The organism is Actinoplanes sp. URMC 104 (assembly GCF_051386375.1).
In the GTDB taxonomy this organism is placed as follows: domain Bacteria; phylum Actinomycetota; class Actinomycetes; order Mycobacteriales; family Micromonosporaceae; genus Actinoplanes.
Map to the genome: position 1 here is coordinate 900,607 of NZ_JBPQTO010000002.1, position 53,693 is coordinate 954,299.

The following is a 53,693-nucleotide window of genomic DNA, read 5'->3' on the forward strand; positions in this document are numbered from 1 at the left end:
GTCGCCGACGTGCTGTCCGGCGTCTTCGACCGGGTCGGGCTGGGCCTGGTCACGCTGATCCTGGCCCGCGACGAGCTGCGGGCCCGGCTGCGCAACGGCGCCGGCGTACCGATGCTCGCCGAGGTCACCGCCGTGCTCGCCGGCTATCTCCGCGCGGAGCGCGACCGGGGCCGCGTGCGCGCGGACGCCGACCCCGGCGTGCTCGCGCTCGGCGTGGTGGGCGCCGCTCACCTGATGGTCGCGGACGGCCGGGCGTACGACCCCGGCGCCGTACGGGAGCTGGTCGCCTCGCTAGCGTGAGCCGGCGGTGGCCAGCACCAGGGCGCGGTGCAGCACCCGGGCGTCGCCGAGCATCCCGCGCAGGCGGCGCTCCAGACCGGCGATCGGCACCAGGTTCTGCGGCGCCCGCGGGTCCTTGTAGGCCGACGAGGCGAACCGCGGCAGCGTCGCCTGGGAGACCGCGGCCAGCTCGATCGCCATCTCGGGGCTCAGCTCGGGCGAGCACTCCACCCGCACGATCCCCGACCAGGGCGCCCCGGAACCGCCGGGCAGGCGCAGGTACCAGGACCAGCCGCCCCACTGGGTGCCGAGGTGGAAGACCGGCGTCCGCTGGCCCGGCCGCAACCGGGTCACCACCGCGTTGAGCGAGGCCGGCAGGTAGAGGCTCTTCTGCGTCTTGACGAACCCGAGCGTGCGCGGCAGCTGCCGCCGGGCGCGCAACGGCCCGTCGACCACCAGCAGGTCGCCCTCGAACGACGAGCCCAGCTCGCGCGCCTCCGACGAGATGTCGATCTCCAGCGCGGTCAGCGGCCCCTGCACCGCGGCGGGCAGCCGGCTCGCCTCGCCCGGGCCCTGGATGCGGTGCACCGCGTAGCGCACCGACCCGGCCTGCACGTCCTCCAGCGACGGGCTCGCGGTGAACAGCCCGCGGGCCACCCGCGCGCCCACCAGCTCGGCCACCCCGCGGGCGAGGTCGCAGCGGACCACCCCGGCGGCGTACGAGGCGGCGAGCCCCGCGTACGAGGTCCCGTCCTCCTCGGCCGTCCACAGCCCCGCGTCGTTGCGTCGCACGCCGTCGACCAGGAACACCACGTCGGGGCAGCGCACCGCCGAGGACACGTCGATCGGCTCCCACGCTGCGGCGGGCACCTCGACGTCGGTGTCGACCTGCGCGCTGCTCGGCGAGGCCGGCCCGTCGCCCGCGGAACCACCCTCGAACGACGACCCGTACGAGGGATCCCACGCGTCCACGAACGTCCTGGTCAAAAGCCCACCCTCGTGACATGCGCCGACCGCGCGTCCTTGTGCACCTCGAACCGCACCGGCACCCGCTCGGCCAGCGCGTTGACGTGGGTGACCACGCCCACCATGCGATCCCCGCGCGCGGCCAGATTTTCCAGCGTCGCGGCCACCACGTCGAGCGTCGCCGCGTCGAGCGTGCCGAAGCCCTCGTCGAGCACGATCGACTCGAGGCTGGCCGCCGTGGTCGACATGCCGGCGAGCTGCTCGGAGAGCGCGAGCGCCAGCGCCAGCGAGGCCTGGAACGTCTCGCCGCCCGACAGCGTGCGCACCCCGCGCCGCAGCCCGGCGTCGTGGTGGTCGATCACGAAGAACTCGCCCTTGTCGTGGATCAGGTCGTACTGCCCGCCGGTGAGCTCGCGCAGGATCCGCGACGCGCCGTCGACGAGCATGTCGAGCGCCTCCTCGAGCAGCCACCGCTCGAAGTTGTTGGCGCGCAGGTGCCCGGCGAGCGCCTTGGCCACCCGCGCCTCGCGCTGCAGGGTCATCCGCTGCTCGGTGAGCTCGCGCGCCTGCTCGCGGCGGTCGGCGAGCCGGCGCCACGCGGCCTCGGCCCGCTCGGCGGCGACCGCGGCGGCCCGGATCAGGTGCGCCTCGTCGGAGCCGGACGAGGCCGGCACGGCGACCCCGGCCGCGGTGAACAGCGCCACGATCTCGGCGAGCGCCGCGACCGTCGCCGCGTGGGCGGCGGCGACCGCCTGCTCGGCCGAGGACCGGGCGGTCGCGCGCTCGGCGGCGCGGTCGGCGGCCCACTCGACCAGCACGGTCCACGCGCCGGCCAGGTCGTCGCGGTCGGCGGGCGGCGGCGAGAAGCGGGCGACCTGGTCGCGTACGGCGTCGAACTCGCGCCACGCGGAGCGCTGCCGCTCCTCGGCGGCGATCACCGCGGCCTGCGCCTGCCGGTTGGCGGAGCGGGCCGCGCGCATGTCCGCCGCCGCCCGGTCGAGCTGTTTCTGCAGCTTGTCGATCTCGGCGAGCCGGCGGCGCAGCGCCTCGACGCCCGGCGAGTCGGCCACGGCGGCGCGGGCCTCGGCCAGCCGGGACAGGTGGTGCTCGTGCTGGGCGCGCTTGCGCTCGAGGTTGCTCTCGAGCTTGCGGGCCACGGCGTCGCGCTGCTGCCAGGCGCTCTCGGCCACCTCGGCGGCCGCGCGGGCGGCCTTGCCGGTGGCCTCGGCGGCGCGCACCGCCGAGCCCTCGGGCATCGCGGGCACCACGGTCACGGTCTGCTCGCACACCGGGCAACTGTCGCCCGCGGCCAGGTGCGCGCGCAGGGCGGCGGCCCGGTCGATGCGCTGGGCCTCGGTGTAGTCGAGCCGGGCCTGTTCGAGCAGCTGGGCGGCGCCGAGGTGGGCGCTGTGCGCGAGCTCGGCGGCGGCCGCGGCGTCCTTGTGCTCGACCTCGGCCACGGACAGCTCGCCGGCGAACCAGTCGGCCTGCCCGACCAGCCGCTCGAGCTCGGCGTGCCGGTCGAGCATCAGGTTGAGCGAACCGGCGTCGCCGGCGGCCGCGAGCTCGCCGCGGACCTTCTCCTCCTTCTCCTCGGCGGCGCGCACCTCGTCGGCGGTCTCGGCGGCCTTCGCCCGGGCTGCCGCGGTCACGCCCGCGGTCTCGACGCTTCCCGCGGGCGTACGCACCGAGGCGAGCAGCCGCACCTCGGCGTCGAGCGCGTCGCGGGCCGCGGCGGCGTCGACCTCGGCGGCGCGCTTGGCCCGCAGCCCGGGTACGGCCTGCTCGACCGCGGCGGTCAGCTCGCGCATCCGGCCCACGTGCTGCTCGGCCGCCTCGACCGCCTCGTCGGTGGCGTCGGCGAGCCCGGCGAGGCTCTGGTCGACCACCGCGAGCTTGCCCTCGGCGGTCTGGCCGCGGCCGGTGGCGCGGGTCTGCACCTCCTCGTAGACGTGCAGGCCGAGCAGGTTGACCAGGATCTGCTGCCGGGTGGCGGGCTTGGCGTGCAGGAAGTCGGCGAACTGGCCCTGCGGCAGCACGACGCAGCTGGTGAACTGCTCGAACGGCAGGCCGACCGCGTCCTGCACGGCCTGGTCCATCTCGGCGGGGGTGCCGGCCAGCACCTCGCCGAGGTCGTCGAGGTCCATGCCGGTGTCGAGCTTGCTGACGTCGAAGCCGGCAGGCATCAGCTGCAGCCCGGCGCCCGCCGTCTTGACGTTGCCGCGGCCGTCACGCCGCACGACGCGGGTCGCCACGTAGCGGTCGCCGGCCGACTCGAAGACCAGCCGCACCCGGGCCTCGGTCGCCGACGGGGCGAGCGCGTTGCCGATGCCGCGGGTGCCGCCCCAGCGCGGAACGGTGCCGTAGAGGGCGAACGTGATCGCGTCGAGCACCGTCGACTTGCCGGAGCCGGTGGGCCCGACGAAGGCGAAGTAGTCGGCGTCGGTGAAGTCGACGGTGGTCTCGTCGCGGAACACCGTGAACCCGGCCATGTCCAGGCGAATGGGCCTCATGATCCGGCTCCGCTTCGCTCCACCGAACCAGAGACCTGGCCACTGAGCTTGCTGGGCTCGCTACGCTCGCTCATGAGTGGGTGCTCACCTCGTCGTACAGCTCGTCGAAGAGCTCGCGGACGCCGTCCTCGGCGTTGCCGCGACTGTCCAGGTAGTCGCCGAAGAGTTCCCGTGGCGACCGACCGGCCCGCTGTGCCATCCGCTCCCCCACCCGGTCGGGCATCATCTCGGGGTCGATGCGCACCTCGAGGGCGTTGGGCAGCAGCTCCTGCACGTCCTCGCGGAGGCCGACCCGTGGCTTCTCGCGTACGAGGACACGCAGCCAGGCCTCCGGAAGGTTCACCTTGGCGAGCTGTTCGAGCGTTCCCCGGACGGTCCGCAGCGCGAGCGCCGAGCTGATCGGCACGTCGCGCACGCGGGCGGCCTTGTCGGCGGCCACGTCGACGATCGCGACCGACGGCACGTTCTCCTCCTCGCCGAAGTCGACGGCCAGCGGGCTGCCGCTGTACCGGGTCGGGCAGGGCGAGATCACCTGCTGGGCGCGGTGCAGGTGGCCGAGCGCCACGTAGTGCGCGTTGCGTGGGAAGACCGTGGCCGGCACCGCGTAGCCCATGACGGTGTGCGCCTCGCGCTCGCCGCCGCCGGCCGACGCCCCGACGATCGTCAGGTGCGCGGTCAGCAGGTTGATCACGCCGGGCTGGTCGAAGCCCTCGCTGAGCTTCGCGATCAGGCGGGCGATGTGGTCGGCGTACGTCTGGTTGGCCTCGGCGGCGGTCAGCTCGTACATCTCGGCCGCGCGGATCGCGTAGCGCTGCGACAGGAACGGCAGGGTCACCAGCTGCCAGCGTTCGCCGCCCGCGGTCTCGCCGGTGATCAGCAGCTCGTCCGCCTTCTCCCGGACGGCGCCGCGCAGCACGATGCCGGCCGCCTCGGCCCACGGGCGCAGCGCGTCGAGCGCGGGGCCGTTGTCGTGGTTGCCGCCGATCGCCACCACCTGGGCGCCGGTCTGCCGCAGCGCGGAGAGCGCCCGGGTGACCACGCGCGTCGCGTCGGCCGTGGGCGCCGCCGTGTCGTAGAGATCGCCGGCGATGACCACCAGGTCGGGCCGCTCGGCCCGGGCGGTCTCGACCACCTGGGCCAGCACGCGGATGTGCTCCTCGTGCCGGTTGCGTCCCTTGAGGACCTTGCCGACGTGCCAGTCGGACGTGTGCAGGATGCGCATCGGGAGAACCTTAGAACGGGATGTCGTCGTCGGACACGCCGCCGCGGCTGCCCACGACGGCGAACGGATCGGCCCCCTGCACGATCGACTTCATCGAGTCGGCGGGCGGCGGGCCGGACTCGGACTTGCGGGTGGCCCAGGCGGGGAACGGGAACTCGACGCAGAGCGGGACCGGGATGTCGGGCTGGTTGACGAACATCGTGCCCGGCCGCGCGAGCAGTGCCCGCTGGCGCATGGCGGGCGGCAGGAAGCCGTACTCGGGGCGGGCGGCCTCGGCCGGGTCGAGCCGGCCCACCACGCGGATCGCCGAGTTCGTCACGATGCGCCGCTCGACCTCGCTGGCCGTCTGCTGCGCGCCGATCAGGATGACCCCGAGCGAGCGGCCGCGCTCGGCGATGTCGAGCAGCACCTCCTTGATCGGCGAGGTGCCCTCGCGCGGCGCGTACTTGTTGAGCTCGTCGAGCACCACGAACAGCAGCGGGCGGCCGGTGCCGGCCTTCTCCTTCTCCTCGAACTCCGTCTTGAGCGTCACGCCGACCACGAACCGCTGCGCGCGGTCGGGCAGGTTGTGCAGGTCGACGACGGTGACCTGGGCCGACTCGGCGGTCTTGATCTGGTGCGGGCGGCGCTGGGCGAGGTCGCCGCGGATCAGCCGGGCCAGGTCGCGCTTGCTGCCGATCAGGCGGCGGGCGAACGCGTTGACCGTGCCCATGTTGACCGCGCTGCCCGCCCAGGTGGAGCGGGTCTCGTCGTCGGTGAGCTGCTCGACGATGTGGTCGACCAGGTCGCCGTAGGAGCCGATGCGCCGGCCGTCGATGCTGATGCCGCCCTCGGCGGGCACGGCGTGCCGGTGCAGGTGCGCGGTGACCGAGTGGACGACCATCGTGTATTGCTGGCGCTCGTCGTCGGCGTCGGCGAACACGTACGGCAGGAGCCGCAACGAAGCGAATTCCTCGAGCGTCCAGTAGAACGCGTCGACCCCGGTCAGCCGGCTGCTGACGTCGGGCGCGCCGGACGAGTCGCCGGCCCGCGGCGGGGCGTAGACGCGCACGTCGGAGAACGGGGTGGCCGGCAACTCGAGCAGTTTGTAGTTGGCGCGGGTGGCCTCGTCGAGCTTGGTGTTCGCGTGGTCGAGGAACAGCAGGTCCTCGCCCTTGACGTTGAAGATCAGCGCCCGGGCGTTGGCGCCGTCGGCCCCCAGCGCGCCCGAGCGGAACACCGAGTAGAGCAGGAACGTGGCGAAGCTGGTCTTGGTCGCGACGCCGGAGATGCCGCTGATCGAGACGTGCGCGCCGCGGGTGCCGTCGAGGAAGTCGGCGTTGAGGAACACGGGCACGCCGTCGCGGCCGGTGCCCATCGGGATGCGCCGCTCCATGCGGTCGAAGTGCAGCGCGGCGTCGCGGGCCTCCCCGGTCGCGCGGTGCACCACCGCGCCGGGAGCGGGCGGCACGTACAGCTCCGGGTCGACCCGGGTGGTGGTGATCTCGGCCGCCTCCTGCACCAGCGCGGGCAGCGTGCCCTCGGCGATCGCGAAGACGTCGGAGTCGAACTGGGCGCCCTCGTGCCGCGCGCGCACCTGGGTGACCACGCCGGCGATCGTGACCGGTTCGCGGTCCGGCAGATCGCGGGTGGTGACCACCACGTCGTCGAGCTGGAGGTAGCTGCCCGGGGTCACGGCCGTCCAGAACTGCAGCGGCGTCGCATCGGCCGTGCCGAGCACCCGCCCGACGGGCTCATCAGTATTTTCATTTTGTTTTCCGCCGCGGGGAAGCACAGCTTCGTCAGACACGCCGATCATCGTGCACCAGGGGTACGACAGAACCCGCACCGCCCGTGTGTTGGCACGCGTTGTCCACAACTTCTAGTGCTCATACACAGAGTTATCCACAAGATCTTGGCGTACGGGTGGAGGCGCGCCCACGCGCGAACCGATGTGAGCCGATCGGTCAAGAGCCGGATGACAGCTACCGCCGAGACCTTCGGGGGACCGCATGAGACCGCACGCCTCACCCGGACCGACGTGACGACCACCCGGGCCGGGCTCACCGACGGAGACCTGATCCGGCTCTCGGGCACGCAGCCCGAGAGCTTCGGCGCGATCTTCGACCGGCACGCCACCGCCATTCACCGCTATCTGGCCCGCCGGGTCGGCGTCGCGCTCGCCGACGACCTGACGGCCGAGACCTTCCTCACGGCCTTCAAGAGCCGGGGCACGTACGACTTGAGCCGCCCCGACGCCCTGCCCTGGCTCTACGGCATCGCCGCGAACCTGCTCCGCGGCCACCGGCGCACCGAGCTGCGCCAGTACCGCGCCCTCGCCCGCACCGGCATCGACCCGGCGCCGGCCGCGCCCGACGACCGGGTGCTGTCCCGGGTCACCGCCGCCGAGCACGTCCGCGCCCTGGCCGGCGCGCTGGCCCGGCTCAGCGCGGGCGAGCGCGACGTGCTCACCCTGATCAGCCAGGCACAGCTCAGCTATCCCGAGGCGGCACGAGCCCTGGACATCCCGGTCGGCACCGTCCGGTCCCGGCTGCACAGCGCCCGCAAGCGCCTCCGCGCCGCCCTGCACGACTTCCCCCAGCTCGACCTGACGAACGGGATCGACGATGAATGACCTCGACGTGATGGAGGAGTTCCGCGCCGAAATGCCGCCCGCCGACCCGGAGGTTCTGGCTCGCGCGCGGGCCGCGATGTTCCGGCAGGCACAGGCCGGCAACCGCCGACGGGCTCGGTGGCCGGTGCCGGTGGCCGCCATGGCCGCGCTGGTCGCCGCCGGTGTGGCCGTGGTGGCACTGCAGGAACGGGCCGGGCCGTCCCCGTCGCCGGAAGCGGTGCGGGTGCTCCGGCTCGCCGCCGCCGAGGCGCGGCGCGACCCGGCACTCGCCGCGCGCCCCGATCAGTTCGTCTACGTCCGGTCACGGGTCGCCTACGCCGGCGCCTCGTTCGAGAACGGCGCAGCGCGCTACATCCCGCCGGTGGAGAAGGACCGCCGGGTCTGGCTCTCGGTGGACGGCAGCCGGACGGGCCTGCTCCGCGAGCGCGCCGTCGGTGAGGTCTCGGGCGACACGCCGCTCGACGCAGGCTTCCCCGCGTACCAGCGTGACCTGCCCACCGAGACGGTGCCCATGCGCAACTGGTTGTACGCCGGCACGGGCAACACCAAGAAGGGCGGCAACCCGCCGGACGTGACGGCGTTCATGAAGGTCGGCGACACGCTGCACGAGCAGTACGTTCCGCCGGCCGCGGCGGCCGCGCTGTACGAGGCGGCCGCGACGATTCCCGGCACCGCGGTGGTCGAGCAGGTCGACCTTGCCGGGCGGCGCGGTATCGCCGTCTCCAAGACGCACCACGCCACCCGGCACGACCTCATCTTCGACGCGACGAGCTTCCGGTTCCTGGGCGAGCGGGAGGTCGCCCAGCGCGACGCAGCGCCGTTCCCGGACGGCGCGGTGATCGGGTGGAGCGCCCAGCTACGGGTGGCGATCGTCGATCGCGCGGGTCAGGACGGCTGACGGACGTACCGCAGAAACAGCATGTCCTCCAGCGTGAGCACGTGGCGCAGCGACAGGCGCCGCACGCCGGCGGCGGCACCGGCCGAGATGCGCCCGGGGCCGCCGCCGACCAGCAGCGGCGAGACCGTCAGGCACAGCTCGGTGACCAGGTCCGCCTCGATCAGCGAGCCGAGCAGGTGCGGGCCGCCCTCGCACAGCAGCTGGGTCGCCCCGCGCTCGTGCAGGGCCGCCACCCCGGCCGCCAGGTCGTCCACCGCGACGACGTCGGCCACCTCGGCCACCTTCGCGGCGGGAGCCGACGGGGTGGTCAGGACGACCGGCCGGATCGGGGCGTCGGCGAAGACCAGCTGGTCGAGGTCCAGGTCGAGCGACCGGGACACGATCACCATGAGCGGGAACTCGGGCAGCCCGTGCGCCACGCGCCACGCCCGCGCCGCGGGGGTCAGCCGCAACGCGTCGTAGTTCTCCGCCCGTACGGTGCCGGCGGCCACCACCAGGGCGTCGCAGACCATCCGCAGCGAGTCGAAGATCTCCTTGTCGCCCGGACCGTGCAGGCCGCCGGAGAGCCCGTCGACGGTGACCGCCCCGTCCGCGCTGGCGATGAAGTTGACGCGCAGCGTCGGGATGGTGTTGCGTGGATACAGGGAGACCAGGCCGTCGGCGGTGGACGGCCACACGGGAAAGTCGGTCATGGGCCGGGCGGTCCGGTCACCGGTGGGGTCGGCTCGGTTGAGCGGTGCTGGCAGTCGCACCACGAGCCGCCGCGGCAGTCGTCGTGACGTCGTTCCCGGCAGGCCTGACAGATCACCGTCCGACCATACCGCCCCTGGCCTGGTGTGATCCTGTGCATAGTCGGACGCCTTGACCCTGGGGACACGACGGCGCAACCGGGGCGAAACGCCGGGTTGGCACGCTGGTCGTCTCACCAGGGATGGCACGGCCGTGCCGTTCGCGAACGGGAGGAGTCGCATGTTGCTGCGGGTTCGAGTCACCCTGCCCGACCGCCCCGGCGCCCTCGGACAGGTGGCTCGCACGCTGGGCGTCGCCGGTGCCGACATCGTGCAGGTGGTGGTGCTGGAACGTCTCGGCGGCCGGGCCGTCGACGACTTCACCGTCGTCTGGCCGGGCGCCGCCCGCGTCGAGCGGCTGCTCGCCGGCCTCGCCGCCATCCCCGGCGTGCAGGTCGACGGCGTGTGGAAGGCGATCGGCGCCCCCGTCTCGGGCGGTCACGACGCCGAGCTGCTCGCCCAGGTCGCCGCGAACCCCGCCGACGGTCTGGCCACCCTCGTGGACGCGGTGCCCGGCCTGCTCGCCGCCGACTGGGCCGCCGCCGCGGTCGTCCCGGCCGACTGGGCCGCCCGGTCCGGCGCCGCGCGTCCGCTGCCGTCGGAGCCCGCAGTGGCGTACGCCAGCTGGCGCGCCCCCTCCCCGCTGCAGCTGCCCGAGATCACCCCGCTGCGCGCCCGGCCGCTTTCCGGCCCGGAGCAGACCCGCTATGCGATCGCCCCGTTCGGCCGCGCCGGCCTGGTGCTCGTGGTGGCCCGCACCGACGAGGACGACCTGCCCGCGGCCGCCTTCCACATCACCGAGGTCGACCGGGTGGCCCAGCTCGTCCGGGCCGCCGCGGTGATCCTCGGCGACCGGCTCGACACGGCCGCGGTGCCCACGCCCCTGTGATCCGACTCTCGCCGGAATCCCAGCTCAGGCAATGTCTGGTTAACAGCTTCGGGGGAGGATGGAAGCCGGTACACAGCTTGACGTGACTCGCCGGAAGGAGTGCCGGACATGGCGCTGTGGCGGATCCGGGCAACGGTCGACGACCGGCCGGGCTACCTCTCCGTACTGACTGCCAGCCTCGCCCTGAGGTCGGTGAACATCCTCGCCGTGCAGGTGCACACGACCGAGGCGGGCGCGGTCGACGACTTCCTGGTCGACGCGCCCGACTCGATGACCGAGGCCGAGCTGCTGACGGCGATCGCCAAGGGCCGCGGGCGCGACGCGTTCGTCTCGCGGGCCGAGGCGCAGGGCCTGGTCGACCAGCCGACCCGGGCGCTGGCGCTGGCCGGTCGCCTGGTGCACGACCCCGACGGGCTGGGCGAGGCGCTTGTCGCGCTGCTCGACGCGACCGAGGTGCGCTGGCGCCCCGAGCCGCTGACCACCCGTCCCGGGTACGAGGCGGGCCGCATGACGCTCGCGGACCCGGCCGGCGGCTCGTTCGAGGTGCTGCGCCGCGTCCCCGCGTTCACGCCCGCCGAGTACGCGAGGGCGCAGGCGCTGATCGAGCTCTCCGGCGCGCTGCGCCGCGGCGACGACCGCGCCACGCTGCTGCTGCCCGACGGCGCCGAGCTGGTGGTCCGGGCCGCGACGATGGACGACCTCGAGGGCGTACGCGGTCTGCACGCCCGCAGTTCCGCGGCCACGCTGCAGCGGCGCTACCTGGCCGGCGGCGTCCCGGGCGACGCGCGGCTGGCCCGCCTGCTCGAGCCGGCCGCCGCCGGTCGCACGCTGCTGGCCCTGGCCGGCGACCGGGTGGTCGCGATGGCCACGCTGCTCGCCGAGGGCGACCTGGGCGAGATCGCGATGCTGGTCGAGGACGACTGGCAGCGGCGCGGCATCGGCACGGCCCTGCTGCGCCGGGTGCTCGCCCTGGCCGAGCAGTCCGGCTTCGCGGCGCTGACCGCGCACACCGCGGCCGACAACGTGGCGATGCTGCGCACGCTGCGGCGGCTCGGGGCCGGCGAGGCCGACCGCGACGGCACGATGGCCAGCGTGACCCTGCCGATCCCGGGCCACACCGCCGTCGGCGAGCAGGCGCCGGTCTAGGAGGTGCGGGTGCCGTGCTCGACGCAGGTGGCGGTCCACCCTGCCGGCACGACCTGCACCTTCATCCGGCGGCGGCACTCGGGGCAGTAACGCGGCGGCTCGAGGGCGCGCGCCGCGGCGCACGCGGAGTGATCGCCCTCGGCGGCCGGCCGCCCGCAGCGGTCGCAGTACATCAGATCGTCGCCGACAGCGCCTTGACCGGCATCTTGAGGTCCTGCAGCAGCTCGAGGTCCGCCGTGGCGGGGCGGCCCAGCGTCGTCAGGTAGTTGCCGACGATCACCGCGTTGATGCCGCCGAGCAGCCCGTCGCGCGTGCCCAGGTCGCCCAGGGTGATCTCGCGCCCGCCGGCGAACCGCAGGATCGTGCGCGGCATCGCCAGCCGGAACGCGGCGATCGCCCGCAGCGCGTCCTTGCCCTCGACGACCGGCTGGTCGCCCAGCGGCGTGCCCGGCCGCGGGTTGAGGAAGTTCATCGGCACCTCGTGCGGGTCGAGCTCGGCGAGCTGGGCCGCGAACTCGGCCCGCTGCTCGAGCGACTCGCCCAGGCCGAGGATGCCGCCGCAGCAGACCTCCATGCCCGAGTCGCGCACCATCCTGAGCGTGCCCCAGCGCTCCTCCCACGTGTGCGTCGTCACCACGTTCGGGAAGTGCGAGCGGCAGGTCTCGAGGTTGTGGTTGTAGCGGTGCACGCCCATGTCGACCAGGTCGTCGACCTGCTCCTGCGACAGCATGCCGAGGCTCGCCGCGACCTGGATGTCGACCTCGGCCTTGATCGCCTTGACGCCCTCACGCATCTGGTCCATCAGGCGCCTGTCCGGCCCGCGTACGGCGGCCACGATGCAGAACTCCGTCGCCCCGGTGGCCGCGGTCTGCTTGGCCGCCTCGACCAGCGACGGGATGTCGAGCCAGACCGAGCGCACCGGCGAGGCGAACAGGCCCGACTGCGAGCAGAAGTGGCAGTCCTCCGGGCAGCCGCCGGTCTTGAGCGAGACGATGCCCTCGACCTCGACCTCGGGCCCGCACCACGCCATCCGCACGTCGTGGGCGAGCTGCAGCAGCTGCGGAAGGTCGTCGTCGGGCAGCCGGAGCACCTCGAGCACCTGCGCCTCGTCGAGGCCGACGCCGTCGTTCAACACCTGGGCGCGCGCCCGATCGAGGATCTGTGACATGTCCGGACCCTAACAAAGCTTCAGGCTCGGCTGAGCTGTCGGTGGCGGGTGGTAGTTTCCCCTTCTCGTGAATCGCCTTGGCGGCGTTGGAGGTGTTTTGACGGGCTGGCTGGAGTCCCTGGAGAGCCTGGCTGCGAGCAGAGCCAAGGCGGGGCTCACCCGTCGGCTGCGGCCGCGCCCGGGCGGCGGCGACGTCGTCGACCTGGCCGGCAACGACTATCTCGGGCTGGCCGTCCATCCCGCGGTGGTCGACGCTTGCGCCCGGAGCCTGCGGGCGTACGGGCTGGGAGCGACCGGTTCCCGGCTGGTGCGCGGCTCGTCGGACGCCCACGCCGAACTGGAGGCCGACCTGGCCGCCTGGATGGGCGCGCCGTCCGCGCTCGTGTTCTCGTCGGGCTACCTCGCCAACCTGGCCGCCGTGCGCGGCCTCACCGCCGTGTGTGACCTGATCGTCTCGGACGCCTACAACCACGCCTCGCTGATCGACGGCTGCAAGATCTCGGGCGTACGCACCGTGGTCGCGCCGCACAACTCGCCGGCCGCCGTCGCGGGCATCCTCGACGCCCACCCCGGCCGTGCCCTGGTCGTCACCGAGTCGGTGTTCTCCGTCGACGGCGACCTCGCCCCGCTGGCCGCCCTGCACGAGGTGACGGCGGCGCGCGGCGCGCTGCTGCTGGTCGACGACGCCCACGCGCTCGGCCTGCTCGGCCCCTCGGGCGCCGGCGGGGTGGCAGCGGCGGGACTGGCCGGCCGGCCCGACGTGATCGTCACCGCCACCCTGTCCAAGTCGCTGGGCGGCGCGGGCGGCGTCGTGGCCGCTCCCGAGCAGTTCGTCCGCCACCTGATCGACACCGGCCGCACGTTCATCTACGACACCGCGCTGCCGCCCGCCGTGGCCGCGGGCGTCCACGAGGCCCTGCAGCTCGCCCGCGCCGCCGACGACCGCCGGGCGCTGCTGTCCGCCCGCGGCGCGCTGGCCGTGAGCCGCCTGCGGGCCGCCGGCTTCGAGGTCTCCCCGCCCGCGGCCGGCGTGCTCTCCGTCGTGGCGCCCGGCCCCGAGGCCGCGCTGGCCTGGGCCGAGGACTGCCGCGACCGCGGCGTGGCCGTCGGCTGCTTCCGCCCGCCGTCCACTCCCGACGGCACCTCCCGCCTGCGCCTGACCCTCAACGCCGGCGTCCCCGACGCCGACTTCGCCCGCGCCCTGGACGTCATCGTGGAGTGCTCGCCGTGACCCCCGCAGCCCGCCCCGGCCCCGCCTCGACCGACCTCGCGCCGGTCCTGACCCGTCTCCCCCACTGCACCGTGGTCCTCACCTGCACCGCCGGCGGCTTCGCCCATCACTTCCCGGCCGCCCTCACACCCTCCTCGGCCCTCCTCACCCCGGTCGACCTCGAACCCTTCCCCACCCTCGTCCCGGTAGCCGTGGCCCCACCCCGCCGCGCCGCCGTCGACACACCCCCCACCCTCACCCCGATAGCCACCGCCCCCGCCGTCTCCCCCGCTCCGGGATCGCCCGCGCCCACGGCGCCGGTGCCCGGCCTGCCGATGCCCGTGTCGCCTGCCCCGGGCTCACCGACGCCGGTATCGCCCGCCTCGGGCGCGCCGGCACCAGACCTGCCGATCCCCGTGTCGCCCGCTCCAGGAACGCCGGCACCCGACCTGCCGACGCCCGTATCGCCCGCCCCCGCCACGCCGGCGCCCGACCTGCCGATGCCGGTATCGCCCGCCCCGGGAACCCCGGCACCCGACCTGCCGATCCCCGTCTCGCCCGCCCCAGGAACGCCGGCACCCGACCTGCCGACGCCCGTGTCGCCCTCGCCCGGGCACCCGCTGCCCGACTTCCCGGCCCCCGGTTCCCCCGTGCCCGCCGCCCCCGCGCCGGCCGGAGGCGAGCTGCCGAGCGGCGAGGAGCTCAGCGCCGAGATAGCGCAGGAACTGGCCGCCCAGGCGCAGCCCGCCCCCCGGCGGCCCGAGCCCGGCGAGTGGCGCGGCATCGTGCTGGTCACCGGCACCGACACCGAGGTCGGCAAGACGATCGTCACCGCCGCCGTGGCCGCCGCGGCGCAGGCCGCCGGGCTGCGGGTTGCCGTGATCAAGCCCGGCCAGACCGGCATCGCGACCGGCGCGCCCACCGACATCGACGTCATCACCCGACTGGCCGCCCCCGCGACCACCCGCACGCTCGCCGAGTACCCCGACCCCATGGCCCCGCTGGCCGCCGCCACGGTCGCCGAGATGGCGCCGCTCGAGCTCTACGAGGTGGTCGACGCGATCCGGGCCGAGGCCGAGAAGCACGACCTCGTGCTGGTCGAGGGCGCGGGCGGCCTGCTGGTGCCCATGGGCGTGCGCCCCTCCGGCGAGGCCTGGACCGTCGCCGACCTGGCCACCACGCTCGGCATCAGCACCATCGTGGTGGCCCGCGCCGGGCTCGGCACCCTCAACCACACCGCGCTCACGCTCGAGGCGCTGGCCCGCCGGGGCGTACCGGCCGGGGTTGTCATCGGCGCCTGGCCCGCCGACCCCGACCTGGTCCACTGGGCGAACCTGAGCGAGCTGGTCCCCCACCTGATCGGCGCGCTCCCCGAGGGCGCCGGCCGGATGGACCCCGGCGTCTTCCGCCGCTCGGCGCCGGGCTGGCTGACCCCGGCCCTCTACGGCGTGCTGGACAACTGGCGCGTGTGGGCCGAGGAGTTCGGCGAGGGCCACCACTGAGCTCAGAGCAGCGCGGCCAGCTCGGCGATCCGCAGGAGCGTGGCCCAGTTGCGTTCGGTGCCGTGCACGGAGAGCCTGCGCGACACCATGGCGGTGTTGACCGGGTTGCCGTGCACGCGGTCGCGGTAGTCGAGGTAGACCTCGCGGCCGGCGACCCGTACGTCGTCGTGCTCCTCGAGCAGTTTGACGCGCTCGGGCGAGGGGTGCTCGGCCAGGAAGGTCACCCGCAGCAGCGTGGGCCGGCCGCCTGGAGCGAGGCGCGCAGCGCGGCCATCGGCACCTTGTTGCGGGTGCCGAGGTTGACCGCTCGCAGCAGCGCGACCCAGACCGTCACGCGGCGATCGTATGGTGCTGGGGCGGCCGCGGTGAGTCGGGCGCCGGCACGTCCTCGATGGGGTCCACCGCGTACGTCACCTCTTCCCCGCCCCGGACGGTCACCTCGCGTCCCTCGTGGCGGAACGTGATGTCGTCGCCGTCGGCCGCGTAGGTGACCGAGTCGCGGGTGAGCGTGATCCGCAGCCTCGTGCCGCGCCAGCGCAGCCGGAACGCGAGCCGCCGCAGCCGGGGGGCCAGCCGCGGGCCGAACGACAGCTCGCCGTCGTGGTCGCGCATGCCGCCGAAGCCCATCACCAACGCGATCCACGCGCCCGCGCACGCCGCGATGTGCAGCCCGTCGCCGCCCGACTCGCCACCGCGGCGCAGGTCGAGCAGCGCCGCCTCGGCCAGGTAGTCGTGCGCCAGCGAGAGGTGCCCCAGCTCGGCGGCCATGACCGCCTGGATCGGCGCGGACAGCGAGGAGTCCCGCACCGTACGGGCCTCGTAGTAGGCGAAGTTGCGCCGCTTCTCCTCGAGGGTGAACGCGTCGCCGCGGACCACCATCGCGAGCACCAGGTCGGCCTGCTTGACCACCTGCTTGCGGTACAGGTTGAGGTAGTGGTGGTGCAGCATCAGCGGGAACTCGTGGCCGGCGGTGAAGTCCCACTCGGGCAGCCGGGTGAAGCCCGCGGCCTGCTCGTGCACGCCGCGCCCCTTGTCGTACGGGATGCTCAGGCAGTCGGCGAGCCGGTCGGGGCCGAGCGCGCGCAGGTTCCGCTGCGCCATCAGGTTGGTGTAGATGTTGTCGTCCATCAGGGCCGTGTACTCGTCCGGGCCGGTCACGCCCGCGATGTGCGCGGTGCCGTCGTCGTCGAAGTAGGCCACCGACTGCCACAGGCGCGCGGTGTCGGTCAGGATCTCGTCGCCGGCCTCGCGCATGAAGTCGTCGTCGCCGGTGGCCGCGTGGTAGCGCAGCACCGCGTCGGCGATGTCCGCGTTGACGTGCAGCGCCGCCGTGCCCGCCGGCCAGTAGCCGGAGCACTCGGGGCCGGTGATCGTGCGCCACGGGAAGGCGGCGCCGTCCATGCCCAGCTGGCGGGCGCGCTCGCGGGCGGCTCCGAGCGTGCTGTGCCGCCAGCGCAGCGCCGGGCCGACGCAGCCGGGATGGGTGTACGTGAGCATCCGCAGCACGAAGCTCTCGGTGTCCCACAGGGTGTGCCCGTCGTACCCGTTGCCGGTCAGCCCCTTGGCCGGGATCGGGTGCGGGCCGGCCTGCGCGCCCGCCTGCAGCACGTGGAACAGCCCGAACCGGACCGCCTGCTGGATCTCCGGGTCGCCGTCCACCTCGACGTCGGCGCCCTCCCAGAAGTCGTCCAGGTAGGCCCGCTGCTCGGCCAGCAGCGTGTCGAAGCCGTCGCGGGCCGCCGCGTCGCGGTCGGCCAGCACCTCGTCGCGCCCGGGGGCCGGAAGCGCGCCGTCCCAGCGGTACGCGAGGAACTTGTCGAACGTGATCTCGCCCTCGCCGGTGGCGGTCCAGCGGATCAGGTCGGGCTCGGTGGTCACGGACCCCTCGGCGCCCGTGTGCGTGACGGCCGCCGCGACCAGCAGGCCGCTGCGGCGGGTCCGGTGGATCAGCACGTCGTCGTCGTGCGAGACCGGCGCGAACGGGTCCTGCAGGATCGCGCTGGCCCGCGGGTCGTCCTCGCGCGGCGGCGGCAGGTCCTCGTCGACCACGAGGTCGGAGTTGACCCGCAGGCGGGCGTCGGCGCGCACGGTGTAGCGGATGGCGGCCACCGACGGGCGCGGGAACGACACCAGCCGCTCGGTGCGCAGCGACACGGGCACGCCGGCCGGGGAGACCCACTCGACCTCCCGCACGAGCGTGCCGGCGCGCAGGTCGAGCACCCGCTCGTGGCGGCGCACCTCGCCCGTGCGCAGGTCGAACGGCTCGCCGCCGACCTCGAGCGAGATCCGCTTGCCGTTGGGGCCGTTCACGATCGTCTGGGTGACCTCGGGGAAGCCGAAGCCCTCCTCGGGGTACTCGAGGTCGCGCTCCTCGTAGAGCGAGTTGAGGAACGTGCCCGGCATGCCGCCGGGGTGCGGCTCCTCCAGGTTGGCGCGCATCCCGATGTGGCCGTTCGCCAGCGCGAAGATCGACTCACCCTGCAGCAGGGCGCCGTCCTCTTCGTCCGGGGCGCCGACCTCCCGGATCCGCCACGGCTCGGCCGGCGCGATCTCAGACATCGCGCAGGTCCGGTCGTCCGCCGGCGTGGCCGACCGTGGCGCCCGAGGCGGCGGTCGCGCGGCGCGCCGCCTCCTCGTAGGACTGCCCGCCCAGCAGGGCGGCGGTGAGCGCGGCGACGAAGGCGTCCCCGCCCCCGGTGGTGTCGACGACCTCGGCGTCGGCGAGCGGGATCTTGATCTGCCCGCCCTCCCAGACGAACAGGTTGCCGTCCTGCTCCGCGATGGCCTGCAGCCGGGGGCCGCGGCCGAGCACGATGCCGCCGGACTCCTTCTCGTCGGCGCGCACCACGTCGGCGTACGCCAGGATGCTCTCGTCCTTGATCTCGCCGTCGAGCACCACGAGACGCCCGGCCTCGTGCCCGATCCGCGCGGCCGCCAGCGCCGCCTCGGCGGGCTGCTGCAGCTGCACGAGCACGGCGTCCGCCGCGGCGATCGTGTCGCGGGCGCGCAGCACGTCCTGCTCGCCGAGCAGCACCGGCGGCGGCAGGTGCTCCACGTAGCGGTACGCGCCGCCGGGCTCGAGGATCTCGACGATCAGGCCGGTCAGCGCGCCGGGGCGGCGGATCACCGAGCGCACGTCGATGCCGTCACGGCGGGCCTGGGCGAGCAGCACGTCGCCGATGACGTCGTCGCCCGCGACCGCGACCAGCGAGGGCCGCACGCCGAGCTGCGCGAGGGCCACGGCCTGGTTCGCCCCCTTGCCGCCGAGCTGCTCGCGGCGGCTGCCGGCGGCGCCCGAACTGCCCGGCTCGGGCAACTCGTCGACGGTCAGGATCAGATCGCGGGCCAGTTGCCCGATCACGGCGGCGGTGGGTGCTGTCACGGGTGAAGTCATTACCCCGGGACCGACTCTTTGTGCGACTTTTCCCCCTGGGGGTTGGCTGTGAAAGCCATTCGCCCATCCCTACCGTTGCGGGACACCCGCACCCTTTCTAGGCTCGCAGGGACGATCGGGATTGTGAGGGGGATCACCGGACATGACCAACAGCAGCGCCATCTCGTCGAACGCGTACGAGTACCTGGACAACGTGGGCCCGGAGGAGAAGGCGCGGCTCGAGGCGGTCCGCCGGTACCGGCTCGTGGACCAGCCGGTGGAGGACGCGTACGACCGGATCGCCTACGTGGCCGGCGCGATCTTCGACACCCCCATCGCCACCGTCTCGCTGGTCGAGCAGGACAGGGTCTGGCTGGCCGCCTGCCAGGGGCTCACGGGCGTGCGCGAGGTGGGCAAGGAGCCGGGCCTGTGCGCCTCGGTCATCGCCCAGGACGACGTCTACGTCATCAACAACGCGGCGGTCGACCCGCGTACGCTCGAGCACCCGCTCGTGCGCGGCGAGCTCGGCCTGCGCTTCTACGCCGCCGCGCCGATCCGCACCCACGACGGTTACCGCCTGGGCACGGTCAACGTGATCGACAACCGCCCGCGCGAGGCGACGCCGCGCCAGCTCAAGGCCCTGGAGCACCTGGCCGCCATGGTCTCCGACGAGCTCGAGCTGCGCCTCATGGTGATCCGCAGCGCGGCCGCCGAGCAGCGCATGCGCGAATCCGTGTCCTGATTACGATTCCGGGCGTACGGGTAGATCGCTGCCCATGCGTACCCCACGGACGATTGCCGTTGTCGCACACCAGAAGAAGACGCTGGGCGGCGGCCTGGACGAGCTGCGCCGCCGCCTGACCGACGCCGACATCGACGACCTGCTCTGGTACGAGGTACCCAAGAGCAAAAAGGCGCCCAAGGCCGTACGGGAGGCGCTGTCGTCCAAGGCGGACCGGCTCATCGTCTGGGGCGGCGACGGCATCGTGCAGCGCTCGCTCGACGTGGTGGCGCGCTCCGGGAAGAAGGTGCCGGTCGGCATCATCCCGGCAGGCACCGGCAACCTGCTGGCGACCAACCTGGGCATCCCCGCCGACCTGCCGGCCGCCGTCGACATCGCGCTGTCCGACCACGCCGCGAGCATCGACCTGGGCAAGTTCGAGGGCGAGTACTTCGGCGTGATGGCCGGCGTCGGCTTCGACGGCGCGATGATCAGCGAGGCCGACCGCGACCTCAAGGACCGGCTGGGCAAGCTGGCGTACGTCTGGGCGGGCGTCCGCCACGTCAACGGCGCGCCCGCCACGGCCACCATCAAGATCGACGGCACCACCTGGTTCTCCGACGAGGCCAGCTGCATCCTGATCGGCAACGTCGGCAAGATCACCGGCGGCATCCGCGCCTTCGACGACGCCAAGCCCGACGACGGCTGGCTCGACGTCGGCGTGGCCACCGCCCAGGGCGCGTGGCAGTGGGCCCGGGCGCTGGGCACCATGGCCGTCGGCCGCAGCGACCACAGCCCGTTCGTCCGCACGACCCGCGCCCGCCGCGTCGACGTCAAGCTGAAGTCCAAGATGGAGTACGAGCTGGACGGCGGCGCCCGCACGAAGACCAAGTCGTTCTCGGCGAAGGTCGCGCCCGGCGCCGTGAAGATCTGCGTCCCGCGCGAGCCGTCCCCGTCCGCCTGACCCCGAACGCCCGGCGCGCCCGCCCCCGCCCGCTGCCTGCCGCCTTCGGCCACCGCCCGCATCGCCCATTGCAAAGATTCCTTTGCAAAGATAGCTTTGCACCATGGCTGACGACGTGGCACTTGATCCGCGCACCCTCCGGGGCCTCGCGCACCCCCTGCGGGTGCGGATGCTCAACCTGCTGCGTGAGCGCGGCCCTTCGACCGCCAGCAAGCTGGCCGAGCGGCTCGGCCAGTCGAGCGGCGCCACCAGCTATCACCTGCGGCAGCTCGCGGCGTACGGGTTCGTCGAGGAGGACCCCGACCGGGGCACCGCCCGCGAACGCTGGTGGCGCGCCACGCACCGGCGCACCACGCTGGACGCCGCGACCAGCCGCGAGGCGGGCGGCGCCGAGGGCTACCTGCGGGCCGTGGCGAGCGCCGACTTCCAGCGGGTCGAGGCCGCCATCAACGAGCTCCCCGGGATGCCCGAGCCCTGGCAGGACGCGTTTCATCTCGCCACCGAGCAGCCCCGGCTGTCCCCCGCCCAGGCGATCGAGCTGCGCCGGCAGATCAAGACCCTGATCGAGCAGTACGCCGCCACGGCGCCCGCCGACGCGGCCCGGGTCAGCGTGCAGTGGCAGATCCTTCCGGCGCCCGAGGCCGGCGCGTGACACCGCGGCGGCGGCCCCTGGCGGGGCTGCTGATCGCGGAGGCGGTCTCGCTGGCGGGCAGCCACATCGCGTCCGTGGCCGTGCCCTGGCTGGTGCTCGTGACGACCGGCTCGGCGACGCGCGTCGGAGTGGTCGCGCTCGCCCAGACGCTGCCGTTCGTCCTCGCCGGCGCGCTCGGCGGCGCGGTGGTCGACCGCACGGGCCCGCGCTGGGTGGCCGTCGCCGCCGACGTGGTGAGCGCCGTGGTCGTCGGCCTCGTGCCGCTGCTGCACCTGGCCGGCGCGCTGACGTTCGGCCGTCTCGTGCTGCTGGTCGCGCTCGCCGGGGCGGCCGGAGGCTGCGGCAACATCGCCAAGCGGGCGCTCCTGCCCCTGGCGGTCGAGGCTTCCGGTACGCCGATGGCCCGCGCCACGGCGCTGTTCGAGAGCGCCGGCCGGGCCGCGCTGCTGGTCGGCCTGCCGCTGGGCGGCGTGCTCGTGGCCGCCTTCGGGCCCGCTTCGGTGCTGGTGGTCGACGCGGCCTCGTTCGCCTTCTGCGCCGCGTTCGTCGCCGCCACCGTCCGCGTCGGCCGCGCCGCACCCGCCCCGGCCGAGCCGGGCGACGACGGGCCCGCCGCGGGCTTGGCGTTCCTGCGGCGCGACCGGCTGATCCTGGTGGTCACGGCCATCCTGTTCGTCACCAACCTCGTCGACCAGGCGTACCTGGCGGTGTTCCTGCCGGTCTGGGTGCGCGAGACCGGCGCCGGCCCGGCCGCGCTCGGCTTGATCGGCGGCGTCTTCGGGCTCGGCGCGGTGGTGGGTGCGGCGGTCTACTCCCTTGTGGCCGTACGCCTGCCACGGGTTCCGACCTTCGCGGTCTGCCTATTGCTCGGCGGCGCCCCGAAGCTGTTCGCGATCGGGCTCAGCGACGACGCCGGGCCGGCGCTGGCGGTCGCGTTCGGCTGTGGCGCCGCCGCCGCGGCGGTCAACCCGATCCTGCTGGCCGTCGGCTACGAACGCATCCCCGCCCACCTGCGCGGGCGGGTCCTCGGGCTGCTCGCGGCGCTGTCGTTCGCGGGCCTCCCGCTGGGCGCCCTGCTCGGCGGCCTCGCGGTCGACGCGGCCGGCCTGCGCCCCACCCTCCTGGCGGCGGGCTGCCTCTACCTCGCGGTCACCCTGGTGCCGTTTCCCGCGCTGCGCCTGCTGAAGACCCTCGTCGAGCCCGCCGCCCGGGACGAGCGGCGGCCGCTGGACGTGTCCCGCCCGGCGCAGGAAGTCGGATAGGCGACAGGACCTTCGTCCCGCCGAACGCCGTTTCCGTCCGTATCCGACCGCATATCCCCTGGATTGTGCGGCCCGTTCGCCCGCACACTGGCGATCACATCCGGCACCGCCACGCATCTCCAGGGGGTACACCATGACCCACCCGAGTTCCGCAGCGAGCGTCGCTTCCTGCTGACCGCGGCCGTCGTCCTCGCCGCCCGCACCCGCCTCGGTCCCGCCCGGCGCCGCGGACACCGCCCCGTCCGCCGCGCCACCCGGCCCCACCCGTGGCTGCCGACCGCGCGGGCCATGACCGCCGTCGGCCTGGCCCTGCTGGCCCTGTTCGCCGCCGCCTACGGAGCCGCGGGCCAGGGTTGACCTCTCCGTTGGTTCAAGTCCCGGCGTCTTGGAGGCGGCCGTCGAGATAGGACGGCAGCACCGCGGCCGTCGTGACGGCGAGGTCGCGATCGAGCAGCCGCTCGCGGGGGACGAACACCATGGCCCGCCCCTCGCCGCAGACGACGTCCTCCTGCCGCGCCGCGGTGCTGCCGCCGAAGACGTGCACGGTCACGGTGTGGACGAACCCCTCCTCGTACGGCCGGGGTCCGCTCCACAGCGGAACGAGCTCGCCCGCCGTCAGCCCGGTCTCCTCGAGCAGCTCCCGGCGGGCCGCCCGCTCGGGCGTCTCGCCCGGCTCGACCCGGCCGCCGGGCAGGCTCCACTGGTTCGGGGAGACGGGCGCGTGCTCGTCGCGGTGCTGCAGGAGCACTGCTCCGGACGCGTCGGCTAGCAGCACGACGGCGACTTCGTAGGTGGCCACCGCGTGATCGTGCCACTCAGAGCACGAAGGCGTCCGTCCAGAGCTGGCGCGACTTGCCGGACAGCGCCTGCATCAGCCCGACCGCCTGGTTGTCGGTCAGGCCGGCCACGAAGTCGATGACCGCGCGGCCCCGGGCCCGGCCGAGGCGGTCGGGCGTGCCGTCGGGCAGCTCCGCCTCGGCCAGCTCGACCAGGTCGCGCAGGCGGCTGGGGATGCGCTGCTGTTCGCCGGGGTCGGTGAGCCACTCCATCAGCGCGTCGACCAGCGAGGCCAGCAGGCGGCCCTGCCCGCGCTGGTGCAGGGCCAGGTCGGGGCGGGCCAGCACGAACCGGTTCTGCACGAACTTGAGGATCTGCACCTCGTGCCACTGGGCGCGGGCGAGCTGGACGTGACCGGAGCGTACGGCGGGGTCGGCGATCGTCTCGACGGACTCGACCAGGCGCCGCGTCCAGGTGGCCGAGAACGCGGCGACCTTGGCCTCCGCGGCCAGCGAGCCGTCGAAGGGACGGGCGAGCAGGCCGTCGACGAGCTCGGCGCGGACCAGCTCGACCGCGGCGGCGAAGGCCTCGTCGTCGGCCATCCACGCGTCCTTGCGGTGCAGCTGGCGGCGCAGCGACTCGATGGCGCCGCCCGCGCGGGCGAGGTCGGTCTCGGCGCCCCAGCGCTGCCACGCCATCAGCTCGGTGGCGACCGCGCCCTGCTGCAGCACGCCGACCCGGTGCACGTCCTCGAGGTCGTGGATGGCGTACGCGATGTCGTCGGCCGTGTCCATCACCGAGGCCTCGACGGTCTGCTGCCAGTCGGCGACCCGGCCGGCGAACGGCGCCCGGGCGGCACGCATGTCGTGGATCTCGGTCGAGTAGGCGCCGAACTTCAGCGAGCCGCCGTCGGGGTCGTCGGGCGGCGGGGCGGCGCCGCGGGGCGCAGGGTCCATGTAGCGCTGCACGTCGTGGCGTGTCCACGGGTACTTCAGGATCGCGGCCCGTACGGCGTTGGTCAGGTTGAGCCCGATGATGGCCTGGCCGCGGCTCTCGGTGCTGGTGACGATCCGGTACGACTGGGCGTTGCCCTCGAAGCCGTCGGGCAGCCCCAGCCGGTGGCGGGCGACCCGGTCGAGGACCCGCTCGCCGAGGTGGCCGAACGGCGGGTGGCCCAGGTCGTGCGCGAGCGCGGCGGCCTCCACCACGTCGGGGTCGCAGCCGCCGAGCTTGTCGGCAAGGCCGGGGTCCACGCGCTCGGCGATCGCCCGGGCCACCTGGGCGACCTTGAGGCTGTGGGTCATCCGGTTGTGCACCAGCAGGCCGGCGCCCCCAGGGCTGATCACCTGGGTCACGCCGGCCAGCCGGGCGAAGAACGGCGACGCGACGATCCGGTCGCGGTCGACGCGGAACGGGCCGGCGGCCAGGTCGCCGGGGGCGACCAGACTGTCGCCGAACAGGCGCTGAGCCCGGGGATCTTCCATCCCCTTGACGTTACCGGGCCTGGAGGGCGTCCAACGCGACGGACATGGCCGCGACCAGGCGACGGTCGACCCGGGGGTCGTGGATGGTGACCACGTACCGGTCGCGCAGGCCCCACTTCTTGACCACCGAGAACACCGGGCGGTCGCCCAGCACGAAGTCGAAGTGGTAGGGCAGCCACGACAGCGAGTCGACGAACCGGCGCAGGATCGCCACGAGCTGGTTGGTCTCGCGGCCGATCATCTCGCCGAAGCCGGGCTGCTCCAGGTGCCAGGTGGAGCGGATCAGCGACTCCTTGAAGTTCTTCTTGAACAGCCCGATCGGGGCGCCGTTCGCGTCGGTCACGTCGTAGGTCGCGCCGAGGTCGATGCGCTGGCGGGCCTTGAAGCCGAAGACCGGCACCTGCTTGGTGTCGTCGGAGTAGAGGGTGACCTGCTCCTTGAACGCCATGCGCTTCTGCTGCGCGAAGGCGAGGATGCCGGCCTCCCGGCCGTCCGGGGAGACGGCGTGGATCTCGTATTGGTTGACCATCAGCCGCACGCGCTGACGCACGATGAGCTGCTGCTGCGTTTGAAGGGTGTCGACAGTCACGGCTGAGCAGTGTGTCACACCTCGGCTTTTGTGGCGGTACCCCTGTTGCGGCCGTCAGACTGGTCCGATGGCGAAGCGAGGACGTACTGGATCATTGGTGGCGCTGGCCCTGGGCGCGGCGGCCGTGTGGGCCGCGCGTGACATCCCGCGGCAGATGGGAGCCAAGGCCAAGGGTGAGCGGCTGGCCCGCATGCTGGCCTCCCCGCAGTTCGCGGACGGCAAGTTCCACAACAGCGTCCCCGCCACGATGCTCACGCCCTCGTCGATGCCCAAGGTCCTCGCCGCCACCCTGCGCGACCGCGACCGCCGCCACCCGAGCCTGCCCGTCCCGCTGGTCGCCCCCGACGCGGGCGCCTCCGCCGACGGCCTGCACGTCACCTGGTACGGCCACTCCTCCGCGCTGGTCGAGATCGAGGGCAAGCGCGTGCTGCTCGACCCGGTGTGGAGCGAGCGCTGCTCCCCGTCGCGCCTGTCCGGTCCCCGCCGCCTGCACGAGCCGCCGGTGGCGCTGCGCGACCTGCCGCCGCTCGACGCCGTGCTGATCTCGCACGACCACTACGACCACCTCGACATGCCCACCATCCAGAACCTGGTCGACCTGCAGGCCGTGCCGTTCCTGGTGCCGCTCGGCGTGGGCGCCCACCTCGAGCGCTGGGGCGTGCCGGCCACCCGCATCGTCGAGCTCGACTGGAACGACCGGCACCGCATCGGCGGGCTCGAGTTCATCGCCACGGCGGCGCGCCACTTCAGCGGGCGCGGGTTCGGCCGCGACGGCACGCTGTGGGCCAGCTGGGTCATCAACGGCCCGAGCCGCAAGGTCTTCTACTCCGGCGACACCGGCTACTTCCCGGGCTTCGCCGAGGTGGGCGAGCAGCACGGGCCGTTCGACGTCACGCTGGTGCAGATCGGGGCGTACAGCGAGTCCTGGCCCGACATCCACATGTTCCCCGAGGACGGCGTGGCCACCCACGTCGACGTCCGCGGCGGGCTGATGATCCCCGTGCACTGGGGGACGTTCAACCTGGCGCTGCACGACTGGGCCGAGCCGGCCGACCGCGCGTGGCGGGAGGCCAAGGCGCGGGGCGTACGCCTTGCCGTGCCCCGCCCCGGCGAGCGCGTCGACGTCGACAACCCGCCCGCGGTGGACGGCTGGTGGCAGCAGATCGCGTAGCGGCCGCGCTCCTGGTCCTCGGCAACGGGCTCGCCCCCGACGCGTCGCTCTCGCCCGGCAGCCTCGCGCGGGTGCAGGCGGCCCTCGCCTACCCACCCGTCGAACGGATCGTGTTCTCCGGCGGGTGGGAGCAGGCCCGTTCCGGCGCCCCAGAGCCGCCGCCCGGGTGCCGCGAGGCCGACCTGATGCGCGCGGCCGCCGTCGCCGCCGGGCTGCCGCCCGCGGTGGTGCGCGTCGAGTGCCGGTCCCGCAGCACCCTCGAGAACCTGCTGCACGTCGCGGCGGACGGCCTGCTCGACGGTCTCGACCTGGGTCCGGAGCGGCCGCTCGGCCTCGTCACCCACGCCTGGCACCTGCCGCGGGCGCGCTATCTCGCCGGAAAGGTGCTGGGGTTGCCCCGCCGCGCGCTGATCGACGTCCCCGCGTCCGGCGCCGTGCGCGGCAGCCTCTACGAGCACGGCATCCGGGCCGCGTCGCGCCTGTGCTTCTTCGGGGTCCGCGACCCCGCGGTCCTCCTGCGGAGGGAACGGCGCATGGTAACGATGCTTCGCCGCGGGGTATAGCAGCGCCCATGGTTCTGCTTGTGCCGGTTTATCAGCCGGATGCCGGGTTGTCCCGTCTGGTCGCCGACGTGCGCGCCGCCGACCCCTCCTGCCCGATCGTCCTGGTCGACGACGGCAGCGACGTCCCGGTCGAGGCGCCCGGCTGCACGGTGCTGCGGCACCCCATCAACCAGGGCAAGGGGGCCGCGCTGAAGACCGGCTTCGCCCACATCGCCGTCGTGCACCCCGGTGAGCCGGTGGTCTGCGCCGACGGCGACGGCCAGCACAGCGCCGAGGACATTCTGCGCGTCGCCGCGCGCGTCCGGGAGACCGGCCACACGGTGCTGGGCGTGCGCCGGGTCCGCCGGATGCCCCCGCGCAGCCGCGTCGGCAACGCCATCACCCGCGAGGTGTTCCGCGCCACGACCGGCCGGTGGGTCCGCGACACACAGACCGGCCTGCGCGGCTATCCGCCCCACCTGCTCAGCTGGCTGGGCCGCGTCCCCGGCGCCCGTTTCGAGTACGAGATGAACGTGCTGGTCGCCGCGGCCCGGGCCGGCCACCCCATCGACCAGGTCGAGATCGCCACCACCTATCTGAACGGCAACGCCTCGTCGCACTTCGGCTCGGTGCGCGACGCCGCCCGCGTCTACCGCGCGCTGCTGGGCTTCACCAGGTTCTGATCCGCCGGGTCGCGTACCTGCAGAATCCGTTGCAGTTCGTCGGCGAGCACCCAGATCGCGGTGACGCGCCCGTCGTCGCCGAGCGTCAGCACGTCGATGCCGAGCCCGGTCACCTCCCGCCCGGTCGGCGCCAGCAACCCCAGCGGCGTCGGCCACGGCCCGGTGTGCCGGGCGCGGTGCCGGAACGCCACCGTCAGCTTGCCCGGGGCGCGCATGCGGTCGACCACCTCGATGTCGTGGTCGCTGAACGCCGCGTGCAGCGCCTCGGCCCGGGCGACGAGCCCGCTGACCGGCGTCGGCGTCCCGTTGATGAGCACCGGGTCCGCGTACACCCGCCGGAACGCCGCCTCGGCGTCGTCCTGCTCGGCCGGTGACACCCGCCACAACGCGAACAGCTGCTCCTCGAGGTCCATGGCCGCCTCCCCCGCCGAGCTTCGCGCCCCTCCCCGCTTGCGGCAAGCCCCCGTACGCCGACTTTGCGCCGACTGTGACCCCCGCGCGCATTGATCGCTTTCCCCGCATGGCGCGCATCCACAGGACACGCCACCGACCAGCCACGTCGCGGAGGACAAGGCTTTGAGCTGCTCGTTTACGCGTTTGCACCGAGCCTGGCGGGCTACTTAAGGTCTCCCGCCGTGGAACGACAACCGACACCGCGGGAGCACGCCGGCGCCCAGCTCCTCCGTCAGTATCAGGACGCCGGACGTCCGTTCGACGGCATCCATCAGATGCTGCTGCCGCACCTGCGCGACCTTCGGCGGGCGGAGCCGAGGCCGTCCGACCACGGGCAGTTGGCGGCGGACGTGGCAGGTCTCGGCTTCACCGATCACCACCGGCCGGCGACCTCGTGGCCGAACCTCGTCATCGACCGGAGTGTTCTGCTGTCCTATGCGCGGCTGGACAACGAGATCGTCGGTGCGGCACTGGTCGACGCTGCTCACGACAGCGCGTGCCGGATCGTCGTGTCGTCGCTGGCCTATCTGCGGGCTGCGCCGGCGCTCGTCGGCGCCGGCGGCGAGCAGCGGGTCCTCGGCTTCCTCCGGCACCTGGCCGGGGTCGAGGTGGCCGACCTGACGTTCCGGCAGGCCGACATCATCTCCCGGCTGGACACCGGCGAGCCCTCCGACGTCGTGCACACGGCGCTCCTGGCGCTGCAGCACCGGTGTGTCGTCGGCACGCTCGAGCCGGTCGCGTACCACCGGATCGGCTGTCTGCGCACCCTCGATCTGTCTGCGTAGCAGCACAAACGCCAGGCCGCCCGGCCGGTTGCTCGTGGGCAACCGGCCGGGCGGCCTGGCGGTTCGCGGAGTGGAGCGTCAGGCGCTACGACGACGACGTGTGTACCACACCGACGCCGCGCCGGCGGCGACCAGCAGGGCGCCGACGGAGATGATGGCGCTCATCGGGCTGCCGGTCACGGGCAGGGCGCCGCCCGCGCTCACGCCGCCGCCGGGGGTCGTCGTGGCGGGGGCCACGCCGGGGGCGGTGGTGCTCGGGGCCACGCCCGGCGTCACGGTGTCGGCGCTGGCGCTGGGCGTCGGGCCGTAGCCCGGGTTGCCGCGGGTCGGGGTGTCCGAGTCCGGGGAGTCCGTGGCCGGCGTGTCGGTGTCCGGGGTGTCGGTGTCGGGCGAGCCGCCCGCGGTCACGGTCGGCGCCGCGGTCGGGTTCGTGGTGGCGGCGCCCGGCGTGCCGTAGCCGCCGTTGCCCCGGGTGGGGGCCTCGTCGGTGGCGTCCGGCGTGCCGTAACCGGTGGCGGCGACGACGGGCGCGGCGGCCTCGCCGACGGTGGCCATTGCCGGGGAGACGCCCAGGGCGAGAGCGGCGGTCAGGCCGATGGCGGGCAGTCCGACGACGGCGATCCGGCGAAGTGAGAACATGAGGAGTTATCCATTCCTGTTCGGGGCTTTCCAGGTCCGTGGGGAGCTTAGCGGCAAATGCCCGATTTACCCGTTAAGCGTCCTCGGCGGGTCATCATCCCGGAAGACCACCAAAACGGTGACTCCGCCATAGATGGGACAAAGCGTACATTTTTCCCTCGAACTTGGGGTCCGTCGCCAGCAGCCCGCCGCTGTACGGGGCGTGGAGCTGCACGCTCGCCCCGGAGCGCAGGTAGACCGACACCACCGTCCGGCCCCCGCGTCGCTCGGCCCTGAGGTCGGCGACGTCGTCCCACGGGGCGACCCCGCCCCGGAGGACCGATCCCGTACGGATCCCGCGCGCGCTGATCTGCGTACCGGTCAGCCGGCCCGCGAGAACGCCGAGCACCGCCCCGGCCGCCGGCAGGCCGAGCGTCGTCGCCGCCCAGAAGACGCCGTCCGGCGGCTCGACGAACCCGGTGACCACGAGCGCCACGGTGATCAGCACCACCCCGGTCGCGGCGAGCGCGCCCAGGTAGATTCCGCGCCCCACGGCCTGCTGCCAGGTCGGCCTGAAGACGGCCGCCGATGCATGCTCCATGCCTGGGATCAACGGGCGCGCCGCGGGCCCCGGCCGCACGCCCAGTGCGTCGTACCTTTGAGGCATGGCAACGAACGACACCACCCTGCCCACCACCGAGGAGGAGTGGCGCGTCCGCCTCTCCCCCGCCGAGTTCCGGGTTCTGCGCCAGGCCGGCACCGAGGCGCCCTGGTCCGGCGAATACGTCGACACCAAGACCCCGGGCACATACGACTGCCGCGCGTGCGGCGCCGCCCTCTACCCCAGCGACTACAAGTTCGACTCGCACTGCGGCTGGCCCTCGTTCGACGACGCCATCCCCGGCGCCGTCAAGGAGATCGAGGACTACTCGCTCGGCATGGCCCGCACCGAGATCCGCTGCGCGCGCTGCGACTCGCACCTGGGCCACGTCTTCCGCGGCGAGCACATGACCGCGAAGAACACCCGCCACTGCGTGAACAGCCTGTCGATCCGGCTCGACCCCAAGGACGCCTGATCGGGTGCCGGCCGGCCGTTCCGGTCGCGACCATGGAACGACCGGCCTAGCGTCGCGGTCATGGACTATCAGGTTTCGGTGCGATGCGAACAACTCGCCGAGTGGTACGTGCGCGTGAAGGGTGTGGCCGACGCCCACCACGGCCACGCCACCGGCGACCACCTCCAGGCCATCGCCGACGAGATCCGCGAGCAGATCCCGTCGGAGTGGTGGGTCAGCCAGCCTCGGCCGCTGGACAACCGCGTACGCGGCTGAGTTCGGGATCTCGGCCGGCGCATCCGGGGCTTATGGTCGACGCATGCCCAAAGCCGCAGCCGAAGAGATCGAGATCGCCGGCCACCTCGTACGGCTGACCAGCCCCGACAAAGTGATCTTCCCGCAGCGGGGCTACACCAAGCGGGACGTGTTCGACTACTACCGGTCGGTCGGCGACGGCATCATGCGGGCGCTGCACAACCGGCCCACGACGCTGCAACGCTTCCCCGACGGCATCGAGGGCGAGGCGTTCTACCAGAAGCGCATCCCGACGCGGGGCGTGCCCGACTGGATCCGGACGGCGGAGATCAAGTTCCCGAGCATGCGTACGGCCACCGAGCTGTGCCCCGCCGACCTGGCGCACGTGGCGTGGGCCGCCCAGATGGGCACCGTCGTGTTCCACCCGTGGCCGGTGCGCGGCGACGCCCCCGACAACCCCGACGAGCTGCGCATCGACCTCGACCCGCAGCCCGGCAACAAGTTCGCCGACGTGGTCAGCACCGCGGGCGTGCTGCACGAGGTGCTCGACGACCTGGGCTGGGTGGGCTTCCCGAAGACGTCGGGCGGGCGCGGCGCCCACGTCTACGTGCGGATCGAGCCGCGGTGGTCGTTCATCGAGGTGCGCCGGGCCGCGATCGCGCTCGCGCGCGAGGCCGAGCGGCGCCGCCCCGACCTGATCACGACCGCCTGGTGGAAGGAGGAGCGCGGCGAACGCGTGTTCCTCGACTTCAACCAGATGGCCCGCGACCGCACGATCACGTGCGCGTACTCGCTGCGCGCCAACGGCCGGGCCACCGCCTCGGCGCCCGTGACGTGGGACGAGCTGCCCGACGTCGAGCCGGACGACTTCGACCTGCGTACGGTCCCCCGCCGGTTCGCGGAGATCGGCGACCCGCACGCCGCGATCGACGACGTGGCCCACGACCTGACGCCGCTGCTCGAGTGGGTGGAGCGCGACGAGCGCGACGGCCTCGGCGACATGCCCTATCCGCCCGACCACCCCAAGATGCCCGGCGAGCCCCCAAGGGTGCAGCCCAGCCGCAAGAACGCGGCGAACTGGGCGGACGGGCAGTGACTCAGAGCGTGAGCTTCATGCCCACGTGGGAGGCGACGAAGCCGAGCCGCTCGTAGAACCGGTGCGCGTCGGCGCGGCGCTTGTCGGTGGTGAGCTGCGCGATGCGGCAGCCGCGGTCACGGGCGCGGGTCAGGGCGTACGCCATGAGGTCGCGGCCCAGGCCGGCGCCCCGGCGGTCGGCCCGCACCCGTACGGCCTCGATGGTCATGCGGCGCGCGCCGAGGCGGCTCAGGCCCGGCGTGAACGTGAGCTGGCAGGTGGCGACGACCTCGCCGGCGTCGTCGGCCACGAGCAGCTCGTTGTTCGGGTCGGCGTCGATCTCCTCGAACGCGGCCCAGATCGCGGCGTCGACGTCCTCGCCCACCGGCGCCTCGCCGAAGCCGCGCGCGCGGCTGATGTCGTCGTCGGCGAGCAGCTGCAGCACGGCGGGCACGTCGGCGCGCACGGCGGTCCGGATCTCCATCGCGGCAGTCTAAGTTCTCCTCCGAACGGCCCTACGCGATCACCTCGGGCTCGGGCACCATGACGCCATGCATGTGCTGTTCACGCCGTTCCGGCGCCTCTACCGCGGGATCGTCTGGCTGGCCAACTCGCCGGGCACGCTGATCCTCGCGTACGCCATCCTCATCGTCGTCTGCGGCGTGCTCTACCACTTCCTCGAGCAGAAGGCGTCGATCGGCGACGCGATCTGGTGGGCGGTCGTGACCGCGTCGACCGTCGGCTACGGCGACATCTCGCCCGAGACGTGGGAGGCGCGGGTCCTCGCCGGGCTGCTGATCTCGCTCATGGTGCTGGTGGTGATCCCGCTGATCACGGCTCACTTCGCCAGCAAGCTGATCGTCGACACCGACGCGTTCCGCCACGAGGAGCAGGAGGAGCTCAAGAACAACCTGCGCCGCGTGCGGGTGCTGCTCGAGGCGATCGCGGAGCGAGAGGGCATCACCTTGCCGGACAGCGCAGGCCCTCCTGCGGCACCTTCAGATCAATCAGGTAGTCGTCGACCGCATTGACGATGCAGGGCGTGCTCGGGTACGCCGTGTGCCCCTCGCCCTCCCAGGTCAGCACGTGCCCCACTCCGAGCATCGAGGCGAGGTCGGCGGTGTTCTCGTACGGCGTGGCCGGGTCACCGGTGGTGCCGACGACCACGATCGGCGGCGCGTCGGTGGCGGCGCCCGCCGGGTACGGGTCGCGCTCGCCCGGCCAGACCGCGCACGGCAGCATGCCGACCGCGAGCGAGCCGCCGAACAGCGGGTACTTCCTGCGCCACTCGCCCTGCAGCCGGCGCACCTCGTCGATCGTCGGCGCCTGCTTGGTGTCGGCGCAGTTGACCGCGAGGTTGGCGTCGAACAGGTTGCTGTAGGACCCGTCGGGTTTGCGCTCGGCGTACTGGTCGGCGAGCGTGAACACCCCCTTGGCGTTGCCCTGCCGCAGGTCGGCGATGGCGCCGGCCAGCTTGGCCCAGCCCGACTCCGTGTACAGCGACGAGATCACCGCCACGAAGATCCAGCCCGGGGTCGCCTTGCGCCCGTCGGAGCCCGCCACCGGCTTGGTGGCCGCGCTCGCCAGCGCGTCGGTGACCGCCTTGCGCGCGTCGGCCGCGATCGGGCACTTGCCGGGCGTCTGCTTGCACCAGGCGGTGAAGTTGGTGAACGCGCGCTCGAAGCCCTTGGCCTGCGTCTCGGAGCCCTCCACGAAGCTCTGCGCGGGGTCGACCGCGCCGTCGAGCACCATGGCGCGCACGTTGCGCGGGAAGAGCTGGGCGTACGTGGCGCCGAGCAGCGTGCCGTAGGAGAAGCCCAGGTAGCTCAGCTTGTCGTCGCCGACGGCCTGGCGCAGCGAGTCGATGTCGCGCGCGGCCTGCTCGGTCGAGAAGTACGGGAGCTGGTCGCCGTACTTGGCCCCGCACCCGCTCGCGATGCGCTTGTTCAGCGTGACGAGCTTGTCGAAGTCGGCCTGGCTCACCGGGTCGGGCGGGGCGGCGAAGCTCGCGTCCTGGTCGCTGGGGCTGATGCACTTGACCGGGTCGGAGCGGCCGACGCCGCGCGGGTCGAAGCCGATGATGTCGAACTTGCCGGTGACCTCGGCGGGCAGCCCGCCGAACGCCTCGCCGAACGACAGGTAGACCGCGGTCTCGATGCCGGAGCCGCCCGGACCGCCCGGGTTGAGCAGCAGCGAGCCGATGCGCCCCTGCTGCTTCGACGACCGGATGCGGATCATGGCGATGCCGTACGTCTCGCCGTTGTTCCGGTCGTTCCAGTCGCGCGGCACGGTGACCTTGGCGCAGTCGTACGTCATGCCGGGCGCGCTCTGCCCCACCAGCTGCTCCGGGATGTCCGGGCACGGCTGCCAGTCGGCCGTGCCGCTGCCGCCCGGAGCCGTGGACGCGCCCGGCGCGGGCGTGGAGCGGGCCTGGTCGGAGCCGTTGGGCGCGAAGGCCGGAACCGTGCACCCGGCGGCAACGGCCATGATCGCGGCGAGGACGACGACGACCAGGCGGGAGCGACGCTGCACGATGGGGACCTTTCGACGGCGGGGTGCTGAAACGAGGCTATCCGGTCGATCCGGCCGTTCGCCCCTCAGCGGCTCGTGAGCACCTCGGCCAGGTTGAACTGCACGGGCCGTTCGAGCTGCTCATAGGTGCACGTGCGCGGATCGCGATCCGGGCGCCACCGCTCGAACTGGGCCGTGTGCCGGAACCGCACACCCTCCATGTAGTCGTAGCGCACCTCGACCACGCGCTCGGGCCGCAGCGGCGTGAACGACAGGTCCTTGCCGTTGTTCCACCGGCTCACCTCGTTCTTGCGCGGCGTGCGCTCGCCCTGCTCGTGGGCCGCCCAGTTCCACGGGTGCCCCTCGAACGTCGTGACCAGCGGCTGCAACTGGAGGAACAGCTCCTCGCGCACCGCCATCGGGAACGAGCCGATCACCCCGACGCTGGCCAGCACACCACGCTCGTCGTACAGCCCCAGCAGCAGCGACCCGATCCGGTCCTCGCCCGACTTGTGCACCCGGTAGCCGGCCACCACGCAGTCCGCGGTCCGCTTGTGCTTGATCTTCGTCATCACCCGCTTGTCGGGCTGGTAGGTCAGGTCGCGCTCCTTGGCGATCAGCCCGTCGAGCCCTGCGCCCTCGAACTCGGCGAACCAGCGCGTGGCCGTCTCGAGGTCGTCGGTCGCCGGGGTCACGTACACCGGCGGTTTCGCGTCCTTGAGGGCCTCGGCCAGCCGGTCGCGGCGCACGCTGAACGGCAGCTCGGTCAGGTCCTCGTCGCCGATCGCGAGCAGGTCGAACGCCACGAAGCTCGCCGGCGTCTGCTCGCTGAGCAGCCGCACCCGGCTGGCCGCCGGGTGGATGCGCTGCTGCAGCGCCTCGAAGTCGAGCATGTTGCGCTCGGTGTCCGCCACGATCACCTCGCCGTCGATCACCGCCCGCTCCGGGAAGTTCGCCAGCACGGCCTCGACGACCTCCGGGAAGTACCGGGTCATCGGCTTCTCGTTGCGGCTGCCGATCTCCACCTCGTCGCCGTCCCGGAAGATGATCGACCGGAACCCGTCCCACTTCGGCTCGTACACCTGCCCCGGCGGGATCGCCGCCACGGGCTTCGCGAGCATCGGCTTGACCGGCGGGTTGATCGGCAGCTCCATGGCCTCAGTGTGCCGTCTTCACGCGTCCCCGGTGGCCCCTGTGGACCCGATTTCCCTGATCGGATCTTCACCGGCCGGGCACACCCAGTACGCCCACCCGTCCAGCTCCCTCGCCGCCAGCGGATGCGTGCTCGGGTGATGCGGGCACGGGGGCCAGTTCGTCGGCCGCTCCAGCCGCCACAGCGCCTCGACCGCCCACTCCTGCACCTGATCCGCCACGTGCGCGATCTGCTCCCCCGCCGGCCTCCCCAGCTCGACCCGGATGCCCATCCCCATGCCGGCCGGATCCCAGACCACCGCCGTCGCATCGCCCGGCATCGGGTTCTCCCAGCCCTCGTCGACGACCTTCAGCCGTACGCCCCCGGGCCCCTCCAGTTCCCGCAACACCGGCGCAAGGGCCGCCGTCAGCTCTGGATGCATGCCTTCAGTCTGCGCGGCGACGCCAGCCCTTTTCCGCCCGTCGCCCACTCCCGCGAGCCACCCGCCCACTCCCGCGAGCCACCCGCCCACTCCCGCGAGCCACCAGCCAGCCCACCAGCCAGCCCACCCGCCCTGGGGGCCGCCACCCTACCTCGACGGCGAGCGCGGCAGCCGCGTTGTCCACAGCCCACGCAGCACCCGTGCCGCACCGCGCCATCACACAGCCCAAGCCCACGCCACACGGCGCGCTCGCTGACCGGAATCAACGCCGCCCACCAGCCAGCCCACCCGCCCTGGGGGCCGCCACCCTACCCGCGACGACAACCACGGCGATCGCGTTGTCCACAGGCCCCGATTGGACAGGCACACCGGCCGCGTCGTCCACAGGCTCCCGGATCAAGCCGGGCGCACCAGCCGCGTCATCCACAGGGCTCCTGGATCAGGCAGGACGCACCGCCCGCGTCGTCCACAGGCCCTCGGATCAAGCGGAACGCACCGCCCGCGTCGTCCACAGGCCCCCGGATCAGGCGGGGCGCCCGGCCCCCTCGTCCACAGGCCCCGCACTCACCCCAACGAAGCGCTAGCCTCCCGCAACTCCTCCAGCGCAGCCACCGTATAGGGCGCCAGCGCATCATCCCCCCGCCCACGCTCCGACCACTCGGCGTACCCCCGCTTGAAGGCCAGCACCCCCAACTCCCCCGCCAGCGCCGCGGCCGCCCCCGGCACCCCGCGCTCCAGCAGCGCAGCCGTCATGGCCGCCGCCATCCCCACGCTTTTCAGGGCGTCCCGTTCCTGCAGCTCGGCGCTGGCGGCCACCGCCGCCTTGAGCCGCGGCCCGAGCTCGCGGTTCATCGGCCCCATCGCGTCGGAGGCCCGCGCCAGCCCGGCGGCTACCGCTTCGAGCGGCTTGGCGTCCGCCGGCGCGTCGGCGATGCCCTCGGCGAGCAGCCGGCTCAGCGTCTCCTGCCCGGCCACCAGCAGTTCGCGCTTGTCGGGGAAGTGCCGGAAGAACGTGCTCTTGGTGACTCCGGCCCGTTCGGCGATCTGCGCGACGGTGGTGGCGTCGTATCCCTGCTCGACGAAGAGGTCGACGGCGGCCACGACGAGCCGGTCGCGCGCGCCTGGTTCCCACCGAGCCATGCGGACCAGTCTAAGCGACGGGACCTTTGTCCCATCACCGTGGTAGCGTGACGGGACAAGAGTCCCATCACTCGCGGGAGCGTTCCATGCACGTCTTTCTCACCGGCGGCACCGGCCTGATCGGCACCGCCGTCGTCGCCGAGCTGCTCGGCAACGGCCACACCGTCCTCGCGCTCGTCCGCTCCGACGCCTCCGCGGCGGCCGCCGAGGCAGCGGGCGCCGAGACGATCCGCGGCGGGCTCGCCGACCTCGACGTGCTGCGCGCCGCCGCGGCCCGGGCCGACGGGGTGATCCACCTGGCCTTCGGCAACGACTTCAGCACCGCCGACGCCGTCGCGCGGGCGATGGCCGAGGAGGGCGCGGCGTGCGCCACCCTGGGTGAGGAGCTCGCCGGCAGCGGGCGGCCCTTCGTCACGGTGTCGGGCACCCCGTGGATCCCGGGCCGCGCGTCGACCGAGGCCGACCCGCTGCCGACCGACGGGCTGGTGGGCGGGCGCGGCCGTACGGTGACCGCGGTTCTCGACCTGGCCGGGCGCGGGGTACGCAGCACGGCCGTCCGCATGCCGCGCACGGTGCACAACCAGGGCCGAGGCGGGTTCGCCGGCCTGCTCACCGACTTCGCCCGGCGCACCGGGGTCTCGGGCTACCCGGGCGACGGCACTCAGCGCTGGCCCGCCGTGCACGCGCTGGACGCTGCCGTGCTGTTCCGGCTGGCCCTGGAGAAGGCGCCGGCCGGCTCCGCGTGGCACGCCGTGGCCGATGAGGGCGATGCCGTACGGGACATCGCGGCCGTGATCGGGCGACGGCTGGGGCTTCCGGTGCGGTCGGCGCCCGAGGAGACGTACGGCCCGCTCGGTCCGATCTTCGCCACCGATCAGCCGTCGACCAGCACCCACACCCGGGAGGCGCTCGGCTGGCAACCCACGCACCCCAGCCTGCTGGCGGACCTCGAGAACCTGGCGGCTCCCGGCGCAACGGTGTAATCATGTAATCAACGTTGCACGAGGAAACGAAGTCGGGGAGGAAGTCATGCGATTCCGCACCGCACCACCGGGCCGGGTCGAGCCGCCGAACGCGGACGACGCCGCGGCCTGGATCACCGGCGCGATCCCGGACGGCTGGTTCACCGAACGGCCCGAGATCGTCGTCGACCGCGACGAGATCATCATCTGGGGCCGGGTCACCGATCCCGAACTGGGTGGCGAGGCGACCGACGCCGACCGGGCCGCCGCCCAGGCGGGCCGCATCAACCAGTTCCGCGAGGACACCCGGGAGGGCCGCATCCGGGTGGCCCGCCAGATCGAGCACCGCTACCAGCGCAAGGTCGCGTGGGGCGTGCGCTGCGGCGACACCAACGAGCTGTTCACCCATCTGGCCGCCCCGGTCATGACGCGTCTGCGCCAGCCCGAGCGGCAGATCCTCGACACGCTCGTCGACGCCGGCGTGGCTCGCTCCCGCTCCGAGGCGCTGGCCTGGTGCGTCAAGCTGGTCGGGCAGCACACCGACCAGTGGCTGTCCGACCTGCGCGAGGCGATGACCCGCGTGGACGAGCTGCGCAGGCAGGGTCCGGACACGGTCTGAGCAAAAGCTAGGGTGACGGGGTGCTACGAGAGGTCACCGCGATCCGGTACGTCACCCCGTTGCGTGAGGGCGGCTCGCTGCCCGGCGTGGTCGAGGCCGACGACCTCGGCACCTACGTGGTGAAGTTCCGCGGCGCCGGGCAGGGCCCCCGCGCGCTGGTGGCCGAGGTGATCTCCGGTGAGCTGGCCCGCCGGCTCGGCCTGCCGGTGCCGGAGCTCGCCGTCGTGCAGCTCGACCCGGTCGTCGCGCGCGCCGAGCCCGACGAGGAGGTCCAGGAGCTCATCAAGGCAAGCGCCGGGGCCAACCTGGGCATGGACTTCCTGCCGGGCGCCCTCGGGTACGACCCGGTGGCGCACCCGGTCGACCCGGTGCTGGCGTCGCGGGTGGTGGCGTTCGACGCCTTCGTCGAGAACGTGGACCGCAGCTGGCGCAACCCCAACCTGCTGATGTGGCACCAGCAGCTGTGGATGATCGACCACGGCGCGACGCTGTACTTCCATCACAACTGGCCACGTGCCGCGAACGTCGTTCACCGTGCGTACAAGTGGGACGACCACGTCCTGAAGCCGTACGCCACCGCGCTGGCCACCGAGGGCCCGGCGCTCGCGGCCCGGCTCACGCCCGAGCTGCTGGCCGAGGCGATCGCCGAGGTGCCCGACGAGTGGCTGGACGACGCCGAGCGCGACGCCGAGCAGGCCCGCGAGGCGTACCGGAACCATCTGACCGCCCGCGCCGAGCGCCCGGAGGCGTGGCTGCCGTGAGGGTCCCGTACGAGTACGCCGTGATCCAGGCCGTGCCCCGCATCGAGCGCGGCGAGGTGCTCAACGTGGGCGTGGTGCTCTACTGCCAGCGCCGCGACTTCCTGGCCGCCCGCACCGACCTGCGCGAGGACGTGCTGCGCGCGCTCGACCCGCGGGCCGACGTGCCCGCCATCCGGGCCGCGCTGGACTCGTGGGACGCGACCTGCACGGGCGCGGGCGCGGCAGCGGACATCAGCCAGGGCGAGCGGTTCCGGTGGCTGGTCGCCCCGCGCAGCACTGTCCTGCGCGCCGGGCCGGTGCACATGGGGCTGGCGGCCGACCCGTCCGAGGAGCTCGACCGCCTGGTGACCCTGCTCGTGAGCTGAGCGGGCGCTACGCCGCGGGCCGCTGCGAGCCCGCGAACTCGACGGGCGAGGGCACCGACGTCTCCGTGTCGAACGCGACCAGGAACGGGGGCCGGCTCTGCGTGGCCATGTAGATGCGGCCCACGTACTCGCCGAGCAACCCGAGGCAGATCAGCTGGATGCCGCCGAGCAGCAGGACCGCGATGTAGAGCGACGTCCAGCCGGGCACGACCCCGCCGCTGGCCCACGCGATCAGGCCGGTGACGATCAGCACCAGGCACAGCACGAAGCTCAGCACGCCCAGCCACGTGGCGATCTTCAGCGGCGCGGCCGAGAAGCCGGTCACGCTGTCGAAGGTGAGCCGGATCATGCGGCTCAGCGGGTACTTGGTCTGCCCGGCGACCCGCTCCTCGCGGACGTACGCCACCTCGGCGCTCGAGAAGCCCAGCGACGGCACGACGAGCCGGTAGACCGGCCGCGGCTCGGGCAGCTCGTTGAGCACGTCGACCACGGTGCGGCTCATCAGCCGGAAGTCGCCGGCCTGGTCGCTGACCCACGGGCCGACCATCCGCCGCATCATCCAGTAGTAGACGCCGGCCGTGTTGCGCTTGAACACCGTGTCGGTGCTGCGGTCGCTGCGCACGCCGTAGACCACGTCGACGTTCTCGCTGCGGGCCTTGGCCAGCATCTCGCCGATCGTCTCGGGCGGGTCCTGCAGGTCGGCGTCGATGCTGACGACGTAGTCGCCGCGCGCGGAGCGCAGCCCGGCCCGCAGCGCGGTCTGGTGGCCGACGTTGCGGCGCAGCGAGACCACGCGCAGCTCGGGCCAGTCGGCGCGCAGCTGCAGCAGCCGCGACACCGTGGCGTCGGTGCTGCCGTCGTCGACGGCGACGACCTCGTACGACACCCCGAGTCCGTCGAGCACCGGCCGCAGCCGGGCCACGAAGTGGTCGACCGCTTCGCGCTCGTTGAACATCGGGGTGACGACCGACAGCGTCACCGAGGACACGAGGCTCTGCGGCGGCATGGGCGACCTCTCCTGATAGCTCTGGCGTCAAGGCCGTTTCGCCCCATTAATCATGAATGCGATTCGTCCTTCTCGTCGGCCGAAGAGACTAGCCGGTCCCCGCAGCCTTGTGCGCGCCAGGCTCTGCCGAATTTCCCCGGGAAACCAAATTCTCGACGACGTACCGCAGCCCGCCCCGAGAAGTTTGCCAGCCCGTCGACGAGCTGACGACCCACCGTTCACCCAGTTCGGGGGCGAACGTGTCGCCGTTGACAACCAGATCGATCCGGGTGCGGACGACGTGCCCGGCGTACGGAAGGAACGCCCGGTACACCGCCTCGCCGCCCATGATCCACAGCTCGGGGCCCAGCCCCAGCGCCTCGTCCACCGAGTGGACCACCGAGGCGCCCGCCGCCGACCAGGACGGGTCACGGGTCAGCACGACGTTGCGCCGCCCGGGCAACGGCCGGAACCTCTCGGGCAAAGAATCCCAGGTCGCGCGGCCCATCACGACCGTGCCGCCCGTGGTGAGCTCGCGGAACATCGCCTGGTCCTCGGGGAGCCGCCACGGGATCGCGCCGTCCGCGCCGACCACCCGGTCGTGTGCCTCGGCCCAGATCAGGTGCACGGTCATACGGCGACGGGGGCGCGCAGCGCCGGGTGGTGCCGGTAGCCGACCACCGTGAAGTCCGAGGAGTCGTAGTCGAACAGCGACGCCGCCGGCGCGAGCTCGAGCCGCGGGAACTCGTATGCCTCCCGGCTCAGCTGCTCGGTGACCTGCTCGACGTGGTTGTTGTAGATGTGACAATCGCCACCGACCCAGATGAAGTCCCCGGGCAGCAGCCCCACCTGGTCGGCGACCATGCGGGTGAGCAGCGCGTAGCTGGCGATGTTGAACGGCACGCCCAGGAAGAGGTCGGCGCTGCGCTGGTAGAGCTGACACGAGAGCCGGCCGTCGGCGACGTAGAACTGGAACATCGCGTGGCAGGGAGCGAGCGCCATGTCGGGCAGCTCGGCCACGTTCCACGCCGAGACGATCATGCGGCGCGAGTCGGGGTCGCGGCGCAGCGTGTCGAGCACCTGGCTGATCTGGTCGACGTGCCCGCCGTCGGGCGTGGGCCACGAGCGCCACTGCACCCCGTAGACCGGGCCGAGCTCGCCGGACTCCGAGGCCCACTCGTCCCAGATCGTCACGCCCTGCTCGCGCAGCCAGCCGACGTTGCTGTCGCCGCGCAGGAACCACAGCAGCTCGACGGCGACCGACTTGAAGTGCACCCGCTTCGTGGTGATCAGCGGGAAGCCGGCCGACAGGTCGTAGCGCAGGCGCTCGCCGAAGACGCTGACCGTGCCGGTGCCGGTGCGGTCGCTCTTGGGGGTGCCGCTGGTGAGGACCCGGCGCAGCAGGTCCTCGTACTGGGTGTCCACGGGCATGGCAGCCAACCTACCCGCCGCGCGGCCCGGCCCGGTGCCGTGGCGGGGCCGAGTCGCGCGGCGTGCCCGGTGCGGCCGGCAACCGGGCCGGCGCCCTCCCCAGATGGCGTACGGGAAAGGACGTCAGCTGGCCCAGGACTCGGCCATCTGCGGGATCTGCTGGTTGAGCGCGTGCAGGTCCTGCTGCTGGCCGGGCGCGGGCACCGTGCCGCTGTGCACGACGAACCCGAGGTCGGCGCCGAGCTGCTGCCAGCGCTCGTAGAGCACCTGGTCCTGCAGCACGGCGCGGACATCCTGGTGCGCCGAGCGGAGTTCCTCGACGGCCGTCTCGTAGCGGGCGACCCGCGACTGCAGGTCCAGAGTCTCGTACGTGGTCATGCCGTCAGGTTAGCGAAAGATGAGTAGTTTTATTCGCTTTTCAGCTTGCCTGCGATGCGGATGATCCGCTGCGCCATGTGGTCCAGAGCGGCCAGTTCGGCGTCGGTGACCGGCGCGTCGTTGCTGCCGCCGGTGACGTGCGAGACGCCGTACGGGTTACCGTCCGCGAACTTCAGCGGGTCGGTGTAGCCGGGCGCCACGACCACGCCGCCGAAGTGGTGGATGGTGTTGTAGAGCGCCAGCAGCGTGCTCTCCTGGCCGCCGTGCGCGGTCTGCGAGGCGGTGAAGCCCGCGTACGCCTTGTCGGCGAGCAGGCCCTGCGCCCACTGCGGGCCCAGCGTGTCGAGGAACTGCTTGAGCTGGCTCGCGATGTTGCCGTAGCGGGTGGGCGAGCCGAACAGCACCGCGTCGGCCCACACCACGTCGTCGGCGGTGGCCTTGGGCTCGTCCTTGGTGCGGTCGAAGTGCTGGCTCCAGGCCGCGTTCGAGGCGATGGCCTCCTGCGGGGCGAGCTCGGCCACCTGGCGCAGCCGCACCTCGGCGCCGGCCTTCTGCCCCGCCTCGTGCAGGCGCTCGGCCATCTTGTGGATCGTGCCGGTGGACGAGTAATAGATGATCGCCAGCTTGACGTCGGCCACGACGAAGTCCTCCCTTGAAGAAATCTGCTTGCTCAGTCAAGCGAAGTCCCCGGGAGGCCGGGTTCGAAACGGCTAAACCCGGAGTTCCCCGCCGTGCGGCCCGAAGGCGTCGGCGTTCTCGTCGTCGAACCAGTGGCCGTCGGTCGCCAGGTAGCGGAACTGGTAGCTGCCCGGAGTGACGGTCACGCTGACCGTCCGGGTGCCGTCGCGGCGCGGCTTGAGCTCGTGCCGGCCCGGCTCCCAGCCGTTGAACGTGCCCACCACGCTCACCGGGCCGGCCGGCTGGTTGACCGGCAGGCAGAAGGTCACCCGGGTCTTGTTGCCGAAGAGTCGGCTCCTCTTGATCATCAAGACCTCCACTACTCGGGCTTCCATCCTTACAACGGCCGGGAGCGATACGGGTGACGGCGCGCCGCATAGGCTTTTCCCATGCACCCGGAGCCCACTGACGAACTGCGGACCGCCACCTTCCGCGACCTGGACACCACGAGCCTCTACGCGATCCTCAAGCTGCGGGCCGACGTCTTCGTCGTCGAGCAGCAGTGCGCGTACGGCGACCTCGACGGACGCGACGACGAGCCCGGCACGCGCCACCTGTGGTTCACCCGGGACGGCGAGGTCAGGGCGTACGTCCGCATCCTCAACGACGGCGACGTGGAGCGGATCGGCCGCGTCGTGACCGCCAAGACCGCCCGCGGCGCCGGGCTGGCCGGCCGGCTGATGGAAGAGGCGCTGACGATCATCGGCAACCGCCCGAGCGTGCTGGACGCCCAGGCGTACCTGGTGGACTTCTACGCCCGGTACGGCTTCCGGCCGACCGGCCCCGAGTTCCTCGAGGACGGCATCCCGCACGTCCCGATGCGCCGCGAGCCCTAGGGAAGCGCGGCGACGATCTCGCTGACCGAGCGGCGGCGGCCCGTGTAGAACGGGACCTCCTCGCGCACGTGCCGCCGCGCCGTGGATGCGCGCAGGTCGCGCATCAGGTCGACGATGCGGTGCAGCTCGTCGGCCTCGAAGGCCAGCAGCCACTCGTAGTCGCCCAGCGCGAACGAGGCCACGGTGTTGGCCCGCACGTCCGGGTAGCCGCGCGCCATCCGGCCGTGCTCGGCGAGCATCTGGCGGCGCTCCTCGTCGGGCAGCAGGTACCACTCGTAGGAGCGCACGAACGGATAGACGCACAGGTACGGGCGGGCCTCCTCGCCGGCCAGGAACGCCGGCAGGTGGCTCTTGTTGAACTCCGCCGGGCGGTGCAGCGCCATCTGCGACCACACCGGGGCCAGGTGCCGGCCCAGCCCCGTGCGGCGGAACAGCGAGTACGCCTCCTGCAGCGCGTCGGAGGAGCTGGAGTGCCACCACACCAGCACGTCGGCGTCGGCGCGCAGCCCGGACACGTCGTACGTGCCGCGGACCGTCACGTCCTTGGCGGCGAGCTGCTCGAACAGCCCGTCCACCTCGCCGGCCAGCTCGTCGCGCAGCGCCGGCAGCGGCGTCTCCGCCCGGAACACCGACCACATCGTGTAGCGGATCGTCGCGTTCAGCTCGTTGATCCGCGCCGCGTTCGTCTGCTCGCTCACTTCGCCTCCCATGTGTTGCTCACGTCTTCGGCGGCGCGCACGCCGCTGGCGACACAGGCCGGAATGCCGACCCCGTCGAACGCCGCCCCGGCCAGCGCCAGCCCCGGCGGCAGCGCGGCGCGTGCCGCGGCCAGCCGGTCGCGGTGCCCCGGCGCGTACTGCGGCAGTCCCCCGCCCCAGCGTTGCACCCACGCGGCGACCGGCGGCGGCAGCGGCCCGCCGATCAGCTCGCCGAGCTCGCGCCGGGCGCGCTCGGTCAGCGCCGCGTCGTCGAGCTGCAGCTGCTCTTCCTCGCCGGCCCGCCCCAGCGACACACGCACGATCACCGGGGCGCCGTCGGGCCGGGCCCACTTGCGCGTGACGAAGGTGGCCGCCTTGACCAGCGTGCCCTCGCTCGGCGGCACCAGGAACCCGCTCAGCACGGGCAGCGGCGTGCCCGGCGGCAGCGCCAGCGCGACCAGCGCCACGCCGGCGTAGTCCAGCCCGCCGACGGCCTCGGCCGCGTCCGGCGCGATCGGGGCGAGCAGGCGCGCGGCCGGCTTGGCGGGGACCGCGAGCACCACGGCGTCCACGTCGTCGGTCTGCGGAGCCGGCACCGGGCCCAGCAGCAGGCGCCAGCCGTGGGCGGTGCGGGCCAGCTCGCGTACGGGAAGACCCAGGCTGATCCGTGCGCCGCTGGCCGCGGCCGCCGCGCCCACCAGCCGGCTCAGGCCGCCGTCGAGCGCCCCGAAGACCGGCTGCCCGGGTGTGCGCTTGCTCGCCGCCTGTGCGGACCGCACCGCGTCGCGCAGGGTGTGCTCGACCCGGGCCGTACGGGCCAGCTGCGGCATCGTGACCTCGAGCGAGAGCCGGTCGGCGCGCCCGGCGTAGACGCCGCCCAGCATCGGGTCGACCAGGCGGTCGACGACCTCGTCGCCGTAGCGGTCGCGCACCAGCCGGCCGACCGCGACGTCCTCGCCCTCGGCCAGCAGCGGACGCCCGGCGTCGGCGTCGTGCGCCGCGTCGGCGTGCGCGACGCCGTCCAGCTTGCTCAGATCACCCGGGACGCCGACGAGCGTGCCCGCGGGCATCGGCGCGAGCCGGCCGCCGAACGCCAGCGCCGCGGGAACCTTGGCGGGGTGCACGAGGGCGCCGTCCAGGCCCAGCCGCCGGACCAGCGACACCGCGGCCGACTCGGCGCCGTCGCTGCCCGTCATGAGGAACGACTCCGCGCCGCGCTCGACGGTCACGCCGGCCAGCTCGCCGGTGCGCAGCTTGCCGCCCAGCGCGCCGCTCTGCTCGTACACGATGATCTCGGTGTCCGGCGCGCTCACGTCCCGCAGGCGCACGGCGGCCGCCAGCCCGGCGATGCCGCCGCCGATGACCGCAACCCGCTTCCGCACCCTTCCAGCCTTCCAGGTGTTTCCCCATCCCGTACGGCCAGGGTGGCCCGATGTGAGCTAGCGCGCGGACGCCTCGTGCACGTGGGCCACCAGCCGGGTCAGGATGTCCGGGTCGGTCTCGGGCATGACCCCGTGGCCCAGGTTGAACACGTGGCCCGGCGCCGCCCTGCCCTGCTCGAGCACCCGGTCGGCCTCGCGGCGCACCACGTCCCACCCGGCGAACAGGATCGCGGGGTCGAGGTTGCCCTGCACGGCACGCTCCGGACCGACGGCCCGGGTCGCCTGGTCCAGGGGCGTACGCCAGTCGACGCCCACCACGTCCGCGCCGGCCTCACCCATCGCGCCCAGCAGCACGGCCGTGCCCACTCCGAAGTGGATGCGCGGCACACCGGCGTCCGCCAGGCCGCCCAGCACCCGGGCGGAGTGCGGCAGCACGTACTCGCGGTAGTCGGCCTCGCTGAGCGCGCCCGCCCACGAGTCGAACAGCTGCACCGCGCTCACGCCCGCGTCCACCTGGGTCCGCAGGAACGCCAGCGTGATGTCCGCGAGGCGGGACAGCAGCGCGTGCCACAGCCGCGGGGCGCCGTACATCATGGCCTTGGTCTTGAGGTAGGTGCGCGACGGGCCGCCCTCGATCAGATAGCTGGCCAGCGTGAACGGCGCCCCGGCGAAGCCGATCAGCGGGGTGGCGCCGAGCTCGCCGACGAGCAGGCGCACCGACTCGGCCACGAAACCGACCTCGCCCGCGCTGATCGGGCGCAGCCGATCGAGATCGGACTCGGCGCGGATCGGCTCGGCGACCACCGGGCCGGTGCCCGCGACGATGTCGAGATCGATGCCGGCCGCCGCGATCGGCACCACGATGTCGCTGAACAGGATCGCCGCGTCGACCTGGTGGCGGCGCACCGGCTGCAGCGTGATCTCGGTGACCAGCTCGGGCCGGCGGCACGACTCCAGCATCCCGACGCCCTCGCGGATCTTGCGGTATTCGGGCAGGGACCGGCCCGCCTGACGCATGAACCAGACCGGGGTGTGCGGCACGTCCCGGCGGCGGCAGGCCCGCACGAAGGGCGAATCGTTCAAGACGGAAGTCACCGCGCCATCGTGCCACGACACGCGCGGCGCGCCGATCGACTACGGACAGCGCGCGGCGGCATAGTCTTCCCCCATGGCGTCCCCCTCCGCTGTGCCCGAAGCGTTCGCCCGCGCGGTCGACGCTCTGCGGGCCGCGACGCCACGGGACGAGATCCTGCTCGAGGAGATCGCCGCCCCGCAAAAGCTTGCGCCGTACGCGTTCGCGCTGTCCGCGACCGTGCTGCGCGGCGGCGACGAGGTGGCCGGCGGACGGCTGATCCTGCTGCACGACCCGGCCGGGCACGAGGCGTGGCACGGCGACATCCGGCTCGTCACGCTGGTCACCGCGGAGCTCGAGGACGACCTCGCCGGCGACCCGATGCTGTCGGCGGTGGCGTGGACCTGGCTGACCGACGCGCTCGAGCAGCACGCCGCCGCGTACACCGCGATCGGCGGCACCATCACCCAGACGACCTCGACCCGCTTCGGCGAGCTGGCCGGCCCGGCGCCCACCGCCGACCTCGAGGTGCGCGCCTCGTGGACGCCGACCGGCGACGACTTCGGCGCCCACCTGCGCGGCTGGTGCGCGATGCTGGCCTCCACGGCCGGGCTGCCGCCGCCCGGGGTGTCAGCGCTGGGCCACCGGCAGCACGTGGGCTAGCAGACCTTCAGGGCGTCGCAGGCCGTCCTGATCGGAATGGCCAGGCCGATGCCCTCGGCGTCCTTGGCCTTGGCCGTGGCCACGCCGACCACCTGCTCGTTGGCGTTGACCACCGGGCCACCCGAGTTGCCCGGGTTGATCGGCGCGTCGAACTGGATCGTCGGCCCGTCGGCGTCGTCGGGCCGGTAGGCGCTGATCACGCCGGTGGTGACCGAGTCGTCCAGACCCAGCGGCGCGCCCACGACCACGACCTGCTGGCCCGGCTTGACCTGCGCGGTCGAGGCCTGCAGACCGGCGATCCGCTGCCCGGCCCGCAGCAGCGCCAGGTCCTTGCCCTTGTCGACCTTGACGATCGTGGCGGTGATCCGGGTGGAGCCGCGCTCGAGCGACACCCGCCGGCCGCCGCCGGTCCACGTCTCGGCGACCACGTGGTAGTTCGTGACCAGGTTGGCCTGGTTGCCCGGCGCCTTGCCGACCGAGAACGCGGTGCCGGTGAAGCCGCCCGCGCGCACCCGGAACACGCTGGGCAGCACGCCCGACGAGACGCCCTCGGGGTCGAACATGCCGGCGAGCTGCTTCTCGAGCCGGTCGGTGCGGGTCTGCTCGGCCGACAGCACGGACGCGAGGTCCTGGTTGTGCCGGCTCATTCCCTCGATCCGGTACGCCTGCCACCCCGCCACCAGCGCCAGCAGGACCACCAGGCCGATCACCAGCGGCTTGCGGCGACCGGCGGGGGCGCGCTGCGGGAGCGGTCCGGGCTCGGCCGTCCGGGGTGCCACGTCCGCGTGCCAGGAAGGCTGCTCGCCCGGCTGCGCCGCGGGAGCCCACCCGCGGTGCCGTTGCTGCGGGACGGGCGCGGCCTGCTCCCAGCGCTGCTCGCCCGGCCGGCGGTCCTCGACCCCGAGCCGGCCCGCTTCCGCGCGCTGGTCCGACGCCCCGCGCCGGCCCGCGCCCGCGTGCTGGTCGTCGGCCCAGCCCTGCTCACCGGCCCAGCGCGGGTCCTCGACCCACTGCTGCTGCCCCCACGGGTCGGCCGCCGGCTCACCCCACGGGTCGGCCGCCGGCTCGTTCCAGCGGCCCCCACCGTCCGCGGGACGCTCGTCGGCGCGGCGCCGCCCGTCGTATCGGCGCTGCTCACCCGAGCCCGCAGGGGTGAACGGTTCGTAGGTCATGGTCATCCGGCGCGGCCTCCCGGGTATCGGCGCTGCGGGAGGTAGTACGGAGAAAACCGCCCGCCGGATCAGTCCCGTTGTCGATCGAGAAACGGCGCGCCGGTACCCGGCTGCAAGCAGCCGGGGACACCTCCCCGTACGGTTACGGAGTGACCGACGAAGCACCCCTGCGCCGTCGGGACACGCCGGAGCCCGAGAGGGACGGACGACCGCACGCCGACTCGCCCGACCCGACGTCTGGCGGTCCCGAGCCCGTTCCGCTCCCCGCGGACCCCACCGCCGCCACCGCGGCCCCCGTCCTGCCCACCGCCGACGCCGTCCCGTCCGCCGAGCCCGCCGCGGTCGCCGCGGTCGCCGCTTTCGCCGCCGAGCCCACCACGGTCGCCGCCGAGCCCGCTGCGTCCGCCGCGGATCCCGCTCCGGCCGCCGCCGAGCCGGTTCCGCTGACGGCTCCGCGCGAGGGCACGCCGCGCCCGGTGGAGACGCCCGAGGAGCTCGCCGACGTCGTGCGCCGCATGATCGCCGGTTCCGGCCCGGTCGCGGTCGACGCCGAGCGCGCCTCCGGCTACCGCTACACCCAGCGCGCCTACCTGGTGCAGCTGCGCCGCGCCGGCGCCGGGACCGTGCTGATCGACCCGCTGCCCCTCGACGACCTGCGCACCCTCGACGCCGCGCTGGCCGACAGCGAGTGGGTGCTGCACGCCGCCAGCCAGGACCTCGCCTGCCTGGCCGAGATCGGCATGAAGCCCCGCCGGCTGTTCGACACCGAGCTGGCCGCGCGGCTGGCCGGCTTCGAGCGCGTCGGCCTGGCGGCGCTCACCGAGCAGCTGCTGGGCTATTCGCTCGAGAAGCACCACTCCGCCGCCGACTGGTCGACCCGCCCGCTGCCCGAGTCGTGGCTGACGTACGCCGCGCTCGACGTCGAGCTGCTCACCGACCTGCGCGACCACCTGGCCGCCGAGCTCGACCGGCAGGGCAAGTCCGCGTGGGCCGCCGAGGAGTTCGCCGCGCTGGTCGCCAGCGCCGACCGCCCGCCCCGGGTACGCCCCGACCCCTGGCGCCGGACCTCCGGAATACACCGTGTCCGCGGCGCCCGCGCCCAGTCGCGCGTACGCGCCCTCTGGTACGCCCGCGACGGCGTCGCCGCCCGCCGCGACTCGGCCCCCGGCCGGGTGCTGCCCGACTCCGCGATCGTCGCCGCCGCCGAGGCCGACCCCAAGGACGAGCGCAGCCTGCTGGCCATCGCCGGCTTCGGCGGCCGCTCGGTGCGCCGCCTGGCCCGCGTCTGGCTCGACGCGCTCGACGAGGCCCGCGCCCTGCCCGACGACGCCCTGCCCGTCAACCAGCCCGTCGAGGGCCCACCCCCGCCGCACCGATGGGCCGAACGCGACCCGGTGGCCGCCGCCCGCCTGGCCCGCTGCCGCGCGGTCGTCGTAGCCACCGCCGAGGCCCACCAGCTGCCGCCCGAAAACCTGGTCAGCCCCGATTTCGTACGCCGTCTCGCCTGGTCCCCACCCGACGAGATCACCCCGCAGACCGTGGGCGACACCCTGCGCGGCTTCGGCGCCCGCAACTGGCAGATCACCCTGCTGGCCGACCAGCTGGCCACCGTCCTACCCGCCCCGACGGCGTGACCCGCGGGCAGCGCCCGACCGCCTGCCCGCGCCCCGCCCACACTCCCTGACCGCGGCCCGCGCCCCGCCCAGCCGTGCCCGCTGGACCGCCCAGCCGTGCCCGCGCACCGCCTTGCCGCGCCCGCGCACCGCCCTGCCGCGCCCGCGCACCGCCCTGCCGCGCCCAGGGACCGCCCTGCCGCGCCCAGGGACCGCCCTGCCGTGCCCGCGCATCGCCCTGCCGTGCCCGCTGGACCGCCCTGCCGTGCCCGCGCCCTGCCCAGCCGTGCCCACGGACCGCCTGCCGTGCCCGCGCCCCGCCCCACACTCCCTGACCGGGCATCGCCCGCCGCGCCGTGCCCGCGCACCGCCCAGCCGCGCCTTCGCACCCCCAGCCATGCCCGCGCACGGCTCGCCGCTCTGCCCGCTCCGGCTGCCTACCCGCTCTGGCCGCGCACGGCTTGACCCCGCCCCGCGCCCACCGCCGTGCCCGCGCACCGCCCCGCGGCACCGCGCACCGCCACGCCACGCCCACCCCCGCGCACCGCCTGCCCGCCGGCCTCGAACGCACAGCCACCCGAAGCGGCATCCCGCCCACACGCCGCCCGAAATGCGGCTTTTGCGGGTGGGCCACCGCCTCCCCCGCCCACCCAGGGACGGGGCCGAACCTACGCCCCCGCCACCCCGCCGCCCGGGTTTTCCACAGCCGAGAATGTGCCGACTTACCCGAAGTTCCCGGGCCCGACGACCTTGGCCGCACCGTCGTCCCGCCCGCAGCGCGCACACTGCCCATATCCGGCGCCATCCGGGTTGTAGCGCCGCACCCATTTGTGCCACCCGATGCGGCACCTGAACGGCTTGCCCATAGCGTGAAGCTACGCCCGCCGCGAGATCGACTCTTTCCCCCGAACGGTCCAGCCCCGAGGGCGAGGTCTCCGGTGATCGGCGAGCGCCGCGACCGACTCCCCGGGATGCTGGAACAGGACGCGCCGCGCGACGGCTCTGTGAAGTTCCCCGGAGGCGGTGGCACGCCCTAGTTACTGGCGAGTAGCATTCACTCACCACCGCCCTAGGAGGTCCCGTGCCCCGTGAAGTACGCGAGGTCGTCTTCGTCGACGGCGTCCGCACCCCGTTCGGCAAGGCGGGCGGCATGTACGCCGAGACCCGCGCCGACGATCTGGTCATCCGCTGCATCCGCGAGCTGCTGCGCCGCAACCCCCAGCTCCCGCCCGACCGGGTGGACGAGGTCGCCATCGCGGCCACCACCCAGATCGGCGACCAGGGCCTGACGATCGGCCGCACCGCCGCGCTGCTGTCCGGCCTGCCCAAGACCGTCCCCGGCTACGCGATCGACCGCATGTGCGCGGGCGCCATGACCGCCGTGACGAACGTGGCGGGCGGCATCGCGATGGGCGCCTACGACGTGGCGATCGCCGGCGGCGTCGAGCACATGGGCCGGCACCCGATGGGCGAGGGCGTCGACCCCAACCCGCGCATCCTGGCCGAGAAGCTGGTCGACCCGTCCGCGCTGGTGATGGGCTCGACGGCGGAGAACCTGCACGACCGGCTGCCGCAGATCACCAAGGAGCGCGCCGACCGCTACGGGCTCAACTCGCAGCTGAAGACGGCCAAGGCGTACGCGGACGGCAAGCTGCAGCCCGACCTGGTGCCCGTCGCGATCCGCAGCGCCGAGCAGGGCTGGGGCCTCGCGACCGCGGACGAGGCGCCGCGCGAGACCTCGATGGAGAAGCTCGCGACCCTCAAGACCCCGTTCCGCCCGCACGGCCGGGTGACCGCGGGCAACGCGGCCGGCCTCAACGACGGCGCCACCGCCGCCCTGCTCGCGAGCGAGGAGACGGCGCGCGAGCTGGGCCTGCCCGTCGCGATGCGGATGGTGTCGTACGGCTTCGTCGGCGTCGAGCCCGAGATCATGGGGTACGGCCCGATCCCGTCCACGGAGAAGGCGCTCAAGAAGGCCGGCCTCACGATCGACGACATCGGCCTGTTCGAGCTGAACGAGGCGTTCGCGGTCCAGGTGCTGGCGTTCCTCGACCACTACGGCATCGCCGACGACGACCCGCGGGTCAACCCGTGGGGCGGCGCGATCGCCATCGGCCACCCGCTCGCGTCCTCGGGCGTACGCCTGATGACGCAGCTCGCGCGGCACTTCGCCGAGCACCCCGAGGTCCGCTACGGCCTCACCGCCATGTGCATCGGCATCGGCATGGGCGGCACCGTGATCTGGGAGAACCCGCTGTGGGAGGCGAAGTGATCGAGCACCCGAACGAGGTCGTCACCAAGGCGCTCGTCCGCCTCGTGCAGGTCGGCGACCGCAAGGCCGCGTTGATCACGCTGGACAACGGGCTCGACTACAAGAAGCCCAACAGCTTCGGCCCCGGCGGCCTCGCGTCGCTCGACGAGGCGATCACCAAGGCGACCGAGGCGGAGCCGGCGTTCATCGCGATCACCGGCAAGCCGTACATCTTCTGCGTCGGCGCGGACATCACCGGCATCCCGCTGCTGCAGAGCCGCGAGCAGGCCGTCGAGCTCGGCGAGCTGGGCCACCGCGTGTTCGCCCGGCTCAAGAACTCGACGATCCCGACCTTCGCGTTCATCAACGGCGCTGCCCTGGGCGGCGGCCTCGAGGTCGCGCTGCACTGCCATTACCGTACGGTCTCCGGCGGCGCGGCGGCCCTGGGCCTGCCCGAGGTCGCGATCGGCCTGATCCCCGGCTGGGGCGGCAGCCAGCTGCTGCCCAACCTGATCGGCGTGCCCGGCGCGGCCCAGGTCATCCTGCAGAACCCGCTCACCCAGAAGGTGCTGCGTCCGAAGGAGGCGGTCGAGCTCGGCGTCGCCGACCAGCTGTTCGAGCCCGCCGACTTCCTCGAGCGCTCGCTCGAGTGGGCGGCCGCGGTGGTCGACGGCAAGGTGACCGTCCAGCGGCCCGAGGTCGACAAGGACATGTGGGAGGGCGTGCTGTTCTTCGCCAAGCAGCAGCTCGACGAGAAGCTGCACGGCGCGGTCCCGTCCGCCAACAAGGCCCTCGAGCTGCTCGCCCTCGCCAAGGACGCGACCTTCTCCGACGGCACCGCGGCCGAGACGCAGGCGCTCGCCGACCTGATCCTGGGTGACGAGTCGAGGGCCAGCCTGTACGCCTTCGACCTGGTGCAGCGGCGGGCCAAGCGGCCGGTCGGCGTGC

Annotated in this window: 60 protein-coding genes and 1 pseudogene (2 of these 61 only partly in view); 29 read left to right on the forward strand and 32 right to left on the reverse strand. The window is 73.5% G+C overall.

The window, feature by feature from the left end:
- Nucleotides 1–300, forward strand: the 3' portion of a protein-coding gene (locus tag ACSNN8_RS05065) for a TetR/AcrR family transcriptional regulator (protein ID WP_436647222.1). Its footprint begins 261 nt before the window's first position; 300 of the gene's 561 nt are visible here — the last part of the coding sequence; the start codon falls outside the window, past its left edge; it ends in the stop codon at nt 298–300.
- On the opposite strand, the gene ACSNN8_RS05070 is transcribed toward ACSNN8_RS05065, so the two are convergent.
- From ACSNN8_RS05070 to ACSNN8_RS05085, 4 genes are all read right to left on the reverse strand, one after another.
- On the reverse strand, nt 292–1,266 hold the full coding sequence (locus tag ACSNN8_RS05070) for a hypothetical protein (protein ID WP_436647223.1): 975 nt from the start codon (nt 1,264–1,266) through the stop codon (nt 292–294). The genes ACSNN8_RS05065 and ACSNN8_RS05070 overlap by 9 nt on opposite strands.
- Nucleotides 1,263–3,758, reverse strand: a complete 2,496-nt coding sequence (locus ACSNN8_RS05075) for an AAA family ATPase (protein ID WP_436647224.1) — start codon at nt 3,756–3,758, stop codon at nt 1,263–1,265. The genes ACSNN8_RS05070 and ACSNN8_RS05075 overlap by 4 nt, the downstream gene beginning before the upstream one ends.
- Nucleotides 3,759–3,828: 70 nt before the next feature.
- Nucleotides 3,829–4,980, reverse strand: a complete 1,152-nt coding sequence (locus ACSNN8_RS05080) for an exonuclease SbcCD subunit D (RefSeq protein ID WP_436647225.1) — start codon at nt 4,978–4,980, stop codon at nt 3,829–3,831.
- A gap of 10 nt (nt 4,981–4,990) precedes the next feature.
- Nucleotides 4,991–6,778, reverse strand: a complete 1,788-nt coding sequence (locus ACSNN8_RS05085; protein WP_436647226.1) for an ATP-binding protein — start codon at nt 6,776–6,778, stop codon at nt 4,991–4,993.
- A 222-nt stretch (nt 6,779–7,000) separates the two neighbouring features.
- Here ACSNN8_RS05085 and ACSNN8_RS05090 point away from each other — a divergent pair, with 222 nt between their 5' ends.
- Together ACSNN8_RS05090 and ACSNN8_RS05095 are read left to right on the forward strand one after the other, a co-directional pair.
- Nucleotides 7,001–7,594, forward strand: coding sequence for an RNA polymerase sigma factor (locus ACSNN8_RS05090; RefSeq protein ID WP_436647227.1), 594 nt, complete (start codon nt 7,001–7,003; stop codon nt 7,592–7,594).
- On the forward strand, nt 7,587–8,492 hold the full coding sequence (locus ACSNN8_RS05095) for a CU044_5270 family protein (RefSeq protein WP_436647228.1): 906 nt from the start codon (nt 7,587–7,589) through the stop codon (nt 8,490–8,492). The genes ACSNN8_RS05090 and ACSNN8_RS05095 overlap by 8 nt, the downstream gene beginning before the upstream one ends.
- On the opposite strand, the gene ACSNN8_RS05100 is transcribed toward ACSNN8_RS05095, so the two are convergent.
- Nucleotides 8,480–9,184 carry a pyrimidine reductase family protein gene (locus ACSNN8_RS05100; protein WP_436647229.1) on the reverse strand — a complete coding sequence of 235 codons (705 nt, stop codon included), beginning with the start codon at nt 9,182–9,184 and terminating at the stop codon, nt 8,480–8,482. The two genes, ACSNN8_RS05095 and ACSNN8_RS05100, sit on opposite strands and share 13 nt — an antisense overlap.
- Nucleotides 9,185–9,461: 277 nt before the next feature.
- Between ACSNN8_RS05100 and ACSNN8_RS05105 the strand changes: the two genes are divergently transcribed.
- Complete coding sequence (locus ACSNN8_RS05105) at nt 9,462–10,169, forward strand: amino acid-binding protein (protein ID WP_436647230.1); 708 nt, start codon at nt 9,462–9,464, stop codon at nt 10,167–10,169.
- A 108-nt stretch (nt 10,170–10,277) separates the two neighbouring features.
- Complete coding sequence (locus ACSNN8_RS05110; RefSeq protein WP_436647231.1) at nt 10,278–11,315, forward strand: GNAT family N-acetyltransferase; 1,038 nt, start codon at nt 10,278–10,280, stop codon at nt 11,313–11,315.
- Here the strand turns inward: ACSNN8_RS05110 and ACSNN8_RS05115 are convergent.
- Both ACSNN8_RS05115 and bioB read right to left on the reverse strand, forming a co-directional pair.
- Nucleotides 11,312–11,575: pseudogene (locus ACSNN8_RS05115) on the reverse strand (hypothetical protein); the annotation flags it as partial. The gene ACSNN8_RS05110 and the pseudogene ACSNN8_RS05115 overlap by 4 nt on opposite strands.
- Complete coding sequence (bioB, locus tag ACSNN8_RS05120; RefSeq protein ID WP_436647232.1) at nt 11,488–12,483, reverse strand: biotin synthase BioB; 996 nt, start codon at nt 12,481–12,483, stop codon at nt 11,488–11,490. The pseudogene ACSNN8_RS05115 and the gene bioB, both read right to left, overlap by 88 nt.
- A 97-nt stretch (nt 12,484–12,580) precedes the next feature.
- Here bioB and ACSNN8_RS05125 point away from each other — a divergent pair, with 97 nt between their 5' ends.
- Nucleotides 12,581–13,714 (forward strand): 8-amino-7-oxononanoate synthase, encoded by a 1,134-nt coding sequence (locus tag ACSNN8_RS05125; RefSeq protein WP_436647233.1) that lies wholly within the window; start codon nt 12,581–12,583, stop codon nt 13,712–13,714.
- Nucleotides 13,715–14,418: 704 nt separating this feature from the next.
- On the forward strand, nt 14,419–15,195 hold the full coding sequence (gene bioD / locus ACSNN8_RS05130) for a dethiobiotin synthase (protein WP_436649414.1): 777 nt from the start codon (nt 14,419–14,421) through the stop codon (nt 15,193–15,195).
- Nucleotides 15,196–15,197: 2 nt separating this feature from the next.
- Here the strand turns inward: bioD and ACSNN8_RS05135 are convergent, their stop codons facing one another.
- Genes ACSNN8_RS05135 through ACSNN8_RS05150 form a run of 4 tightly spaced genes read right to left on the reverse strand, consistent with a single transcriptional unit; the run spans nt 15,198 to nt 18,577 of the window.
- On the reverse strand, nt 15,198–15,419 hold the full coding sequence (locus tag ACSNN8_RS05135; RefSeq protein ID WP_436647234.1) for a hypothetical protein: 222 nt from the start codon (nt 15,417–15,419) through the stop codon (nt 15,198–15,200).
- On the reverse strand, nt 15,416–15,529 hold the full coding sequence (locus ACSNN8_RS05140) for a DUF1697 domain-containing protein (protein ID WP_436647235.1): 114 nt from the start codon (nt 15,527–15,529) through the stop codon (nt 15,416–15,418). The genes ACSNN8_RS05135 and ACSNN8_RS05140 overlap by 4 nt, the downstream gene beginning before the upstream one ends.
- On the reverse strand, nt 15,526–17,754 hold the full coding sequence (locus ACSNN8_RS05145) for a glycoside hydrolase family 65 protein (protein WP_436647236.1): 2,229 nt from the start codon (nt 17,752–17,754) through the stop codon (nt 15,526–15,528). Before ACSNN8_RS05145 ends, ACSNN8_RS05140 begins: the two co-directional genes overlap by 4 nt.
- Nucleotides 17,747–18,577, reverse strand: coding sequence for a PfkB family carbohydrate kinase (locus ACSNN8_RS05150; protein WP_436647237.1), 831 nt, complete (start codon nt 18,575–18,577; stop codon nt 17,747–17,749). The genes ACSNN8_RS05145 and ACSNN8_RS05150 overlap by 8 nt, the downstream gene beginning before the upstream one ends.
- Before the next feature lie 154 nt (nt 18,578–18,731).
- Between ACSNN8_RS05150 and ACSNN8_RS05155 the strand changes: the two genes are divergently transcribed.
- The 5 genes from ACSNN8_RS05155 (at nt 18,732) to ACSNN8_RS05175 (ending at nt 22,524) form a co-directional block, all read left to right on the forward strand.
- A complete protein-coding gene (locus tag ACSNN8_RS05155) occupies nt 18,732–19,310 on the forward strand; it encodes a GAF domain-containing protein (protein ID WP_436647238.1) in 579 nt (192 codons plus the stop codon).
- A 34-nt stretch (nt 19,311–19,344) separates the two neighbouring features.
- Nucleotides 19,345–20,253 (forward strand): diacylglycerol/lipid kinase family protein, encoded by a 909-nt coding sequence (locus ACSNN8_RS05160; protein WP_436647239.1) that lies wholly within the window; start codon nt 19,345–19,347, stop codon nt 20,251–20,253.
- A gap of 103 nt (nt 20,254–20,356) precedes the next feature.
- The gene (locus ACSNN8_RS05165) at nt 20,357–20,905 is read left to right on the forward strand and encodes a helix-turn-helix domain-containing protein (RefSeq protein ID WP_436647240.1); all 549 of its coding nucleotides are present in this window, start codon (nt 20,357–20,359) and stop codon (nt 20,903–20,905) included.
- Entirely contained in the window at nt 20,902–22,167 is a 1,266-nt protein-coding gene (locus tag ACSNN8_RS05170) for an MFS transporter (RefSeq protein WP_436647241.1), read from the forward strand. The genes ACSNN8_RS05165 and ACSNN8_RS05170 overlap by 4 nt, the downstream gene beginning before the upstream one ends.
- 63 nt (nt 22,168–22,230) lie before the next feature.
- The gene (locus ACSNN8_RS05175) at nt 22,231–22,524 is read left to right on the forward strand and encodes a hypothetical protein (RefSeq protein WP_436647242.1); all 294 of its coding nucleotides are present in this window, start codon (nt 22,231–22,233) and stop codon (nt 22,522–22,524) included.
- Between the two features lie 13 nt (nt 22,525–22,537).
- Here the strand turns inward: ACSNN8_RS05175 and ACSNN8_RS05180 are convergent, their stop codons facing one another.
- From ACSNN8_RS05180 to ACSNN8_RS05190, 3 genes are read right to left on the reverse strand one after another with little or no spacing between them, the layout of a single operon-like run.
- Nucleotides 22,538–22,966 (reverse strand): NUDIX hydrolase, encoded by a 429-nt coding sequence (locus ACSNN8_RS05180; RefSeq protein WP_436647243.1) that lies wholly within the window; start codon nt 22,964–22,966, stop codon nt 22,538–22,540.
- 16 nt (nt 22,967–22,982) lie between these two features.
- Entirely contained in the window at nt 22,983–24,428 is a 1,446-nt protein-coding gene (locus tag ACSNN8_RS05185) for a deoxyguanosinetriphosphate triphosphohydrolase family protein (protein ID WP_436647244.1), read from the reverse strand.
- Between the two features lie 10 nt (nt 24,429–24,438).
- A complete protein-coding gene (locus tag ACSNN8_RS05190) occupies nt 24,439–25,017 on the reverse strand; it encodes a hypothetical protein (RefSeq protein ID WP_436647245.1) in 579 nt (192 codons plus the stop codon).
- A 67-nt stretch (nt 25,018–25,084) separates the two neighbouring features.
- Here ACSNN8_RS05190 and ACSNN8_RS05195 point away from each other — a divergent pair, with 67 nt between their 5' ends.
- From ACSNN8_RS05195 to ACSNN8_RS05205, 3 genes are read left to right on the forward strand one after another with little or no spacing between them, the layout of a single operon-like run.
- Complete coding sequence (locus ACSNN8_RS05195; RefSeq protein ID WP_436647246.1) at nt 25,085–26,188, forward strand: MBL fold metallo-hydrolase; 1,104 nt, start codon at nt 25,085–25,087, stop codon at nt 26,186–26,188.
- Entirely contained in the window at nt 26,170–26,751 is a 582-nt protein-coding gene (locus ACSNN8_RS05200) for a YdcF family protein (protein ID WP_436647247.1), read from the forward strand. Before ACSNN8_RS05195 ends, ACSNN8_RS05200 begins: the two co-directional genes overlap by 19 nt.
- An 8-nt stretch (nt 26,752–26,759) precedes the next feature.
- On the forward strand, nt 26,760–27,413 hold the full coding sequence (locus ACSNN8_RS05205; protein ID WP_436647248.1) for a glycosyltransferase family 2 protein: 654 nt from the start codon (nt 26,760–26,762) through the stop codon (nt 27,411–27,413).
- On the opposite strand, the gene ACSNN8_RS05210 is transcribed toward ACSNN8_RS05205, so the two are convergent.
- Entirely contained in the window at nt 27,380–27,826 is a 447-nt protein-coding gene (locus ACSNN8_RS05210; RefSeq protein ID WP_436647249.1) for an ester cyclase, read from the reverse strand. The genes ACSNN8_RS05205 and ACSNN8_RS05210 overlap by 34 nt on opposite strands.
- Before the next feature lie 222 nt (nt 27,827–28,048).
- Here ACSNN8_RS05210 and ACSNN8_RS05215 point away from each other — a divergent pair, with 222 nt between their 5' ends.
- Nucleotides 28,049–28,651, forward strand: a complete 603-nt coding sequence (locus ACSNN8_RS05215; protein WP_436647250.1) for a hypothetical protein — start codon at nt 28,049–28,051, stop codon at nt 28,649–28,651.
- Between the two features lie 78 nt (nt 28,652–28,729).
- On the opposite strand, the gene ACSNN8_RS05220 is transcribed toward ACSNN8_RS05215, so the two are convergent.
- Both ACSNN8_RS05220 and ACSNN8_RS05225 read right to left on the reverse strand, forming a co-directional pair.
- Nucleotides 28,730–29,290, reverse strand: a complete 561-nt coding sequence (locus tag ACSNN8_RS05220; RefSeq protein WP_436647251.1) for an LPXTG cell wall anchor domain-containing protein — start codon at nt 29,288–29,290, stop codon at nt 28,730–28,732.
- A 94-nt stretch (nt 29,291–29,384) separates the two neighbouring features.
- Nucleotides 29,385–29,870, reverse strand: coding sequence for a hypothetical protein (locus tag ACSNN8_RS05225; RefSeq protein ID WP_436647252.1), 486 nt, complete (start codon nt 29,868–29,870; stop codon nt 29,385–29,387).
- Between the two features lie 64 nt (nt 29,871–29,934).
- Here ACSNN8_RS05225 and msrB point away from each other — a divergent pair, with 64 nt between their 5' ends.
- From msrB to ligD, 3 genes are read left to right on the forward strand one after another with little or no spacing between them, the layout of a single operon-like run.
- Nucleotides 29,935–30,345, forward strand: a complete 411-nt coding sequence (msrB, locus tag ACSNN8_RS05230; RefSeq protein ID WP_436647253.1) for a peptide-methionine (R)-S-oxide reductase MsrB — start codon at nt 29,935–29,937, stop codon at nt 30,343–30,345.
- Between the two features lie 60 nt (nt 30,346–30,405).
- Nucleotides 30,406–30,600, forward strand: coding sequence for a hypothetical protein (locus tag ACSNN8_RS05235; protein WP_436647254.1), 195 nt, complete (start codon nt 30,406–30,408; stop codon nt 30,598–30,600).
- A 43-nt stretch (nt 30,601–30,643) separates the two neighbouring features.
- The gene (gene ligD, locus ACSNN8_RS05240) at nt 30,644–31,675 is read left to right on the forward strand and encodes a non-homologous end-joining DNA ligase (protein WP_436647255.1); all 1,032 of its coding nucleotides are present in this window, start codon (nt 30,644–30,646) and stop codon (nt 31,673–31,675) included.
- Nucleotide 31,676: 1 nt separating this feature from the next.
- Here ligD and ACSNN8_RS05245 read toward each other — a convergent pair whose 3' ends face one another.
- Complete coding sequence (locus tag ACSNN8_RS05245) at nt 31,677–32,138, reverse strand: N-acetyltransferase family protein (RefSeq protein ID WP_436647256.1); 462 nt, start codon at nt 32,136–32,138, stop codon at nt 31,677–31,679.
- 67 nt (nt 32,139–32,205) lie between these two features.
- Between ACSNN8_RS05245 and ACSNN8_RS05250 the strand changes: the two genes are divergently transcribed.
- Nucleotides 32,206–32,685, forward strand: a complete 480-nt coding sequence (locus ACSNN8_RS05250; protein ID WP_436647257.1) for a potassium channel family protein — start codon at nt 32,206–32,208, stop codon at nt 32,683–32,685.
- Here the strand turns inward: ACSNN8_RS05250 and ACSNN8_RS05255 are convergent.
- The 4 genes from ACSNN8_RS05255 to ACSNN8_RS05270 form a co-directional block, all read right to left on the reverse strand.
- Complete coding sequence (locus ACSNN8_RS05255; protein ID WP_436649416.1) at nt 32,615–34,141, reverse strand: alpha/beta hydrolase; 1,527 nt, start codon at nt 34,139–34,141, stop codon at nt 32,615–32,617. The two genes, ACSNN8_RS05250 and ACSNN8_RS05255, sit on opposite strands and share 71 nt — an antisense overlap.
- Nucleotides 34,142–34,251: 110 nt before the next feature.
- Nucleotides 34,252–35,319, reverse strand: coding sequence for an ATP-dependent DNA ligase (locus tag ACSNN8_RS05260; RefSeq protein ID WP_436647258.1), 1,068 nt, complete (start codon nt 35,317–35,319; stop codon nt 34,252–34,254).
- Between the two features lie 18 nt (nt 35,320–35,337).
- Nucleotides 35,338–35,739: a hypothetical protein gene (locus ACSNN8_RS05265; RefSeq protein WP_436647259.1), complete on the reverse strand. Its 402-nt coding sequence runs from the start codon at nt 35,737–35,739 to the stop codon at nt 35,338–35,340.
- Nucleotides 35,740–36,303: 564 nt separating this feature from the next.
- Entirely contained in the window at nt 36,304–36,879 is a 576-nt protein-coding gene (locus ACSNN8_RS05270) for a TetR/AcrR family transcriptional regulator (RefSeq protein ID WP_436647260.1), read from the reverse strand.
- Between the two features lie 86 nt (nt 36,880–36,965).
- On the opposite strand from ACSNN8_RS05270, the gene ACSNN8_RS05275 reads away from it, so the two are divergent.
- Genes ACSNN8_RS05275 through ACSNN8_RS05290 form a run of 4 tightly spaced genes read left to right on the forward strand, consistent with a single transcriptional unit; the run spans nt 36,966 to nt 39,586 of the window.
- On the forward strand, nt 36,966–37,862 hold the full coding sequence (locus ACSNN8_RS05275) for an SDR family oxidoreductase (protein WP_436647261.1): 897 nt from the start codon (nt 36,966–36,968) through the stop codon (nt 37,860–37,862).
- Between the two features lie 46 nt (nt 37,863–37,908).
- A complete protein-coding gene (locus ACSNN8_RS05280; protein WP_436647262.1) occupies nt 37,909–38,460 on the forward strand; it encodes a hypothetical protein in 552 nt (183 codons plus the stop codon).
- A gap of 20 nt (nt 38,461–38,480) precedes the next feature.
- On the forward strand, nt 38,481–39,221 hold the full coding sequence (locus ACSNN8_RS05285) for a HipA family kinase (protein WP_436647263.1): 741 nt from the start codon (nt 38,481–38,483) through the stop codon (nt 39,219–39,221).
- Nucleotides 39,218–39,586, forward strand: coding sequence for a DUF3037 domain-containing protein (locus ACSNN8_RS05290; RefSeq protein WP_436647264.1), 369 nt, complete (start codon nt 39,218–39,220; stop codon nt 39,584–39,586). The genes ACSNN8_RS05285 and ACSNN8_RS05290 overlap by 4 nt, the downstream gene beginning before the upstream one ends.
- 7 nt (nt 39,587–39,593) lie before the next feature.
- On the opposite strand, the gene ACSNN8_RS05295 is transcribed toward ACSNN8_RS05290, so the two are convergent.
- The 6 genes from ACSNN8_RS05295 to ACSNN8_RS05320 all read right to left on the reverse strand — a co-directional run bounded on the left by ACSNN8_RS05295 (nt 39,594) and on the right by ACSNN8_RS05320 (nt 43,366).
- Entirely contained in the window at nt 39,594–40,592 is a 999-nt protein-coding gene (locus tag ACSNN8_RS05295) for a glycosyltransferase family 2 protein (protein ID WP_436647265.1), read from the reverse strand.
- An 88-nt stretch (nt 40,593–40,680) separates the two neighbouring features.
- The gene (locus ACSNN8_RS05300; RefSeq protein WP_436647266.1) at nt 40,681–41,205 is read right to left on the reverse strand and encodes a dihydrofolate reductase; all 525 of its coding nucleotides are present in this window, start codon (nt 41,203–41,205) and stop codon (nt 40,681–40,683) included.
- The gene (locus tag ACSNN8_RS05305; RefSeq protein WP_436647267.1) at nt 41,202–42,002 is read right to left on the reverse strand and encodes a thymidylate synthase; all 801 of its coding nucleotides are present in this window, start codon (nt 42,000–42,002) and stop codon (nt 41,202–41,204) included. The genes ACSNN8_RS05300 and ACSNN8_RS05305 overlap by 4 nt, the downstream gene beginning before the upstream one ends.
- Nucleotides 42,003–42,125: 123 nt before the next feature.
- The gene (locus tag ACSNN8_RS05310; protein WP_436647268.1) at nt 42,126–42,380 is read right to left on the reverse strand and encodes a hypothetical protein; all 255 of its coding nucleotides are present in this window, start codon (nt 42,378–42,380) and stop codon (nt 42,126–42,128) included.
- 29 nt (nt 42,381–42,409) lie between these two features.
- Nucleotides 42,410–43,018 carry an NAD(P)H:quinone oxidoreductase gene (gene wrbA, locus ACSNN8_RS05315; RefSeq protein WP_436647269.1) on the reverse strand — a complete coding sequence of 203 codons (609 nt, stop codon included), beginning with the start codon at nt 43,016–43,018 and terminating at the stop codon, nt 42,410–42,412.
- Between the two features lie 72 nt (nt 43,019–43,090).
- Entirely contained in the window at nt 43,091–43,366 is a 276-nt protein-coding gene (locus ACSNN8_RS05320; protein ID WP_436647270.1) for an isoamylase early set domain-containing protein, read from the reverse strand.
- 81 nt (nt 43,367–43,447) lie between these two features.
- Here ACSNN8_RS05320 and ACSNN8_RS05325 point away from each other — a divergent pair, with 81 nt between their 5' ends.
- Nucleotides 43,448–43,894: a GNAT family N-acetyltransferase gene (locus tag ACSNN8_RS05325; RefSeq protein WP_436647271.1), complete on the forward strand. Its 447-nt coding sequence runs from the start codon at nt 43,448–43,450 to the stop codon at nt 43,892–43,894.
- Here ACSNN8_RS05325 and hemQ read toward each other — a convergent pair.
- Genes hemQ through hemE form a run of 3 tightly spaced genes read right to left on the reverse strand, consistent with a single transcriptional unit; the run spans nt 43,891 to nt 47,069 of the window.
- A complete protein-coding gene (hemQ, locus tag ACSNN8_RS05330; protein WP_436647272.1) occupies nt 43,891–44,592 on the reverse strand; it encodes a hydrogen peroxide-dependent heme synthase in 702 nt (233 codons plus the stop codon). The genes ACSNN8_RS05325 and hemQ overlap by 4 nt on opposite strands.
- Nucleotides 44,589–45,974 (reverse strand): protoporphyrinogen oxidase, encoded by a 1,386-nt coding sequence (gene hemG / locus ACSNN8_RS05335; RefSeq protein ID WP_436647273.1) that lies wholly within the window; start codon nt 45,972–45,974, stop codon nt 44,589–44,591. Before hemG ends, hemQ begins: the two co-directional genes overlap by 4 nt.
- Nucleotides 45,975–46,031: 57 nt before the next feature.
- Nucleotides 46,032–47,069 (reverse strand): uroporphyrinogen decarboxylase, encoded by a 1,038-nt coding sequence (gene hemE, locus ACSNN8_RS05340; protein ID WP_436647274.1) that lies wholly within the window; start codon nt 47,067–47,069, stop codon nt 46,032–46,034.
- Between the two features lie 73 nt (nt 47,070–47,142).
- Between hemE and ACSNN8_RS05345 the strand changes: the two genes are divergently transcribed.
- The gene (locus tag ACSNN8_RS05345; protein ID WP_436647275.1) at nt 47,143–47,709 is read left to right on the forward strand and encodes a DUF3000 domain-containing protein; all 567 of its coding nucleotides are present in this window, start codon (nt 47,143–47,145) and stop codon (nt 47,707–47,709) included.
- Here ACSNN8_RS05345 and ACSNN8_RS05350 read toward each other — a convergent pair.
- Nucleotides 47,706–48,887: a trypsin-like peptidase domain-containing protein gene (locus ACSNN8_RS05350; RefSeq protein WP_436647276.1), complete on the reverse strand. Its 1,182-nt coding sequence runs from the start codon at nt 48,885–48,887 to the stop codon at nt 47,706–47,708. The genes ACSNN8_RS05345 and ACSNN8_RS05350 overlap by 4 nt on opposite strands.
- A 437-nt stretch (nt 48,888–49,324) precedes the next feature.
- Here ACSNN8_RS05350 and ACSNN8_RS05355 point away from each other — a divergent pair, with 437 nt between their 5' ends.
- From ACSNN8_RS05355 to ACSNN8_RS05365, 3 genes are all read left to right on the forward strand, one after another.
- Nucleotides 49,325–50,515 carry a ribonuclease D gene (locus tag ACSNN8_RS05355; RefSeq protein ID WP_436649418.1) on the forward strand — a complete coding sequence of 397 codons (1,191 nt, stop codon included), beginning with the start codon at nt 49,325–49,327 and terminating at the stop codon, nt 50,513–50,515.
- Between the two features lie 1,060 nt (nt 50,516–51,575).
- Nucleotides 51,576–52,766: a thiolase family protein gene (locus tag ACSNN8_RS05360; RefSeq protein ID WP_436647277.1), complete on the forward strand. Its 1,191-nt coding sequence runs from the start codon at nt 51,576–51,578 to the stop codon at nt 52,764–52,766.
- On the forward strand, nt 52,763–53,693 hold the 5' portion of the coding sequence (locus ACSNN8_RS05365; RefSeq protein WP_436647278.1) for a 3-hydroxyacyl-CoA dehydrogenase NAD-binding domain-containing protein. The gene runs 1,124 nt beyond the window's last position; the window shows 931 of its 2,055 coding nt (coding positions 1–931); its start codon is at nt 52,763–52,765; its stop codon lies off the right edge, out of view. The genes ACSNN8_RS05360 and ACSNN8_RS05365 overlap by 4 nt, the downstream gene beginning before the upstream one ends.

What these genes read in the sequence shown, in the direction of transcription:
- ACSNN8_RS05280 (WP_436647262.1), top strand. Translation starts at nt 37,909, where the DNA reads ATGCGATTCCGCACCGCACCACCGGGCCGGGTCGAGCCGCCGAACGCG.
- ACSNN8_RS05305 (WP_436647267.1), bottom strand. Translation starts at nt 42,002, where the DNA reads ATGCCCGTGGACACCCAGTACGAGGACCTGCTGCGCCGGGTCCTCACC.
- ACSNN8_RS05085 (WP_436647226.1), bottom strand. Translation starts at nt 6,778, where the DNA reads ATGATCGGCGTGTCTGACGAAGCTGTGCTTCCCCGCGGCGGAAAACAA.
- msrB (WP_436647253.1), top strand. Translation starts at nt 29,935, where the DNA reads ATGGCAACGAACGACACCACCCTGCCCACCACCGAGGAGGAGTGGCGC.
- ACSNN8_RS05260 (WP_436647258.1), bottom strand. Translation starts at nt 35,319, where the DNA reads ATGGAGCTGCCGATCAACCCGCCGGTCAAGCCGATGCTCGCGAAGCCC.
- ACSNN8_RS05110 (WP_436647231.1), top strand. Translation starts at nt 10,278, where the DNA reads ATGGCGCTGTGGCGGATCCGGGCAACGGTCGACGACCGGCCGGGCTAC.
- ACSNN8_RS05245 (WP_436647256.1), bottom strand. Translation starts at nt 32,138, where the DNA reads ATGGAGATCCGGACCGCCGTGCGCGCCGACGTGCCCGCCGTGCTGCAG.
- ACSNN8_RS05235 (WP_436647254.1), top strand. Translation starts at nt 30,406, where the DNA reads ATGGACTATCAGGTTTCGGTGCGATGCGAACAACTCGCCGAGTGGTAC.
- ACSNN8_RS05295 (WP_436647265.1), bottom strand. Translation starts at nt 40,592, where the DNA reads ATGCCGCCGCAGAGCCTCGTGTCCTCGGTGACGCTGTCGGTCGTCACC.
- ACSNN8_RS05145 (WP_436647236.1), bottom strand. Translation starts at nt 17,754, where the DNA reads ATGTCTGAGATCGCGCCGGCCGAGCCGTGGCGGATCCGGGAGGTCGGC.
- ACSNN8_RS05080 (WP_436647225.1), bottom strand. Translation starts at nt 4,980, where the DNA reads ATGCGCATCCTGCACACGTCCGACTGGCACGTCGGCAAGGTCCTCAAG.
- ACSNN8_RS05095 (WP_436647228.1), top strand. Translation starts at nt 7,587, where the DNA reads ATGAATGACCTCGACGTGATGGAGGAGTTCCGCGCCGAAATGCCGCCC.
- ACSNN8_RS05210 (WP_436647249.1), bottom strand. Translation starts at nt 27,826, where the DNA reads ATGGACCTCGAGGAGCAGCTGTTCGCGTTGTGGCGGGTGTCACCGGCC.
- ACSNN8_RS05075 (WP_436647224.1), bottom strand. Translation starts at nt 3,758, where the DNA reads ATGAGGCCCATTCGCCTGGACATGGCCGGGTTCACGGTGTTCCGCGAC.
- ACSNN8_RS05225 (WP_436647252.1), bottom strand. Translation starts at nt 29,870, where the DNA reads ATGGAGCATGCATCGGCGGCCGTCTTCAGGCCGACCTGGCAGCAGGCC.
- ACSNN8_RS05325 (WP_436647271.1), top strand. Translation starts at nt 43,448, where the DNA reads ATGCACCCGGAGCCCACTGACGAACTGCGGACCGCCACCTTCCGCGAC.
- ACSNN8_RS05220 (WP_436647251.1), bottom strand. Translation starts at nt 29,290, where the DNA reads ATGTTCTCACTTCGCCGGATCGCCGTCGTCGGACTGCCCGCCATCGGC.
- ACSNN8_RS05265 (WP_436647259.1), bottom strand. Translation starts at nt 35,739, where the DNA reads ATGCATCCAGAGCTGACGGCGGCCCTTGCGCCGGTGTTGCGGGAACTG.
- ACSNN8_RS05165 (WP_436647240.1), top strand. Translation starts at nt 20,357, where the DNA reads ATGGCTGACGACGTGGCACTTGATCCGCGCACCCTCCGGGGCCTCGCG.
- ACSNN8_RS05345 (WP_436647275.1), top strand. Translation starts at nt 47,143, where the DNA reads ATGGCGTCCCCCTCCGCTGTGCCCGAAGCGTTCGCCCGCGCGGTCGAC.
- ACSNN8_RS05275 (WP_436647261.1), top strand. Translation starts at nt 36,966, where the DNA reads ATGCACGTCTTTCTCACCGGCGGCACCGGCCTGATCGGCACCGCCGTC.
- ACSNN8_RS05250 (WP_436647257.1), top strand. Translation starts at nt 32,206, where the DNA reads ATGCATGTGCTGTTCACGCCGTTCCGGCGCCTCTACCGCGGGATCGTC.
- ACSNN8_RS05255 (WP_436649416.1), bottom strand. Translation starts at nt 34,141, where the DNA reads ATGGCCGTTGCCGCCGGGTGCACGGTTCCGGCCTTCGCGCCCAACGGC.
- ACSNN8_RS05205 (WP_436647248.1), top strand. Translation starts at nt 26,760, where the DNA reads ATGGTTCTGCTTGTGCCGGTTTATCAGCCGGATGCCGGGTTGTCCCGT.
- ACSNN8_RS05300 (WP_436647266.1), bottom strand. Translation starts at nt 41,205, where the DNA reads ATGACCGTGCACCTGATCTGGGCCGAGGCACACGACCGGGTGGTCGGC.
- ACSNN8_RS05185 (WP_436647244.1), bottom strand. Translation starts at nt 24,428, where the DNA reads ATGGAAGATCCCCGGGCTCAGCGCCTGTTCGGCGACAGTCTGGTCGCC.
- bioB (WP_436647232.1), bottom strand. Translation starts at nt 12,483, where the DNA reads ATGTCACAGATCCTCGATCGGGCGCGCGCCCAGGTGTTGAACGACGGC.
- ACSNN8_RS05105 (WP_436647230.1), top strand. Translation starts at nt 9,462, where the DNA reads ATGTTGCTGCGGGTTCGAGTCACCCTGCCCGACCGCCCCGGCGCCCTC.
- ligD (WP_436647255.1), top strand. Translation starts at nt 30,644, where the DNA reads ATGCCCAAAGCCGCAGCCGAAGAGATCGAGATCGCCGGCCACCTCGTA.
- ACSNN8_RS05320 (WP_436647270.1), bottom strand. Translation starts at nt 43,366, where the DNA reads ATGATCAAGAGGAGCCGACTCTTCGGCAACAAGACCCGGGTGACCTTC.
- ACSNN8_RS05160 (WP_436647239.1), top strand. Translation starts at nt 19,345, where the DNA reads ATGCGTACCCCACGGACGATTGCCGTTGTCGCACACCAGAAGAAGACG.
- ACSNN8_RS05310 (WP_436647268.1), bottom strand. Translation starts at nt 42,380, where the DNA reads ATGACCACGTACGAGACTCTGGACCTGCAGTCGCGGGTCGCCCGCTAC.
- ACSNN8_RS05155 (WP_436647238.1), top strand. Translation starts at nt 18,732, where the DNA reads ATGACCAACAGCAGCGCCATCTCGTCGAACGCGTACGAGTACCTGGAC.
- ACSNN8_RS05195 (WP_436647246.1), top strand. Translation starts at nt 25,085, where the DNA reads ATGGCGAAGCGAGGACGTACTGGATCATTGGTGGCGCTGGCCCTGGGC.
- ACSNN8_RS05350 (WP_436647276.1), bottom strand. Translation starts at nt 48,887, where the DNA reads ATGACCATGACCTACGAACCGTTCACCCCTGCGGGCTCGGGTGAGCAG.
- ACSNN8_RS05270 (WP_436647260.1), bottom strand. Translation starts at nt 36,879, where the DNA reads ATGGCTCGGTGGGAACCAGGCGCGCGCGACCGGCTCGTCGTGGCCGCC.
- ACSNN8_RS05100 (WP_436647229.1), bottom strand. Translation starts at nt 9,184, where the DNA reads ATGACCGACTTTCCCGTGTGGCCGTCCACCGCCGACGGCCTGGTCTCC.